The following is a 47,500-nucleotide window of genomic DNA, read 5'->3' as shown; positions in this document are numbered from 1 at the left end:
GAGAAATCCGTATGTCGACGAAATATCAAGAAGGCACTTTCGATCTGAGTTTGATTAAAAACGTAAAAGATACAAAGAAATTTTGGGACGAGGTCGCTCCGAACCGACAGGTTTTTTGCACGATTCCGTACACTACCAATTCGAATTCCTGTCGTTTAAACGACGGAGAAATCAAAGCGATTCAATTTTTCAATGGAGAAGGAGTCGCCTACCCGTCAAATGATCCAACTTCCGTTACAGACTGGGGCGCATTTGGAAACGGCCCAGTTCAATTCTATTATACCGGTTTGTATCTGAGATCTTTGGTAACCGCCTGGGCGACGGAGCCCGGGCTTACGTTTTCCAATCTTACTCTATTCGACAACTACAGAGTTCCCGGAATCAATATCGTTCCTAGATTGAGCTATAAACCGGGAGCTGATTCTACAACGAAAACAATGTATCCACCTCTGGTGTTTCCAATACTCTACAAAGTGGAAAATGGAGACCAGGATATGCTCGTGTATCCCGGCTTCGATCCTTATATCCTAGAAGTAAGAATGAATCTGAAAGAAAACCTAATGATACATTCTTACGTTTCGAGCATAGGGGGAATAAGAACCTTAGTGGGTATCAGTGATTGGAAACCCGACAGCAACCATAAAGGAGAATCCGATATGGGAGGCAACCTTCTGATTCGTTCACGCATTATTCGCCCTGAAATCGCCTCCAGCTTGACGGTGTTAGGCGGAACAGCTTCCACAACCCACTACTACGGGGTATATCGTCTTGCCGAAACGGATATCAATACAAGACTCCCTCTGATCGCTTCTCCCGTCCAAGGCGCATCTACAAAGATGAAGTATATTCATCCCGGAGAATATAGGCTTCTTTGTATCGGAGATCTTGCCAGAGTGGATGGTTATCCGGAAACCGTGGTGAGAGAAACCGTCTTTACAGTTCCGGAAAACGCACCTCGTTCCGAAGTTCAAGTCAACCTAAGTTGTCCATAACAAAACAATTTGTAAAAGGCTGTAATCTTATTTTTCCACAAATCGCCAGTGAAGATCTTTGATATTGTTGCAACCCCTACTGAATACGATATTGCATAGACACGAAGTCGAAAATAAATTTTTACTTTGTAGAAGAAGTGGAAATCGTTTCTAAAAAAGTATTGTACTCCACACATTCCGGAATTTGATAGGTTACGATAGAACCGCAATCTGCACGTTCCACACTTTTAATACAAAGTTCCGCCTCTAACTTCAAACTATCGCTGAGTTTTTTCAAAACAATCGGCTCAGACTTATCGTAATCGTAATTAAAATCGCTGTAACATTGCGCATTATCAGGGTAAGTTAGAGCGGCGTCTTTTCTGAGTTTTCCTTCAAGAGAAGAAAGATAGGGTTCTTTACAACGACTCATCTGAGAGCAATATGCTTCGGCAACTCTTTTGTACGTTTCCGCGGAAACGGACGGAGAAGGGCTTTTTTTTTCGCACTGAACCATAAGGAATCCTGTGAGTATGAATCCCAATATTCCCTTAAAAATGCCGCGCATATAGAAAGAATAGAGACTGAACCTTCATTGGCAAGTTTTTTCCGAACCTCAACATGAAATTGAAATCCAAGTTTTAGCCCCAAAAAAATCCCAATTTTCGAATTCACCTTAAATCGAAATCTAAAAAAGTTCTACTCCGTTTCCAAGAAGAACTTTTCTTTCGATCCCATAAGAAAGAAAAAACTCAAAAGATCACAGACCGAATGATTCCACGCAGGAAATGTCCGAAAAAACTGAAACGAACCTACATCGGATAATGCCCCATAAGGAATTCAAAATATTTAATATTTATATAAATACCAAAGAAGGTGCGTTTCCTAACAAATCGTGAGAGAGGCTCCTTTACCTGCAAGCATAGCTTGAAATCGTAAAACACAAAATTCGATCAGGAGACAAAAGATAATAACCGAAATATCAACGAGGTAGTCGATTTAGAATATCTTGATATTCTTTTGCCATTCCCAAAACCAATTCCTTAGCAGGAATTAAATCTTTGATCTGAGCGACTCCGTGCCCGGCAGACCAAATATCCCTCCAACGTTTATATTCCTGATCTAAATTTTGAGACTGTCCACTATGTGAAAGATCACCCGCCTTCTCCACGGATTTCTTGAGCCAGTTGGCTGGAATTCCTGAAATTTTTTCGGTATACACAATTTCTTCCGGACCAGATTCGATGAGCATTCGCTTATAATCTTCGGAAGCCATGGCTTCCGGAGTGGCAATCAATCTCGTCCCTACATAAACAGCGTCGGCGTCTAACGCAAAAGCGGCAAGCATCTGAGCCCCGCTTGAAATAGCGCCTGCTGCAATCAGAGGAAGGCCAGTTTCTTTTTTGAGATAAGGATAAAGGCTGAAAGGAGAAATATTTCCAGCGTGACCACCAGCCCCTTGTGCAACTGCGATCAACGCATCGGCCCCCGCCTTCGCAACAATATTGGCATGTTTGAGCGTAGTCACATCGCAGAATACTTTTGAGCCGATGCTTTTGGCTTCGTTGACTACCGTACGCGGACTTCCTAAACTTGTTATTAAAAGTTCCACCTTTGCGTCCAAAATCACTTCCAATTGTTTGGACCAATTTGGATTATGCGACTTATGGAGAATCAAGTTTACGCCGATCGGTTTTTTCGTTCTAGAACGGATCTCCTGAAGGCCGTCTTTAAGTTGCTCCGGAGAACGATAATTGAGAGAAGGGAAACAACCGATCCCACCTGCTTCGGATACCGCCACAACCAAATCCGGGTAGGAGACTAAAAACATAGGTGCTCCGATAATCGGTAAATCGATTCCTAACATCTCCGTTATTTTAGTGTTCAATTTCATTTTGAAAACTCTTGGAATCGCTGTCGTTTTGGGCAAGGAGGATTTTTCTTCCCAAAAGGAAAGCGTTCGTAAACTCTGAACTTATGGTCGTGATCGTATCCTCTTATAAAGTTTTAGACGAAAAGATTGAAGAGTTCAAAAAAATCAGTTATGATATGGCAAAAGAATCCCTTGATACGGAAGAAGGGATCCTCAGGCTTGACGTACTTCAAGGCGATGGAGATCCGGGAAGATTTTTATTTATGGAAGTATATAAGAACGAGGCGGCGAGAAAGAAACATCTCGAAACTCCCCAGTTTATCTCTTGGAGAAGGGCTGTTCCGGAATGGTTCAGTCAGGGAAGTACTTCAATTCAGTATCTTCCCGTTCATATCGATCTTCCTTTTTAATCAACTCGCCCACCAAAAAATAAGTCGATACAACTCCCTTTCCCTTGATGTCTACCTTCCCTCTTTTTTCCAATTGAAAGAGAGGAGAAGCGGCAAGATAAAATTCTTCCGTTACGTGAATCTTTCCCGGAACGCCGTGGGATTCCATACGAGAAGCAAGATTGACTGCATCTCCCCAAAGATCGTAAATGAATTTTTTTCTTCCAATCACTCCGGCAACAACTGGCCCGGAATGGATTCCAATTCGAATGTTTAAATCTTCCCGAACAAATTCCTCGTTCGTATTCACTTCTTCTAATATATCTAAGGCGAGATTTGCAATTCTTTGAATATGATCCTCGCAGGGAATCGGAATTCCCGCTGCAACCATATACGCATCTCCAATTGTTTTGATCTTTTCCACCCCTCTACGCTCCGCAAGTTCGTCAAGTCTCGAAAAAAAACGATCCAGCAGTCCCGCGAGTTCTTTCGGCGTTTTACGAGCCGCAAGAAGGGTAAAACCAACGATATCCGCAAATAGAATAGAACATTCGGAAAAATATTCGGAGATTTGGGACTTTTCGTTCTTCAATCGATTTGCGATCTCGTCGGGAAAAATGTTTCGTAAAAGAAGATCCGATTTTTCCTTCTCCTTTTCCAAATCTTTTGTCTGTGTGTCGATCGTTTTTGCCTGCAAAAACAATTTGCGCGTAGTCAATTCCAAAGTATAACCTGCAATAACCGCAAAAAACTCGGAAAACCATATTAGAAAACTATAAATTACCTTGTTCTGGGAATCCAAACTTTCGTCCATGAGAAGTACATATTGATACGCGGCCAGATACGTAGAAGTTCCGATGAACGCGAGTAAAGTTCGGATTCTCAGAACCAAAAACGCATAATACGAGATGATGATTAGAATAGTGAGTAAGATCGCATGTTGATTCCGAATGAAGGCAAAGCCGACGTAAACAGCGACTAACCCGGCAATCGTATTGACTATGATGGAAAGAGGAACCATAGTCGACCGGAATCTTTTCAAAGTAGAAAGGGAAAGTCCGAGCCCGAAAGTCACACTTCCTTCCAGGATCCAAAGAACCCGATGATCCCGAATGAGAAGAATATCGTAAAAGAGTAAAAAGACAGCAATATACCCGATCACCGCCGATATCGCTCCGATTCTGACGAATACCGCGACATGGTCTCTGAGAAAGGATCTAAACTCTTTTTCCAAGTTGGGATCTAAAAACCGAAGAAGATAATTCTGAAACATCGCCGCATCGTTCCTATTTAAAGAATACGAGGCAAGTATTTTTTGGAAACAAGCTTTGACTTGACATGGATCCTTATTTTCGATATTCTGTAACCAGAAGCTTTACAGATATGACGAGTCGATTTACAGTCGCCATCCATATTCTTTCCCTTCTTTCTCTTGGTGAAGGTAAGACGAAAACTTCCGAAGAACTTGCAGAAAGCGTAAATACAAATCCTGTTGTGATCCGTAAAATTTTATCTCTCCTTAAAAACCGTGGAATCGTACGTAATCAAATGGGACCGAATGGAGGCTATGTTCTTGCAAGAACTCCTTCGGCCATTAACCTAAAGGAAATCTACGAGGCCATAGACGAAAAAATTTTCCAAATGCACTCTAAATCCCCGAATAAGAAGTGTATTTGTGGCCACGCGATCCAACCGATCCTTTCCAAGGTTTATGAAAAAGCCCAGAGAGTTTTGGAAGACGAACTTGGTTCCACAAATTTGGATTTGATCGCTCGAGAAATTCTCAGCTTTTCCAAAAAATAAAGTGAAATCAAATTCCAAGTCGACTTAACGAATTTTATGCTAATTAGAAGAAAGGGGTTCTCACTCATTTTTCAAAAGAACACGAAATCGTTTAAGACTTCTTATCCTTCTCTTTTGTATTTTCTTTTACCCGATACTTAACAATTTTTGCAATCAATTTAAGAGGCAAAGGTCGATCGATCGGAAACTGAACTGCACCCTTCGAAGTTTTATACCCGATTAATTCGTTTTGAAACGCCCTGATTCCGCTCGAAGTCGGGTAAAACCCAATATGTTTTTTATACGCGGCAAAATAGACTAAATTACCGTGAAACACGTATGCAGGTATTTGATAGCTGATCTTCTCTTCAGCTTTAGGCGCCGATTTTTTAATAACGGATCGCAATTCTTCTAAAATTTTCCGTATATCTCCGGGAAAACGGCTGATGTAATCGTCTACATCCTTAAAATTTATTTTTTTTGAATCCATATCCGTAGTGATTGAATCTGATCGTTTGAAAGTTCGAAGGCGATTTTAAGTTTATTTTTATACGAAATAGTTTTTCAGAACAAGAAAAATTAAATCCTATCTGATGGAATTCTTATTAAAAAAACGTGAGTTCAGGGTAAGAAAATCTTGGTGAATGGCTCGCAAATTTCATGCTAAAATGTAATAGTTAAAAGTTGATCTTACACTCCTTAAAATAAATAAGGAGAAACAACTGACACACAGCATAAAAAATAATCAAAAACAAGTAGCAACTCAACAGAACGCTTCTAAGGGGCGCGTTCCGGGACTTTTAAAGTTAACAGAGACTTTGGGAAACCTATCGAAGGCTTGTACCGTGATGGACTATTCCAGAGATAGCCTCTATCGTCTCCGCATTTGTTAACCCACGGTAAAATAAAACAACTTTAGAATATACCTTCATACAATTCCGTTTTACGGAATTCTAATTTCCGATATTTAGCAGATTTCTCACACGAACAATATCTACTGATTTCGTTTTAGAGTTTTCAAAGAAATAACTTAATTGCCACTTCTGCGTCCGTTGAGCCTGTTTATTATCCGGAAAATCCCATGGAGGATAAATTCTAAAACCTCTCTTACCTTCTTTTTTATCGGAGATTATACCTCTATCGCATAAGATTCGTTTCGGAAAGATAAACTGCCCGGAAAGATTTTTATCTTTTATCCCGATAATAACATAATCCGTTAAATCATGAATATCAAAAGGTCGAATATGTCCTTCACTATTTCGCTTCCATAATGTGACAAACTGACCAATTTTAGTAGGAGTTATTTTCGCCAATCGAAAAGTAATCTTTAAATTTCCAATATTAAAAGTGGAAGCCCCATATTCCAAACTCTCATTTTCCATTTGAAAATTCAAAATTCGTACATTACATAAATCGAAAACATAATCTTTAATATCCTGCAAAATCGCAGGTACGACAGCAATATTTTGAACCTCCTTTTTCATCTATCGATTATAATATTTGCATACAATTTACTTCAAACGGCACTTCATAATATGAGTATTCTTCTGCTGCATGCTCTCAGTTTTCTATAACGCTTAGAATTTCAATTCCAAAAAAAAAATTTTACGAGCCCAGTGACACTCCCTAAAAAAAATCCCAGGATACTTCCATTAATCCGAATCGTTTCTAAGACATTCCGGGTTTTCCATTCCAAATTTTTTCTCAGATCCTTAGGATCCAAGCTCTGCAGCCTGCTAGTAATTTGTTTTCCAATATAACCGGAAACCCCCTCGTCTATACGTTTTTCTACAAACTCAAAAATGGAACGAAGAGGAGCATATTCCTGTAAGGTTTTAATCTCTCCGATTTCTTGAAGATGTTTTTGGACGAGAGTTCCCAGAAATCGACTAGCTTGATCCTTTAAAAATCCCATCAAGGATCTTACCGCCTTCTCTCTCTGATCCAAGTGCAATTCGTTCCAAGACGAAATATATGTTTCCGCAGAAGCGGCCATAAGATTGACCAATTTCTCAATGGTTTTTTCGTCTTTGGATTCGATTATCAATCCTTGTTTAACGTGATTTCCATATTCTTTTAACTTTTTCGGGAAATCGACGACTAGATTTAAAACGACCTGGGCCACCAAATTCATTTTACCTAATATTTCTTTAAGAAGGGATTTGAATTCTTCGGTATCGGCGACTTTGATCATGGATTCTCCGATCAGAAGTTTAATCGTGTCTATAATCTCCTTTTGTCGGTTTAATTCCTTCAATATTTCGACATCGGTTCCGGAAAACTGATAATGAACGACGTATTGAACAATTTCCTCTTCCACCTTAGAAAAAAGTCGGTTTAATACCTCGTTCGTTTTTTCTTCGTTTCCGAAAGTCTCCAGTAAAACCTCATGAACCTCGTCTCGAGTTGAAGGATCTTCCAAAACCATTTTTACCCTGGACCGAATTACTTCGTGATGTAAAAGATCGTCTGCCACCCAGTTTCCAATTTCGGAGGCTAGTTTGGAGCTGTCTTCTTCGATCGCTTTGTAGGTCTTCCATACGGCAAACCAATCACAGAGTCCTCCGATTAAACCTCCTTCCAGAGCAGAAAAAATAACTTTTACAACCGAAGTTTCCGAATTTCCAAAAAACAAAACAAAAAATATCGCTATCGAAAATCCGATTAGAAGCGAATTAGAAAAAAACTTTCTTTTTCTGAAAGGAGCTTTTTTTGAGTCGGACAAAAAAGATATCAATTGGATATTTTCCTGTGCGTTAAAAACGTGGCCCCAAAAAACAAAAGCGGAAGTAGAAATTGAATTAGAGTAATCAAATAGGTACGAATATCATAAAATACGAATTCATTCTTTTTCTCCATAGAACAGAAGTAAAATTGACCTTCCAAAGTCCGATATACTTTTTCCCCGGATACAAGCTTCCAAATAGGAAAAAAACCGGAGCGGATAAGTATGGGAAAACAAACATCCGATTCGGTTTCTTTCGAAAGCTCCCATTTGATTTCGGAATCGTTCCAAACAAGCGGATCGATTTCAGACGACAAAAAAATCGATGCCTTTTTCTCTCTCCTTGTGTCGGGTTTCCTTTCGTTGCCCATGTTCTCTTCGACTTTTTTTTGAAAGTAGGAATGAAGTTGAGAGACCTCATAAGCTCCTGAAAAGAAAATCTTATTCGATTCGAACTCCTCCTTGGACAGAGGAACCAAAGAAACGTTCCATTGAAACTTAAAATCCAAGACCGGCTCTGGCAGATCTTCCAATCTAAATTCCGATTTTTTTTGAAGAGAATCTCCCTCCATAAGGAGGGCGATCGGCTTCTGAGAAAGTAATTCCATAAAAGGTCGAGAAGAATTCAATTTCCATAAAGTCCATTTTCCTTTTTTATAAATCATCGAGAACAATTGTGGAGACACAGTCACGATTCGATTCAATGCGTCCGATCTAAGTAGAACATACGAAACGCCTCTTTCGGAAAGGAGATTTAAAAATAATTCAGAAAGTTTTTCTTCTGTCTGAATCGAATGAATGTTTCCTTTTTTTTCTTCGTTGTGTGGAGAAGACTTAAATCCTTGTTTAGGAAACAACCGAATGATTTCTTCTGCAGAAGAAAAGAACGAATGTTCGAAACGATTCTGCAAAGTGATATTTCGTCTAACTGCTTGGCGGATCAATACAGAAACCCAACGAGAATCCCGCGAACCGTATTCATCGGTCATCTCTTCCGACGCAATCAAGGCGCCGTAGGAAGTTTTTTCAAAGACCCGAATCCATTCTTCTTTTTGCCTCCACACGGAGGAAGGATTTACGGAAAAACTTTCGATTCCAGTGGATGGTCCGGGAATCGTAATGATAAATCTATATAACCCCAGGATGAATAAAATCAAACCAGCCCAAAGTTTCCATTTTCCAGGCGGGAGATTCTTCAAAAAAAATCTCGCGGTCACAAGGGCGGAGAAAGTCAAAAAAACGAGAGATACATTGAGAGCCGTATACCACTTAACGTGTAACCACGGAAAAATCAAAGACAACGAAGAATCCGTCGCCATCCAGTAAAAAAAGAGGGTTCCGAAAATCAAAAATCTGGAAATCGGAGGCAATAATTTTCTGATAAAGAGCAATCGAATTCCGATCACAAATAAAATCGGAAACAATAGATGAATCCAGTACTGATCGATTAGAATCCGTTTGATTATGATTACAAACCTTTCCGGACTTGTATTAGAAAATTCTTCCCCAAAAAGAGATAAAAGTCCGTTGATTGAAAAAGAAATCGGCAGATTTTGCTGAAACGAAACATACGCAAAATAATTCCATAATATAGGGGAAGCACACAACAACGGAAGTAAAAAGATCAGCAAAATCTCAAAGATCGTAAACTCGTCTTTGTAAAAGAGAAAGTAAAGTCCCAATGTAATCACATAGAACAAAGACATTTCGTAGTGTGTGTAAAATACAAGAGACCCCGTAATCAGATTCTTAAGAAAAGAAGAAACCTTTCCCGTATAACGAAACTTTTCCAGATAATAAATCGCAAGCAATGCAAACGCAAGCCCAACGACAAAGGAAATCGAATTTTGAAAAACACCCACAATTCCCGCACCAACGATAGGATCTCCGGGATATAAGAAGTAGAACGTAAGTCCGGTCATTGTAATGAGAGCATTCCCCGGCCTAAGACTAGTTTCTGTGAGAAATAAAAATCCCAATTTCAAAAACGCGTATGAAAACAAAAAGAGTATGAGTAGAATCCCTAAATTGAAGGAAACACCAAAAGGAAAAAGAAATAAAATAAACGTGTGAAGAAATGAAACAAGGAAAAAGAAAAAGGGAGCTTGAAAGTAAAAGGTGGGACTTCCTCCCTGCAAAGAACGGTCGTATCCCGAAGAGAGAAAACTCTTAAATAGAACCTGATAGTCCTGTGCGATGAGATATTGATTCCGTAAGGATACGGAATCGGGGACTTGATCTGAAAATAAAAACCGAAATTGTATGGATAAGAATAAAAAGACTAAAAAAAATACGAATGGTTTTCTTGCCGCGTGAGGAATTTTCCATTTCCCCTGTATGATTTGCATGGGATGATTCTTACGAAACCCGATTTCCTGACAAGCAAAACGAATATTCAAAATTTCCTTTCAGATTCCGTTCCAAGGAAAACACTTCGTAATTTGTATAATGATCCTTCTTTCCGCTTTCCTGGACACACTTTTCAAAGCCGGTTTTGAAATTGCATCCGCCTGAAAGTGGACAATAAAAGACGATTCGTTCCTCTAAATTTTGCTCAGTCGATTTTATAAGCCGGAAAAATAATTCAAAGCCCAACTTATAGTTAGTAATGTCCGAAGTTTTGAGGGTGTCGTGTCGATTGTGTAAATGACTTGTGAATAACCAAAAAGTAACAAGGATAAACCCAATATGAGCAACCCCAAAAATCGAGCTGAAGAGCTACTCGATGAATTAATCAAAGATAAGAGTCCTGAAGATCTACTGGGAAATGAAGGCCTCTTAAAGCAACTAACGAAGTCGTTGATAGAGCGAGCGATGCAAGGTGAGATGACGCATCACCTTGGATATGAGAAGAATTCCTCGTTGGGCAATAACTCAGGCAATTCTCGAAATGGAAAAAGTAACAAAAAGCTCAAAGGAGATTTTGGTTCTATCGATTTGGAAGTACCTCGAGATAGGAATGGAAGCTTTGAACCTCAGATAATCCAGAAAGGACAGACACGTTTTACCGGCTTTGATGACAAAATCATTTCGATGTATTCACGCGGAATGACCACACGAGAAATTACCCAACATCTCCAAGAAATCTATCAAGTGGAAGTCTCAGCGGATCTGATCTCAGAAGTCACCGATTCGGTACTGGAAACGGTGATCGAGTGGCAGAATCGCCCCTTGGATAAAGTATATCCAATTCTCATCATGGACGCGTTAGTCGTAAAGGTGAGAGACGGCCACCACGTTCAAAACAAATCCTTCTATTTGGCTTTAGGAATCAATCTACAGGGCACAAAAGAGATACTTGGGATTTGGGTGGAGCGCACCGAAGGAGCGAAGTTCTGGCTTCAGATCTTAACCGATTTAAAGAATCGCGGAGTTGAAGATATCTTAATTGCTTGTGTCGACGGGTTAAAGGGATTTCCGGATACGATCATATCAGTTTTTCCTAATGCACAAGTTCAACTTTGTATCGTTCATATGGTAAGGAATTCTTTGAAATGGGTTTCTTACAAACAGAAGAAAGAGTTGATGATTGATTTAAAGGCTATCTACAAATCTCCGTCGGCAGAGATTGCTAAGAAAAGCCTTGATGATTTTTCAACCAAATGGGACAGTCAATATCCGATGATCAGCAAGTCCTGGAGAAACAATTGGGAATCGGTGATTCCTTTTTTGGCTTATCCACCTAATATTCGTAAGGCGATTTACACCACAAACGCTATCGAATCTATGAATATGGGTTTAAGAAAAATTATCAAGAATCGGGGTTCGTTTCCTACCGATGAAGCGGCTATCAAGCTTCTTTATTTAGCTTTGAATAATATGTCTAAAAAATGGACCATGCCTATTCAAGATTGGGGAAAAGCAATGAATCAATTTTCGATTATTTTCGGCGATCGGTTGAAGTTCGATTCGTTTTAAGATATGTCATTTACACAGGAACGCTGACACCCTCGAAGTTTTTTCGATAAGTCTTTGAAAAATTCTTTGCAGGTAAAATTCGAAATCACTTCTAAACGAAACCAATTCGAATCAATATTTCTGTCTTCAATGTATAAAAGAAGGTCTTTTTACAGAATATATTATATTTTTATAATGCTTGAAATTCGATATCAAGGCCAAATGGTTCCAAACTTTCCTCTCAGAGCAAATCTTTTTGAAAATTCGGATTTTTTTCCTCAACACGAATAAAAAATCTACAGTTAACGCCTTGATTTCTTAAAATGTATCTTCACGATCAAACTTTAATACTTCCAAAATCTTAGAGAATCCTTCCTTTACTGAAATAAAATGATACTATTCTTTAGTTTCGATTTTCCAATTTTGAAACGAACTCTAAAAAGCCGTTTTTTTCAACAGAAATTCCCAACAAATGCTTCTATTTTCAAACTCTGTAATGAGAAAACTTTTTATTTTGCCAGGAATCATCGAAATATTTTTTAAAATTTAGCATCCGCCCCTTCCATCTTTTACTAAAAATTGACCATAATCAAACATCTTTGACCAAATATTAAACATATCTATTTATAATAAAAAATATTTAACTCATTCTAAGAGCCTATTTGCACTTTAGGAAAATCATTTTATTCATCAAATAAAACGGATTTCCATTAGTTTCAAAAGAATATTCTCCATAAACACGGATATTATTCCTTGATATAAGAAATATTTCTAATATGATGGATTTTCTATTGACTGTAGAAATTCAAACCTTCTTTCTGGTAAAAATTCCCAAGCGGAGGATTAGATGAAACATACTAAAATTAAAATGACGGCAGGAATTCTTTTCCTCTGTGCTATTCCATTGAGCTTATTTTCGCAGGACATTACAAAAGAGAAAAAGTCTACATCCGGTCCAGTTCTCAATTTAGATCCGCCTTCCAACGTAAAATACGAAGAACAAACAAACGATGGAAAAGGAATTCCTGAAATCCAACAAGAACTCGCCAAGGAAGAGCCCTATAAAAGCCCCTACAAAGGAAAACTACCCGGAGAATTTATGAAGTCCATGCTTCTTTCTCCGGAACACCAAGATGCAATGAGGAAAACGGATCGACTCTGGTTCGGAGATATCTTCCGTGCGGGTTTTCAAGTCCGTCCTCGTTTCGATTATAGCCATAACGCCGATTTTGATAAGCGAACTCAGGACGATAGAAACTTTGCGACTCAGAACTCCCAGGTTTTCTTTGTCATAGATCCGAACCCTTACGTCGCCGCCAAAGTCACGATCCAAGACGTTCGCGTTTTCGGTGGCGAACAATCTCGTAAAGATGGGCAACTCGGATATTTGGGGCTTTCCAACTCAGCCGGTGCCGAATTAAGCGCCGCACCAACTGCCACAAATTCTGTAAGTATTAAAAACAACACAGATCTAAGAGAAGGCTTTGTACAATTAAAAAACTTCGCGGAAGGTTTCGAAGTTTTTATCGGAAGGCAAATCTTCGGTTTCGGAGATAATAGATATGTCGGCGGTAGAAACGACGGCCAGACCGGAAACTCTTTCGACGGAGCTCGTGTAAAATACAACTCCAAATATTTCAACTCGGAAGCATTCACTTCCATCATTGCGGAAGACTCAAATGCGGGTAGCGGCAACAACACTGCAAACGGAGTCAAACGTGGTACCGTCAACGACACGTATCTTTCCGGTTTATACAATACGGTAAAATTCGAAGACTTCCTCGTAGATTTCTATTATTTCAACATCGACAAAAAATGGGAACAAGGTCCAAGCCCTACCACAAGTTTGGATAGAACAAGACAAAGAGACGATTTAAATACGGTCGGATTTCGCTTAACAAATAGAACGGATAGCAACCGTTTGCCCAAGACAAAATCCTGGGACTGGACCTTGGAAGCCTCCTGGCAATACGGACACAACGGCCAAAAGATCAACGCAGGTTGGGATACTCTCAAACAGACCGTGGATGGGAATCCGAAATCTCAAAGAATCTATACTCAAAATGTGGAATACGATTCCAAGTTTTTCATCGCTCAAACGGGATATACCTTCTTCGATCGATTTCGCATAGGCATCCAATATTCGATCGGCTCTGGAGATCCGAATAGAACGGACAACAAAGTGGCAACATACGACGCATCCTTTGCAACGAGATCCGGAGGTTTCCCTTACTTCGATTCCGGAAACGGGATCGTAAACGCTACTTTCTGGTCGAACACAAGAACCAAATCCGTTCACCTGATGTATAACTCCGCAAACTATGGAAGATTCATCTTCGTCGCTTACGATATTCAAAAAGCTTCTGAAAATGACGCATGGTATTCTTCAGGTGGCACCCCAAATACGGGACTTACCACGGAAAACACGACCGGTTCTGCATTCGGCGGTTATAAGCTGGGCGAAAGAGGCGGAAAACGTCTTTTCTACGAATTCGATTTAATCTATCAATTCTATCTCAAAGATTACGTATCGATTTGGACGGGCGGATCTTATCTACTCGCGGGAGATTCGGTAAGAAACGCAAGAGTCAATCCTTGGGCCTCGAACGTTAACGACAGATACACGCTGGACCATAAGTCCTACAGCTTCTTCCTGTTCGTTCAATTTGCAATGTAATTCAGAAAATCAAAAATAAGGAATCAATATGAAAACAAAAATTCTTAAATCAATTATAACCGCTCTCCTCATGACGAATGCGAGCGCCGGACTTTTCTCAAAGGACGTAAACCTGCTCAACGTATCTTACGATCCTACGAGAGAACTCTATGCAGAGTATAACAAGCTTTTTGCAAGTTATTGGAAATCTAAAACGGGAGACGATGTAAGGGTCAATCAATCTCACGGCGGAAGTGGTAAACAGGCGAGGTCCGTGATCGACGGGCTCGAAGCAGATATCGTTACCCTTGCACTCTCCTACGATATCGACATCATAGCTTCAAAAGGCCTGATCTCCAGGGATTGGCTAAAAAGCCTTCCGAATAACAGCACTCCTTATACTTCCACGATCGTATTTGTAGTCAGAAAAGGAAATCCCAAGAATATAAAAGACTGGGATGATCTAATTCGATCCAAGGTTGGCGTCATAACACCGAATCCAAAAACGAGCGGAGGAGCGCGCTGGAATTATCTCGCCGCTTGGGCTTTCGCTCAGAAAAAGTTCAATAACGATACGAATAAGGTTCAAGATTTTATAAAAACGTTATATAAAAACGTTCCCGTTCTCGATTCGGGAGCCAGAGGTTCCAGCAATACTTTCGCTCAAAACGGCATCGGAGATGTATTGATCGCCTGGGAAAACGAATCTTTTCTTATCCTAGAAGAATTTGGAAAGGATAAATACGAAGTTGTTATTCCGTCATTGAGTATTCTCGCAGAACCGCCCGTCGCAATCGTGGAGAAGAACGCAGAAAAACACGGCAACTTAGAAACGGCAAAGGCGTACCTCAAATCTCTCTATTCTGACGCGGCACAAGAAATTATCGCAAAACACGGATATCGTCCGAGAAACCAGGCTATTCTGAAAAAGCACGAAGGAAAATTTCCCAAATTGGATCTGATCACTGTGGACGGACATTTCGGTGGATGGCATAAAGCACAAAAAGATCATTTTGCAGATGGAGCTTCTTTCGATCAACTTTACGTTAAATAAAAACGAAGAATATCTTATAATAGAAAATCTCATAACATTTTCTATTGAAAAACAAAAGGATTCTCTTGGACAATAACCCCAAAGCCGATTTCATTAGAAATCGGCGATAGTCATAAAACATCACTATATAAATTAACACTTAAATCCACCGCTTATCTTCTATAACTTTCAAAACTGCTCGCATTCGATTTTAGTTTTTCTAAAACATCCTAGGATACGATATCTGAAGATGAAAATCCTTCTAGGATACGGCGTGCAGTACAATTTCTACATAACTTATCCGTTTTTCCGAGACAACTCTAGTATTACGCTGGCTCTAACTTTACGAACATATCAAGTTGGTTTAACTGTATGTCTCGTTTTATTACCGTAAATAGGGTGGGGATGGAATTCGAAGTGCAAGAAGCATTCGATACATTTCAACGACATAGGAGATATACCTATGTCGGATATATAGCGTTATACCATGATAGGAGTGTTGAAAGTTATGAGCTTTTTTTTCATGATGCCGAAAATGATAAACTACACGGTTGCCGCGACCCCATGGATAAAACAGCAAAAGAACTCATTTCCTTCTTCAATTGGGTTGGCGGTTGGGATCCTGCTACTCCAAACTCGATTACACCGATCGACTTAAATCAATTTGACTTATCTCAAGGAAAAAAACTGCTTCAATCTTATATTCCTTATTTTAAGTCTTTGATCAAAGGGGAAAAAGGGATAAGGAATTGGTACGAATGGTGGACCGAAAATGAAAAACTTCTGGAAAATATCTTATCACGTGGAGATTACTTGCGATGGAAAATTTATCCGATTCAAGAAATAGAAAAGTTTCTTAAAGAATCGAATGCCCTTTTCCAGAGAGGATATCGATACTTTTGGTTAGACGGTAACGGTTTAAAATATTACTTTAATATGTAATACGTTAGTCGTATCTTTATAGAATCTCATTTTATAAAGATACGTATTTGTAAGATCTCTAAGTTTCGTTTATGTAACCTAGTGATATAAAAATAAAACGTTCGTCTTCATTTTTAATACTACGATCCTTTTCGATCCCATAAAGCACATAGAAAAACGCCCTATGAAAATTCTGTCAGCCGAAGTAAAGATTCACACACGACGAGGCAAACGGAACTATTTCAGGGTATGTAATTCCAATTCTTAGAACATCTCTCAGGGATGAATAATCATGTAAGCGAACTAGCCTTTAATACTTACATTCAATTTTATAGCCTACTATAAGATCCGATTCTGCCGTCCTCATCTTTAGTACAGTCTCAATTAAAAACCATGAGTCTACTCAGAAGAGTACTTAATATTTTGCACTGAAACAGTACTTTGGAATAAAAATTTACGGTATTCAATCTTATAAGGATCAGTAAGTGCAGTTTCGTAAGCCCAGCGGCCGTACGGCCAGCTTAAAAAACATCCGATTAGTTCATTGATAAATATGTGTTTGAGAGGCATACGTATTCCGCAGTAAGTCAATGATGAAAAGAGAATAATAAACTCTCTGAGTAATAATAAAAAGAATTGCTGACGTAGAAAGTAATTTTGTAAATATAAATCGGTATCAACACTACAAAGAAATCGTTTTCACAGGTAAAACTTTTACAAATGTAGGAAACCTCCATAAAATCAAATTCCCACATAAAAATCGCGCCGATTTACCAACATCACTTCTTACGGAAGTGATGATTTCACAACTCCGTTGAGAGCCAATCGCTCGCTACGCGGCGATTTACCAACATCACTTCTTACGGAAGTGATGATTTCACAACTCCGTTGAGAGCTAATCGCTCGCTACGCGGCGATTTACCAACATCACTTCTTACGGAAGTGATGTTGGCTCGAAAAAGGCGAGGTTCTCTGGGCCTTCGTGAATGACAATTTTTTCCACTCTCCCCCCGGCAGAATGTACACTCTCTTTGAGATAATGATAAAACCAACGTGCAATGTTTTCGGAAGTTGGATTGATCTTTTTAAATTCTTCCAACTCGTTAATCAGAATATGATCCAACTTTCCTACAAGTTCCTTAAGTTTCCGTTTGGAAGTCAGAAAATCAAAACTGATTCCATTCTCATCGATATTTTTTTCTCCGGAAAGATAGAGTTCCACTTTCCAGGAATGCCCGTGTATAGGTTCGTCCGATCCGTCCGGGAAATATCTGTAAAGGAAATGTGAGGACTCAAAACGTTCCTCGATTCGAATATAAAATCTTCCTGATTCTTCAAAAAACATAGCTCTTGACTTTCTTTCCCATGTCTATATATTGGAAGTAACCGCAAATTTAAGGCGGTTTTATAATCTACGAGACGAACTTCAGTGTTTTTCGCAGTTTGTAGTCCCGTAAAGTTTCTTTTCAATACGTTTATTTTAATGATAGGAGATATTCAATGACAGAAGTGGTCAAGCCAAGATTTTATAAGGAAATGACGGTAGGTGAGGCTATGGCCGTTCACTCCGAAGCAGGACTTGTTTTTTCGAGTTACCATTTAGGAGGTTGCTCCCACTGTTCTATCAACGAGCTCGAAACGATCGAGCAGGTTTGTATGGGTTACGGTGTAGAAGTGGATGTTCTAATTGAAAGTCTGAACAATCTTCTTGAAGATTCTCAAGACTAAAAAACTTTCTCCGGAGAAAGATCGTTTCTCCGGGGACCTTCCCTTTTCTTTTTTTCATTCCTCGTTTTTTAAAATCCTCTTTCAAACAATTCCCAATCGTGAAAGAACGTTTACTAGCAGCACTCTTCATTCAATCGATTTTCACCCCGTTTCAATTGTTATAGAACCGATGCAGACACGACGTTCCTTTCGATGGACCGGATTTTCTTGGTTCTTCGTTTTCATTTCGCTCTTCTCCGTGGAAGCGGTCCAGATAGAAGTGTTCGTGCCTCTATGCGACGGAACTCAGCTCGCGTGCGGAAAAGGAAAGGCGGGAGATGTCCGTTCGCTCGAAGGAAATCTTTACTGGGGTGCAGCCTACGGTGTGGAATCTTTTTTTAAAAAGACATTCGGCTACAAAGTCGTCGAACGCAAAGACGAGCCATCGGGTTCTTCCGTTTTAAGACGACTTCGGGTGGAACGAATTCCCAGCAAGGGAGAGCAGAAAGTTTCGATTCTATTTCATGCTTACGCAGGAGACAAGATCGACGATGCGTTAAGCGACTTCTTAAACGCTAGCGCGGGAAACAGCGAATCGGATCTGATCGTATGGGCGGGTCACGATCGACTGATGGATCGTTTACCTCCAGATTGGAAACGGTCTTCTCGTTCCCCGAAGCCCACCGCGGTCTTAGCTTGCAAAAGCGAAAAATACTTCGGGCCAGTTTTGCGATCAATCGGTTCGACTTCCATCGTCTTAACGAGAACGTTTATGGCACCCGAAGCGTATCTCATTCAAGCATTAGTCGACACCGCTGCAAAATCGGGAGTCAAAAACAAACGCGCGATTCGATCAGCTTTAGTCGATTCCTATGCAAAGTATCAACGCATTTCCAAACGCGCCGCCGGGACCGTATTTTCAAAATTGGATTGAACGAACAACCTTACGGCCTTGGAACACAAGATACGCGGATTGAGAGAGATTTGGCTTACTTAAAAATTTTCAACGGGAATATAATAATAACGAACTCCCGCTTTTCGGAAGTAGTTTTGGATTCGATTGTCCTGGCCTTGAACTTCAAAATCTTTCATTGGCTTAAGCCCCTTTAAAAAAGTTCCTTCGTTGATCTGTAATATTTCACCTAATGTATCGAAACGATAAAATTCGAAACCGGATTTTCTTTTAAGAACCAACAAATTCATGGTAAGGAAGTTTTCGTTCCTGTATTCTTCCTCAGAAAGACCGTAAACGAAAGAACTCGGAAAAATTCTATAAACCTTCCCTTTGTATTCTATGGTGTTCTTCCTTCGATCCAAATCCTTAAGAATGGTATAAGAAGAACGATCGGTGATGAAATAAATCGTTCCACAGCGGAACGTAATGTACTGTTTTCCTTTCTGATTCGTAGCAGAAGGGAATACAACTCCGGAAGAAACCATGTCCCCGGAAGAATAATGATTTTCCGCGATCTTTCCGAGACGGTTTCTAAGAGACTCGTCTAAAAATTCTACGGAATCTGTCCGTTTCATCTTGCCGAGCTGATAAAAGATTTTATCGAATTCGTTTTTTTCGTAACCTTTATTTTTTACAAACGTATCGAGTTGTTTTTTGAGGGTTTTGAGACGGATTTGAAAATAGGGAGAATCATTTTTTCCTGCGAGATTGAACATCTCTTCCCAAAGGGTCTCCAATTCCCGAATCTCATCCTTTTGGTCGAAGGTCCTCTTTTCAACCTCTTCCAATATGACTTCAAATTTACGTTTTAAATCAAAAAAGAATCTGGAATCTCTGACAGGGTCCATAGGCGCATTCTTAGTATCGGATAATCGCAGTTTTTTTTCGAGAGCTAGAAATGCTTAAATTCTTCAAATAATAATGGTTTATTTCCTGCAGTTTTTTAACTTCCAAAAGCATCTTGATTCTAAATACAGTTCCAACATTTCTTTTAGTTTGGCCTGCGCATTCTCTCGAATTTCATCTTGGTTTGTAAAACTCAAACTCTCAACGCTGGGCTTACAAATAAATCTGCTTATTCCCAATAAGGTTGCAATAAATTGTTTTATACCCTCTCCCGAAAGATCGTTCAATTCTTTCCGAGGGGCAAGAAATTCAGTTCGCGTGCTTTCTGCTTTTAATTGAAAGTATAATTCCTATCGCGGTCATGGACATGATCAAATGCGATCCTCCGTAACTCATAAACGACAAAGGAATTCCGGTCACGGGCATAAGCCCGATCACGATACCTATGTTAATGGCCATGTGATAAAAAAGTAATGCGACGATTCCGGATGCAAGTAAAGATCCAAATCTATCCTTACTTTCGTAACTGATTTGCAATCCTCTGAGCGGAATCGAAAATAAAAAGAATAATAAAAATACGGAACCTAAAAACCCAGTCTGCTCAGCCCAAGAAGCAAAAATAAAATCGGTGCTTGATTCGGGGACGTGCGGGATTCTTCCTTCCGTCATCTCCGCATTCATCAAACCTTTCCCAAAAAACCTACCGGATCCGACCGCGGGTTTCGAAGCCCTGAGATGGTATCCCGCTCCTTGTTTGAATTCTTCCGGATTTAAAAACGCGGTCAATCGAACTACCTGGTTTTCTCGAAAGGGAACAATTTTCATCACTACAACCGCGGAGATCAAACTGATCCCCAAGATTCCCAAAGGTATATAATATTGTCTTAATGTTCTGCTTCCTCTAGCAATCCGGATTCCCACCATCACAAGACAAGCGATCAAAAAGATTGCTCCAAAAGTCAAAAGCAGAGTTTGATTGGAGAAAATTTTAAAGAGAAATCCTCCCTCCATTTCCACAACCTGATCCACCGCTTCCCGCAATGAGCTTAACGTCTTCGGCGTAAGATTGGCCGTCTTTACGTCTTTTCCGTCAAGTGCAAGCCATATCTTTCCCCCGAGTCGATTGACCACAGATAAAAGGTCCGTTTTTCCGGTCCTTTGTAAGAAGTCGGCGATGTCGTTTATCAAAGTCAGTCTAGAATATTCCACGAACATAGGAACCATGAGAGTAATTCCTCCGAACGCCAATAAGGATCCTATGTGAAGGATATCCGCTCCTCCGAAAAAGAGCATCGTAAACAAAATGGGTAGAAAAGAAACCGCGGTTCCAAAATCGGGCTGGAGCAGTATAAATACCATCGGAACGATCACGATTACGAACGGAATCGAAAGAACAACTAAGTTCTTCATATCCTTTTCCTTTAAAACCATAAACTGCCCCAATAAAATCACCGAGGACAACTTTGCAAACTCAGAGGTTTGAATTCCAATAGGTCCAATCTTGATCCAAGAACGGGCCCCCCTTCCCGAAGGTAAATATCCAATTCCGGGAATTAACGTGATTATCAGCAGGAAAATCGTGAACACATAGATCACGAGCGCATAAGCACCTAACAACTGATAATTGACTCTCGACACGAAATACATGATTACAAGTCCAATGGCGAAATAAAACAGCTGGCGATACCATTTTCCGGGTCCGTCTTCGAAATTGACCTCCTGACTATATAAGGTCGTCACGCTACAAAGAACGACAATCACTACCGAAATCACTAAAAAGTAATCGATCTTTTCTATGGACTTATCTGGCTTCAAGCGTTCCCTCCTGTCCCGTCGAAGGAGAAGACGGCGTTATATCCTGCGATTTCTTGAACGTTCCCGGAGGAAATGCAGCATGAAACATTTCTCTCGCCACGGGAGCGGCCCCAGCAGCTCCTCCGACCCCGTATTCTACAAACACTACGATTAATACCTGTTCACTGACAGGCGCGTTCGCGGGAGCATATCCCACAAACCATGCATGGTTGGATCCGGAAGAGCCTCTTCTTCTCGTCTGAGCTGTTCCCGTTTTTCCTGCGATATCCGGTAAGAATGGCTTGTTCAAAACGTAGGCCGCAGTCCCACTTTTTACCACAAGTTTTAATCCTTCTTTAATCGCTTCTGTAGAAGACTGATTGATCGGAATATCTCTGAGTATTTGAGGTGTGGTTCTGTTAATGATGGAGTTATCCACAGGATCTCGAATTTCACTCACCACATACGGCTGATAGATCTGTCCACGATTGAGAAGTCCCATATAAAATAATGCCATTCCCATCGGTGTCGTTGAAATAAATCCCTGCCCGATCGATAAGTTGATCGTATCCCCGTCAAACCACTTGGTTCCGTATTTGCTTTTTTTCCACGCAGAGGACGGGACAAAACCCGTAATTTCTCCCGGAAGGTCCACTTTGGATTTGTTTTCTAATCCGAAAAGCCTGGAGTAATTTAAAATCGCGTCGGAACCGAGTTTGTATCCAAGATTGTAAAAATACACCGAACAGGATTTCTGCAACGCATGTGCAAGATCATTTGTTCCGTGCCCTCCCTTTTCCCAACAATTAAAAACCTGATCGGGAACTCCTGCGAATGTGGATTTTAATACAAAACTTCCATTGCAGGAAAACGTCGTCTCCGAAGTGTAGCCGATTTTGTGTTGACTTTCCAATGCTGCAAGTGCAACTAACGTTTTATAAGTAGAAGCCGGAGGAAACTTGGATTGGATCGCAAGATTTAAAAATCCTCCATTGTCTTTAACCCGTTTGAAATGCAGAGTCCGATCCGCCTTATTTTTCCCGGAAAGTATATTCGGATCGTAACTAGGATTGGAAACCATCGCCAAAATTTCTCCAGTGGAGACCTTGATCGCAATCGCGGTTCCCCTACTTCCCTTGAGAGCTTTGTGAGCGGCGATCTGAATGTCCTTGTCGATCGTTAAGATCAAATTATTACCGGGAGAAGAATGTTCGACTACGCGCTCTTCTTCTATGTTCCCTTCGGAGCTTCGTTTTTGAATTCGAAATCCGTCGACGCCTCTGAGTTCGGAATCGTATTCGAGTTCGAGTCCGTTCTTTCCGAGATATTGATAGGATTTGATTTCTCCCGCGACGAGATCGTCCCGAGTAGGCTTTCCGATGTAACCGGTCACATGCGCGAGAGCCGGACCCATTTTGTAGATTCTCCTAGGAGAAGGCAGGAGAATAATGTATTTAGATATATTATCAAACACTGATATTCTTTCCTGTTGCGCAGGAGTAATTCCCTCCAAAAGAACGATCGGCTTTTTAGCTTTTAGATTTCTCGAAAAACGAGGTTCGATCAGTTCGTTTTCGTAATAAGAGATCGGAATCGAAAGTGTCCGTGCAAATTCCTGAATGAATGCCTTTACAGAAGCGGGATCATACTTGAACAAGGACGTGTTTAAAATTGCATCTAGGGAAGAATAATTCGAAACTAAAGCCATGGAAGTTTCTGGAGTGAGAAAATTACGATCGAACATCTGCCCTCTCGCGGCCGGCATGATCTCGCTCTTTCTCACGAACTTTTCCGCTTTGAGCGCATTGTTCGTTCCGTTGAGAATCTGTAAATTGAATAGTTGAAAGATAAATGCGTTGAGCGTAAGCACTACAAGTCCGGAAAAAATATACAAACGAAGGCGAAAACTTTTTTCAAGTCGGTATTCCGACGCAGATTGTGCTCCGCCTAACAACTTACGCGTCCCCCATGTGATCCAATTGATAGATCCATGTTAGGGCATAAAAAAAGGCCGGAGCTATAAGCGCATTAAAAAACGAAGTGAAGAATAAGGAATAACTCATATTCTCATGAAAAAATAAGGAGAACAAATAATACGTAGCGACTCTCGTGACAAAGGTGATTAGAAGAGAATAGATCGTAATCGAAAAATAATTTTCATGATATGCGGAACGAGCAAATTTTCCGACAAGATACCCGATCAAACAAAAGGTCAAGGAATGAAGCCCGATCTTATACGTAACTATGTTTCCGATCGCGATTTCACCACCAAGTCCACTATCCGTCAAAAGGCCTCCGAAAAAACCAATCCAGAGCCCATAGAGCGCCCCTCTTCTCAAAGCGAAAAAAAGTACAAGAAGAATCATAAAATCCGGTTTGATCGCTGAACCGATTTCAAAAAGATTTGAGCCATTTAAAAAGTGCGCGATTAAGATGCCGACTGCGATGACGAGCTTTTCTAAGATCATTGCAAATCTTCCTCGTTCGGAACAGAAGGCGACGGGCTCTTTGGTGTATTCGTTTGCGACTGATTCCCGTTAGGCGGAAGAGGATTCTTCGTTTGATTTTCTTTCAAACGATCTTCTCCTGGAAAATTGAGTTCTCCAAAGTAAGGATTTTCGATCGTAATATTCTGTCCTTCTGGCCAGGTTTCCAGCCACTTTTCCGGAAGCTTCAAAATGACCGTTACACTCTCAAGCATCTCAAATCGAACAAATGGTTTTAAGAATGCACTTTTAAAACTCCCGTTTCTCGGCCCTTCTTCCGTAATAATTCCTACTGGAATCCCAGTGGGAAATACCCCGCCGCCTCCAGAAGTATATACCGATTTACCAATCTTACTCAAAGATTCCGTATACTGAATCATCTCACTCGGTCCCATCGGATATTCTCCAAACACTCTCGGGTCGATGATGATTCCGCTATCGATGTAATTCAAAAGTGCTTCGGTTCCCCTTCCAGAGTTTCCCGAAAGATTGGCCCAAAGATTGGTATCCGGCATCGATACTCCCATGTTGAAATTCGAATTGATAAGGGGTTGAACTACGGCCGATCCCCCAGTCACAGCGATAACTTTACCGACAAGCGCTTCTATGATTGCACCCTTTTGATCCACAGCTCTTGCGGTCACTGGCATATAAGGTTTGATTCCAGAATCGGAGCCCTTGTCGATAATGATGGTTCTATAAATGGAATTTAAACGAACGGATAGAACCTCTGCTTTAAGGCTCGCATATTTTTGTCTGCTTTGAAAGCGAAGCTCTTTTCGGAGAAAATCGTTTTCCCGATTCGCTTTTTCCAAGTCCTGTGGAAGGAGTTTATAATCTTCCATGACCGCAACGCAAGAATCCCTTTCCTTACGTATGGCCTCAAAAGATTCCAACTTATTGTAGGCGCCTTTGAAAAATCCTCCGAAAGAATCAATGGAGCCGGATACTACGTCTCCTACTCTTTGAAAGCTCGCAATTCCCCTGACGATTACATTACTTCTAAAAGTTAAGGAAAATATAGAGAACAGAATACAGAATAGAAGAGAAAGAGTCTCCTTACTTCGACTGAGTTGAAACCATAACATCGAATCTTCTTCTGCTCCCGAATTCGTCCGAACAAAAACCGTTCGGAACGTTAGCTATTTCAACTAACTTCTTAGCGTATACCAGGCTTGATATATTTCAATTCGTCTAGATACTTTCCGGTTCCAAGAACCACACAAGTAAGCGGATTTTCTGCACGAAAAACGGGAACTCCCGTTTCCTTAGAAAGATACATTTCCAACCCTCGGAGGAGACATCCACCTCCCGTAAGTACAATTCCTCTTTCCACGATATCCGATGCTAGTTCAGGAGGAGTTCTTTCTAGAACTCGTTTGATTCCGTCTAAGATTTCATCGGTCGGTTCTTTGAGAGCCTTACGAATTTCGTTGGATTCCAATTCAAGTGTTCTAGGAAGTCCGGAAATTGCATCCCGCCCACGAACTTCCATCGTTTCCGCTTTCTTTTCAGGATAAGCATTTCCGATCGTAAGTTTGATATCTTCCGCAGTTCTTTCCCCGACTACTAGATTATATTGATTTCGGAGATACTTAATGATCGCTTCATCAAATTCATCTCCCCCGGTGCGGATGGATTCCGCAATTACCATCCCTCCAAGAGATATTACCGCAATTTCAGTCGTACCACCACCGATATCCACGATCATATTTCCCGCAGGTTCGTTGATCGGGATATTGGCTCCGATCGCGGCGGCAAGAGCTTCTTCAATGAGAAAAATTTCTCTCGCCCCAGCCTGCTCCGCAGATTCACGAACAGCCCGTCTCTCTACCTCAGTGATTCCAGACGGAACTCCGATTACGATTCTAGGTTTTACGAAAGTAGTACGGTTATGCACCTTCGCGATAAAATAACGGATCATTTTTTCGACGGTTTCGAAGTCTGCGATCACTCCATCTTTCATCGGACGGATCGCCACAATTTCACCCGGTGTCCGACCCAACATCCGCTTTGCTTCCTGCCCTACCGCGAGAACTTTACCGGTAGCCGCATGAACCGCGACAACGGAAGGTTCGGATAAAACGATCCCCTGTCCTTTTACATGTACCAGTGTATTTGCCGTCCCTAGATCAATTCCCATATCGTTGGAAAACAGGGCATAGAGGTTATCAAAGATCATTTCATGTACCTTTCAACCGCGGAGGTTTTTTATCTTTATTATCTGTTTAAAGCGGAAAATTCTTCAGAACTTTCTTCATTGGACAGGTTTCAATAATTTCAACGCTAAGGTTCCCGGCAACCTCAAAACAAAAAAATCAGAAAACAAATTAGGCTGGATTCATTTCAACGGAGAAACATTCTGTTCAACCATGGTTCAGGAAAAACCTCTCGCGGCCATAGACCTCGGCACTAATTCATTCCATATGATCATCGTTCGAGTTCGGACGAACGGAACCTTCGAAGCCATAGCAAGAGAAAAAGAATCGGTTCGCTTAGGTAACAGGTTACAAGAAAACGGACCGATCGATCCCGATTCTTTTCGAAGAGGAATCGATTGTCTCAAACGATTTAAAATTCTCGCAGAAAACTCCGGCGCGGAAATCAGAGCTGTCGCCACAAGCGCGTTACGAGAAGCTTCCAATCGGGAAGAATTCTTAGAAGCTGTATACCAAGAAACGGGCATATCCATAGACGTAGTAAGCGGTTATGAAGAAGCCCGTTTAATCTATTTCGGAATTCTTCAAGGAATTCCCGTTTTCGATCGAAAGATTATGATGATCGATATCGGTGGAGGAAGTACGGAAATACTCGTCGGTCACAGAGGAAATATTCTATTCTCTAAAAGTTTTAAACTGGGAGCGATTAGACTCACCGAAAAATTTTTTCAGGAAGAGCCTCTTTCCAACTCCGGTATCCGAAAGTGCAGACTCTTTATAGAAGAAATGCTTCTTCCCTTTCGAAAAATTCTCAGAGATTTAAAACCGGATTTGATCGTGGGTTCGTCCGGCACCATTCAAGCGATCGCCGGAATGATTCTTGCGTCAAGAGGTGAAACCGAAGAAATCTCATTAAATAATTTTTCCTTTCTGACCTCAGAGTTTAAGAAAATCCGAAATCTAATTTTGGAAGCGGACACATCCAGAAAAAGAACCAAGATTCCCGGACTCGATAGCAAACGAGCCGATATCATTGTCGGAGGAACTCTTATCCTGGAAGAGATTTTTGATCTGGCAAACGTTCCCGCTTTGACGGTTTCCGAGTTCGCGCTTCGGGAAGGAATTGTTTACGATACCATTCGCAAATGGGAACATTTTGAAAGTACGGAACATTCTAAACATCTAGACGCCATTCGACAAACCTCGGTGGATAACTTCATGCGAGCCTTTTCCAGAGACGAAGAATATTCCAAACATGTCGCCAATCTGAGTCTTCAGATCTTCGATCAACTGGTAAGTCTGCATAAACTCGGACAAGAGCAGAGAGAACTTTTGGAAGCCGCTTCTCTTCTTCATGAAATTGGTCAATCCATCTCTCATTCTGCATATCACAAACATAGTTATTATATGATTCGAAATTCGGAAATGCTCTTAGGATTTACCTTTTTGGAGATCGAAATCATCGCTCTCACCGCACGTTATCATAGAAAAAATACTCCAAGAATCAAACACAGAGAATTCAGTAAACTCGCGGAAAAAAACCGAACCTTAGTCTGCCAACTTTCCGCAATTTTAAGAATCAGCTCCGCTCTCAATCGTAACCGAGGCGGACTCGTCCTTTCTGTAACTTGCAAGATCGAAAAAAATCTGATCCATTTCGTTTTAAAATCGGATAAGGGCTACGATCCCTCCTTGGAGATCTGGGCGGCAGAAGAACAAAAAATCGCCTTTGAAGAAACCTTCGGTTATTCGGTAAAATTTGTAACGGGGAATTAAAGACAAATAAGTCGTTCCGTTTTTTAATATTTACTTCGTTTGCACTCCCGATAAAAACGCGGAAGTTCTCACAAATTACGTTGTATCGGCGTTTACTTTCCTGTCGTTTAAAATTGTAGTAGTTTCTACATTCCTAAGGTTTTGAGACGGGCTCTGATATGGCGCCCCCATCCGGAGCTGTAAATATTTTTTCGCATTTTTTTTAATCACCCAATAATTTAACTCGTTAGAGAAAAGCATTCGCGACGATTGATCAGACTGATATTCGCGGGTTGGATACCGCAGGATAATCTATACATCGGGAGCTGTTCTTAGTCTTAAAACGAAGGTCAAATTTGAAATTCAAATTTGCTTCAACACTGAGCCAACAAGTATTCCTCCTTTATCGTACATCTTCTCTAACGAATTCAATTATTGGATGAAACATTACTCTAACTCTATGCAACCAGATTCATCGCCGCCCAAAGAAATCCGGATAACTCTCTTGAAACTGCCGTTATCATTACCTGAGGAGTTTTTCCTCTTTGCTGTAGATTACGAAACTTCTTGTGTAATCTGAGAGATGCTTTTTCCGCCAAAGCAACAACTAACGCAGGTTGTCCCGATCTACGTGCGGTTACAATTTTACTTCCTGTTCCAGGGAAACGATGTTGCCAAGCTGCTTCTGTCAATATTCTTCGAAGTCTGGGACTTCCAGTTTTTGTTATCCCTGTTTGTTTTCTTTTGGAACCGCTGGAATATTCTCCCGGAACAAGTCCTAAAAAACTCATGAACGAACCGGCTGTTTTGAATCGTTTGAAGTCACAAACCTCACAAAGTAAAAACATTGCGGTTAGATAATCCACTCCTCGGAAACATCTTAATACTCCCACTTTCTCTCGATACGGTTCACTTTCCGCTATCTCTTGTATCCTCTTATCCATCGCTTTTAAATTCTCTTCTTGAACTCTTACCCGACTATAATAGTCGTTAAATGTCTCTTGAAGGATCTCGTTGTTAAACTGTAGATTGTTCAACCATTTGTTATGACTGACTGTCCAATACTTTGTTGCTGAGTAAGTTATACCCTTTCTTAATAAGAATTTCATTAACCTTTGACGATTCCTTCCTAAATCCAAACGAAGGCTGTCACGGGATCTCAAATAATCCCTTACCGCTTCGTCCTCTTCACTCGGTACATGAATCGATTCTAATTCTCCACTTCGCAATAATTTTGCTAATTTGATTGCATCTCTCTTATCCGTTTTGATCTTATCCGAACTTTGTCTTGGTATCTTTCCTGGTGCTACAAGGATACAGTTTACTCCCAAAGACTTTAGACATCTGTAAAGTGGATAACCCGTTACTCCCGCCTCGTAACAACTATGTATCTCGTTCCATTCTGATTTTAGTTTATTGACGAACTTTTTGATCTGAACCTCATTATGTTTTATCTGCTGTTCTTTTACTATTTCCTTTGTATTGTTCGTTAAACACGCAATTCTAATCGTTTCTTTGTGGACATCCATTCCTACATATACTTTTCTTTTCATTACGTTCCTTCTGTTGGTTTTCTTGTTTTGTGGTAAATGCTTGCATCTAACCCACGCTTTTCAAGCCCAGAAGGGGCGCCATTTTGTCTTAGCTCTGCATTTTAGTTATTCATGTTGTGAGTGCTCTATAATCTTTTGGGAACAGTTTCTGATATTGTGCTGCGTATAATTTACGGAAATAAATTTTTCTACCGAAGACGGCCTACAGTCAGTAGGCAAACCACTTGGTTTTAAAAATCTTCTTTAAAAAGAAAAGCTAAATGAAAACCTGGACGATCCCAGAATCGTTGACAATTATAACAAATATACGACAAACGTTTTTAAAACCATACTTCGGAAAGTTTTTTTAACGGTTTCGAGGTGATTTTCAAACACGAACCAACATTCAAAAAGTAGGATTTTATAATATGAACTTAGAACAAATCATGATAGAATTGGAAAAAATGGGAACACCCTCCATCAAAAAGATATTCGTCAATCACGGAGCAAAAGAACCGCTCTTTGGAGTCAAAGTAGGAGACTTAAAAAAGATCCAAAAGAAAATAAAAAAGAACAACGAACTTTCCCTGGAACTTTATAAAACGGGAAATTCGGACGCAATGTATCTCGCAGGACTCGTAGCCGACGAAAAACAAATCCAAAAAAAAGATCTACAGTTTTGGGCTAAGAATGCAACCTCTCCAATGATCAGCGAATACACCGTGGCATGGATCGCGGCGGAAAGCAAATACGGGTGGGAACTTGCGAGAGAATGGATCGAATCCGAAAAAGAAAGCATCGCTTCTTCTGGATGGAGCACGTTTTCCAGCTTGTTGTCGATCGTTCCTAACGATCAAATTGAGTTGAAAGAAGTTTCCAAGTTACTCAAAAGAGTAGAATCCAAAATTCATAAATCTCAGAACCGAGTAAAATATTGTATGAATGGCTTTGTCATTGCCGTAGGAGGTTTTTATCCGGAACTTACCGAGGAAGCCCTACAAACCGCAAAAAAAATCGGCAAAGTAAAAGTGATGATGGGCAAAACGGCCTGCAAAGTTCCAGAAGCCCCCGAATACATCCTAAAAATGCGTAAAATGGGAAAAATAGGAAATAAAAAAAAGACGGCTCGTTGTTAAGCGAAGAACTTTTTTAAAAACGTTAAAGCCGATTGACAAATCCTCTAAAAGTTATATAATAATTTTCTAATATCACTTTAAATCGTTTCACTCTTGTTCTTTTTTGCAGAACCGCAGATCGCAAAGTCGAACCAAAACTCGAAGAGTCCAATCCGTATTTCGAAAACGCGGAAAATTACGGTTTTCGAATCAAGTCTCCATTTTGGGTAATCAAAATAGAAAGTTACAGCCGATTTCAATCTATTACCAATGACTCGGACAATCGGTATCGCCAAAAGAATGATATTCAATTTTCATCAAACGAATTTAAAAGTTCAGTGAGATTCCTCGCAATCGAAAAGGAAAAACCCTGCACCGAAAAAATCAATTTTAGAAGAAATCAGTTACAATCATTCAGTAAGTTCGTAATAAAATATAAGAGTTCCCACAAATTACGTCCCTTTGATAGTTTACGAGCTTTCGAACAGATTTTATAATTGTTAAGTTCTCGTTGGAGCTCCTACATTCCGAGGCTTTGGAATAAGTTCTTAATTCCGGTAGTAAGAACCCTAAATCCATCTATTTACTCATTCCCCTAGAAAAATAGACATCGATCAAAAAGTTATTCGGCATTTAGTCATCTTGCCCAGAAAAACAGATTCACTTTAAAGATAAAGGACAACAGTTTGTTGTTTCAATACCAATCTATTGTTTTAAAATCTTTTCCGCCAAAACCGGAACCAACTTACGCATTCCACAAGTATTCAAGTGAGTGTAATCCCCGAAATCTCTCGGTTCGAAAAGATGTGCTTTGACCTTCCAATAAGAAATTCCCTCTTCCATAAGAATCGATTCCCAAAGAGACATCTGCGGAAACGAAGAGAGTTTTTCGTCGAAATCGGGACGAAACGGCAAAGAAACGGCTAAGACGGGAACATTATGTGCTTTAAAGTAGGAAAACAACCCCCTCCAGGCTTTTAGAGAAGATTTTCTCGTTTTTTGCAAAGCAACTTCCGCATTCTGAGGAAGGGGAATTAAGTTCTCATTCGGAATGCAAACTCCGTCATAAGAAGATTGTTTTCCCCAATCCAAGTATCCATTATTTTTTGAATATTCAATTTCCAGAAACTGATTTCGATCTAAATTAGACTTCCATTTTTTGATCGGATTTCCGAGGAGTAATTTTTCCAAATTCTTTTCGGAATAGCTGAACTCGTCTCCTTCCCCTATAATTTTGAAAGTAGTCGAAACGGAAGCATTGAGACGTAAAAATGGAAAAACTCTTCCCAAAAGATAATACATACCAATGGAAAGATTTTTCAAATAAAAATCTCCAAGAAAGATTTCCGTAAAAATTTCCAGATGAAATGAATCATAATTCAACACAAGACTTCGATGAGCCTGAGCAACGTCCATGTCCGAAAGAGAAAACACCGATCCGTTTACGATCACCAAGGAAGGTTTGGTTCCGATTTTCCGTTCGTACTCCTTCCAACGTAAAAACATCCCCTCCGGTTGTTCGGAAGGTCTCGGTAAAAACCAAATCGGGCGACCCAATCTTTTTTCCAGTTCCTTAGGATGAATCCCGGAAAGAATCTGACTGTCTCCTAAAAACAAAATGGGAGCAAGTGACCGAGAAGATTCAGATTCTGTATAAAGGGAAGAATCCATGTTGGACAAACGATCGTAAAGAAAAGAATTTTTCTCCTGAAAAGGAACCAAGAACGGAAATAAAAAAAATTGAAACGATACCAAAAGAACGAAACAAACTATCACACCTAAGATTCTATTTCTTCTGTGATTCGAAATACGCTTTAGATTCGAATGAAACTTGACGCTCAATTTTTTTTACATTACATTATATTTCATTGAAACGGTTCTTTCTTATTCGGAATAAATTTTAAAACTGAAAGTAGAAGAATTCCCTTTTTTCAAAAAGTCCGAAAAGACAAAATAAAATTCCAATCCCAAAAGACAATGAACCCCACCGCAACGGACTCGAAACGATTTTTTCTAAAAACGGATCCGTTCCTCCCCAAATGATCATCCAAAATTCTACAATAATCAACGGCAACAAAAGAAAAAACAACTTGGCTCCAAATACAGGGTTCCAATAAAATCCCGCGGTTGCATTCAAAATCAATCCCCAAAGTTCGCCAGGGGAATGCACCTGAAACAAGAGCAGCCCAAGCGCAAACATCCAGAACGTAGACAAGATACCCATTAGTTTTATAAAATATTCAAATATTTTAATTTTTTTTGGAACCAATAATAAAACGTATTTTTGCATCAAATTATAAACGACTACCTGTAAACCACAGTAAAATCCCCATACCAAATATCCGTACGTGGCTCCATGCCAAAGTCCTCCCAAAATCCAGACGATCATCAAATTCAAATTTTGACGAAATAAAGAAATCCGATTTCCCCCGAGAGGAATATAAAGATAATCTCTAAGCCATGTCGAAAGAGAAATATGCCATCGTTTCCAAAATTCGGACGGGCTCGACGAAATGAATGGAAAATTGAAATTCAGGGAAAGTTTAAAACCCAATATTTTCGCAAGCCCTCGAGCGGCATCCGTATATCCGCTAAAATCGGCATAGACTTGAAACGCAAAAGAGAAAGCAATCCAAAGAACCATGCCGGAAGGAAGTTGAATTCCAGGTTCCATCGCCTTATCGGTAAACAACAAAAGATGATCCCCGATAAATACCTTTTTAAAAATTCCCCAAAAAAATAGAACCGCACCGGAAACAAACCCGTCTTCCGCGACCGCACGCTCCGCTTCAATTTGAGGCAACAAAGAATCCGGCCTTTCGATCGGCCCGGCAAGCAACAATGGAAAAAATAAATCATAAACTCCGAAATGAATGAAATTAGAACAGGGTTTTATTTTTCCGGATCGAATATCCGAAAGATAGCTGATATTATGAAATGTATAAAACGAAATCCCAACGGGTAAAAGAATTTCAGGAAAAGTAAGAATCGAAAACGAAAACAAAGTTCCCAATATATCGTTCCAAACACTTAATAAAAATAGAATATACTTGAAAAAGATCAGTATTCCCAGATTTAAAACAATCAAAAAGACGAAGATCCTCTTTTGATGATATTCCGACGAACGACCGAGCCAAATTCCTCCGGCAAAATTGAAGGAAATACAAAAGAGCAGAAGTAGAACCATCTCCGGCTTCCAAAACCCGTAAAAGAACAGACCTCCGAAAAATAAAAGCCGGTTCTGTCCCGTTAATCCGAGACGAAAGTAGATCAGACAAAAAGCGATAAAAAAAAGAAGGAAACTCAGAGAATTGAATAACATTCAATTGATCTAGGATTCTTCGAGAAGTTCGAGAATTCTTTCCTTTTCTTTTGTATCCGCCGGATAACAAAGAGTATGTTGAATGACCGAAGTCTGAAAGTCTTTCGACTTACGATCCGTCTCGCTGAGACGATTTTTGATTTTACGTATGAGAACCTGGGTCTCTTCCCTATCTTTTCCGTCCAAAACAACGGCATATTTTCCCTGTCCGACCCGATAGTGAAAATCGACTTCGGACAGATTGTCCTGGATTGCCTTTCTCAATTCCTCGCTATAATTCACGAAAAATCCGGATCCTTTCAATTTTACCATTCTAAATATATTCTGAACTTTGAATATAGTTAGACTGAAACAACTTTTTAGCCTAGCAGATTTAAGAATCATCTCATCGATTTTTTCTTCGATAGGACTGAACGGATCCTTAAATACCGAATCCCGTTCCTGCACAAGCAATAAGTTAGAAAATACGGGTGCAAGTACCTCAGAGATTCCAACCGCAGTCTCACGATCCGAATCAGTCCAAGGAACTTCCGTTTCATGGACGATCCACATTCCCACGAGCCAATGCAAATTGATAAAAGGAATCACTATAAAATCGGACATGAGTCCAAGTTCGTCGTTCGATAATTTCTGTACTAACTCGGGATGTTTTCTAAAATTTTCGATCCGGAATACTCCCGGAATGTTGGAAACGATTCCCACAATCGAACTCTCCAAGGGCAACCTGAAACTTCCCACATGTTCCGGAGTGAGTAAATTGGAAGCGAATACCCGAAATTCGGTCTTGGTATGCCCGTCCAAAATCATAAACGTGGCGCGACGGATTTTTAACTCCTCTTGAAAAGCGGAGAACAATTTATCGTAAGCTTCGTCCATACTACGTACGGAAGCAAAATCTCTCGCGAGTGAAATGATGAGTTCGTTAGTTCGGACCGCCTCTTTTAAAATCTGATTTTCCTGATGAAGCAATTCGGTATCGCAGATTCTTTTGTATACGGAACCGGCAATCTCCCCTACAATCTTTAAGAATTCAAGATCCTCAATCGTGTAATCCTCTCCGCTGATCGTCTTACTCAGAAAAATGATCCCGAAAAATTCATCCACTGTTTGGATCGGAACGAGAAGTTCGGCTTCAGATTGTTCGATGATCTCTCGCTCTTTGGCCGGAAGTATAGGTTTAAGAAGTTCTTTCGCATAAAGTACAGATCCCGCATTATGTACCGCGTGATAGATCTCCTCTTCCGAAGAGATAGTCCATTCTTGGTTGAAGTTTTCTCCCTGATAGTCTTCTAAACGGAAAAAATCCTGACTTCCGTTTTTGGAAGAAAAGATACCGATCGACTCGGAACCGATCTGACCCATAATAGAAAATAATAGGTTTTCGAAAAAGTTCGCAAAGTCAGTGGAAACTCCGATCTCCTTACTGATCTCGAAAACGGAAATATAATTCTCCAATTTTTTTCGGGAAGCAATTTGCAGATCAATCGGGGAAGTAGTGAAATTAGAATCATCGTCGAATAAAAATTCTGACTTTTCGGAAGCAGAGACGTTCGGATCTTTTTTAGGAGGAGTTCTATGCGCTTCCCGTTCCGCTTCCTTAACCCAATCTTCGAACGGATCCTCTTCCATAGACGTTATGCTATCATCTAAATTCGGAACTGTTTGTGTTTTTTCCCCATCCAAATCTTTTGGGACAATTTTTTCCGAATCCATTTCTTCCAAAGTTGCGAATTCCATATCCGTTATGGAATGTTCAATCCCTTCAGAAGTTGTATCTTCGAAAAGATCGTCAAAGGAAATATCATCGTCGACTTCATTCGAAACCGCAAATTCAGGAATAGGAGTTTCATCCGGAGCAGAAAATTCCTCCGAAAGATCCGGAAATGAGTCCTCGTTTTCGGCAGTACTAGAATCAAAATCCGAAAATTCGTTTTGAACTTTTTTCTCGTCCGGTTCGGATATATTTCCGCCTAACTCCGGAAGAGAAAATTCTTCGGAATAGGGCAGATCAGATTGAAGATTGTATATGGATTCTTCCGAAAAAGTTTGCGACTCAACGGAAGGATCGGTAAACGATTGGGAAGAGAAAGTTTCCCTTTTTTCGATCTCCTTTCTCATGCCAAGGGCCTTTTGTAAAAAACCCTGTTTGCGCTGAAAGGATTCCGATTTTTTAAGCAAGGATTTTTTTTCTCGACTTGAAGAAGTCGCAGAAGATGTTCCGGATGGATCCGATCGAACTAACTTACTGACCCGTTCAAGTAATCCCATCGGTTATACACCGATCTGCTTCATTAGTTTTTTATAAAGTTCAAAATAATCAGAACGAGAGAATTCCCGAATCAAATCGTCGGGGAGATTTCCGAGCAATTCGTCCAAATACGTCATGATACGTTTCATCTCTTCCTTGGACGGAGTCTCTCCCGAAACGCCTTCTTTGATTGAAGTCTCCTCTTGATCCGGAGTTTTACGTAGTTCTTCGATCGGAGAGGATTTCTCCTCTTCCGCATATTCGTCCAATACGATGATCATTTCGTCTTCGCTTGCGGCACCCTCTGTCGGAGCAACCTGGGAGACGTTCTCCTTGGAAACGTCATCATCAATGGAATCAAAAGCATCCAAGTCGGAAGTAGGAGGCAGCTCTCCTAAAATCTCGCTTAAATCCTTCTCCTTTACAGTAGCAGACGAATCCTCAAGTAGTTCCTCTTCGGAAAGTGCGGTCGTATGCTCCTCTGTTTGTTCGGAAACGGGAGGGTCCCAATCCATCTCGGAACCCGGAAATTCTTCTAAAGTGTTTTCCGAAACATTCGACTCCTCGTCGTCCGTAAGAATATGATCCAATTCGTCCAAGGAAAGTGCAATCGGCTCGTTATCCTCCGATTCGAAAGAAGTTGTTTCCAAGGTTTGCGTCGGTTCAAAATCGCCCGTAGAAAGATCGAAGTTTTCAAGAGCTAAGAAATCTTCTTGTGGTGGTTGTATATCTCCAATATCGTCTAATTCGTCTACGGGCAACGAAATCGAATCTTCTTCCTGCAAAGAAGTTTCATCAAATAAGGAAGAACTTGGAGTTTCCTCTTCATCGGAAGACAATAAATTTCCAAGTTCCTCTTCGGAGAGAGCGATCGATTCTTCATCCTCTCCTTCCGATTCGAAAGGAATTGTTTCCGGTTCAAAATCGAAGGAAGAATCCGACAGGGCCTCTTCCTCAAGACCAAACTCATCCGGTCCACCTAAGTCTTGTTCTACGGGAAGGGAGTTCTCTTCGAACATGGACTCTTTCGGTAACTCTCCACCACCAAGCAGATCATTTTCAAATCCATCAGTTTCTGTCAAAGCTCCCGTACCTGAATCGTCGGAAAGAAGGTCTCCAAGCTCCTCTTCGGAAAGTGCGATCGCATCCTCCTCTGTTTGTTCGGAAACGGGAGAGTCCCAATCCATTTCGGAACCCGGAAATTCTTCTAAAGTGTTTTCCGAAACATTCGACTCCTCGTCGTCCGTAAGAATATGATCCAATTCGTCCAAGGAAAGCGCAATCGGCTCGTTATCCTCCGATTCAAAAGGAGTTGTTTCCGGTTCAAAGTTGATGGAAGAATCAACCGGCTCTTCGTTTTCAGACGCAAGTAGGTTTCCCAATTCTTCGTCAGAAAGTGCAATCGGCTCGCTATCCTCCGATTCAAAAGAAGTTGTTTCCGGTTCAAAATTGATGGAAGAATCAACCGGCTCTTCGTTTTCAGACGCAAGTAGGTTTCCCAATTCTTCGTCAGAAAGCGCAATCGGCTCGCTATCCTCCGATTCGAAAGAAGTTGTTTCCGGTTCAAAGTTGATGGAAGAATCAACCGGCTCTTCGTTTTCAGACGCAAGTAGGTTTCCCAATTCTTCGTCAGAAAGTGCAATCGGCTCGTTATCCTCCGATTCGAAAGAAGTTGTTTCCGGTTCAAAGTTGATGGAAGAATCAACCGGCTCCTCGTTTTCAGACGCAAGTAGGTTTCCCAATTCTTCGTCAGAAAGTGCAATCGGCTCGCTATCCTCCGATTCGAAAGAAGTTGTTTCCGGTTCAAAGTTGATGGAAGAATCAACCGGCTCTTCGTTTTCAGACGCAAGTAGGTTTCCCAATTCTTCGTCAGAAAGTGCAATCGGCTCGTTATCCTCTGCTTCAAAAGAAGTTGTTTCCGGTTCAAAGTTGATGGAAGAATCAACCGGCTCTTCGTTTTCGTCGAGATCCGTATGCGTGATAAAGTCGGGCAAGTCATCATCTGCCATAGAGTTCGTAACGACCGTTGACTCGTCCGTCGTTGTATTCATCAGTATGTCATCCGGTTCACTTCCGGAAAATGCGATCGAATCGTCTTCTTCCGATTCATCAAAAGTAGTTCCAAATATAGCATCCGTCTCTGGAAGTTCTTCTCCTTCCAAGATACCGTCCAACTCCGAATCAGATAAAGTAATGTTCTCTTCTTCTGAACCAAGGGAGGGTGAAATAAGATTCGGAAGCGGTTCATCCGCAGAAACAATCTCTTTGAGTTCGGGTAACGCAATCGAACCTTCTTCGTTCAAGAAGTCGTCTTCGTGGGAAGAAATATTCTCTTCTTTGTCCTGATCAAAAGGATCGAATTCCTCTATATTGTCCGATTCTTCCCCGAAGTCGATCGCGTCAGACTCCTCAGTTAAATAATTGTCCAATTCAGAAAAGTCCATTCCCTCGTCGGGAGCGGAATCGCCAGGATTAAAAAAGGAATCATCGGATTCTAAATTAGAAATATTTGATGTAGGTAAATCAACAAAATCCCCTGTGTCTAATAGTTTTTCGATTTCCACATCGACGATAGGATCGGTCAATTCTAGATCTTCCAAACTTGGATTGGAGGAAACAGGATCTGTCTCTTCTGGATGAAAATAAAAATCGTTTTCGAAACTAGACGGATATTCCTCTCCCGAACTAGCGACTAGACTTTCCAAAGGATCGGAATCTATACTCAGATCCTCTAAGCCGTTCAGCTCTGAAGATGATTCGGAAGCGAGCATGGAGTCTATATCGTCGAATTGTAATTCATCTCCACCTGAATTGTCGTCCTTGATCATGTCGTAGTCTTCCGCCATCTTTCTATAGTAACATTATTCTCTCAGTTCGATCGCCTGTCCGTCCAGGATTTCCCGGTCAAGATCCTGTTCTTTTGTCGAAGGTCTTTTAAACCCTCCCGCCATACGAACCAAGTCCTCCAAAGTATCTCCTCTATAAAGGCTATAAACTCCAGGGTTTACGATATTTCCTCGAATCGATGCGGAAATAGGTTCTGGTTCGAATATACTTCGGACTAGATTTCGATTTCTTCTCAAGAAGAAACCGAAACTTAGAAATAAAATCAGTACTACGAAAATACGGATTTTAGTTTTCATAAGTTTTCGTTCCTAATTCTCCATTGTATTCGGAGAAAAGAAAATCTCTGCTACTATTTTCGGAAAAGAGCACCCCCAAAAGTTAGCGGGATGCGACTAAAATTCGGGTTTTTGTTTTTTGGAGGAGAAGATTTTTAGAATCGGATGGAGAAAGTTTTTCTGCTTCGGCTAAAGCCTTTTTTTCGACCTCTACGTCGATGTCTTCTTTGAGAGCGCCGTGGTCGGTAAGAATACTGATGGAATTTTCCTTTACTTCGATAAATCCACCTTCAATAGACAAGACCTTCAATTTCTCTCCCTTGCGGATTTCGAGAATTCCGATTCCCAAGGTTGCGACCAAAGGAGCGTGGTTTGGAAGGATTCCGAAGAATCCTTCGCTGCCCGGAACGACCAAAGAATCCACCTCGCCCTTATAGAGAATTTTCTCAGGGGAAATAACAGATACGTTCAGTTTATTCGCGGCCATTCGCGCTTATCCTTTATAACCTTTCGCTTTTTCAATAGCGTCGTCGATAGAACCCACCATGTAGAACGCTTGCTCAGGAAGGTGATCGTAATTTCCGGAAATCACTTCTTTAAAGGAACGGACTGTGTCCGCGAGTTTTACATATTTTCCAGGAGCTCCGGTAAATACTTCCGCGACGTGGAAAGGCTGAGAAAGGAACTTCTCGATCTTTCTTGCTCTCGCAACGAGAACCTTATCATCCTCGGAAAGTTCGTCCATACCCAAAATCGCGATGATATCTTGAAGATCTTTGTATCTCTGAAGAATTCTCTGAACTTCACGCGCCACAGTGTAGTGCTCTTCTCCAAGAACCTGAGCGTTCATCACGCGGGAAGTGGAATCGAGCGGGTCGACCGCGGGATAAATCCCTTTGTCGGAAATCGCACGGGAAAGAACCGTAGTCGCATCCAAGTGAGCGAATGCATTCGCAGGAGCCGGGTCAGTCAAATCGTCCGCAGGAACGTAAATCGCCTGAACGGAAGTGATCGATCCTTTTTTCGTGGATGTAATCCTTTCTTGAAGCGCACCCATCTCCGTGGAAAGAGTCGGCTGATAACCTACTGCGGACGGCATTCTTCCGAGAAGTGCGGAAACTTCGGAACCCGCTTGAGAGAATCGGAAGATATTGTCCACGAAGAGAAGAACGTCGGTTCCGATCGAATCGCGGAAGTGTTCCGCCATTGTAAGAGCGGATAACGCGACACGAAGACGAGCGCCCGGAGGCTCGTTCATCTGACCATAACAAAGAACGGTTTTATCGATCACCCCGGATTCTTTCATCTCTCTCCAGAGATCATTTCCTTCGCGGGTTCTTTCCCCCACTCCGGCAAATACGGAAAATCCACCGTGTTGTTTTGCGATGTTGTTGATGAGCTCCTGAATGAGAACCGTCTTACCTACTCCGGCACCTCCGAAAAGGCCGGTCTTTCCACCTTTGATATAAGGAGCGAGAAGGTCGATGACCTTGATTCCCGTTTCGAAAACTTCCGTTTTAGAAGTCAGTTCGTCGAACGCGGGAGCTGGTCTGTGGATCGGGCGAGTTTCTTTCACGGTGATCGAAGGACCTTCATCGATGGTTTTACCGAGAACGTTGAAAATTCTCCCCAACGTCGCGTCGCCTACGGGAACGCTGATTGGTTTACCAGTGTTCACGACTTCTTGTCCGCGGATCAGACCATCCGTGGAAGAAAGAGCAATCGCACGAATCGCCTTTCCTCCGATATGAGTCTGCACTTCCGCGATGAGAATTTCTTTTTTTCCGGAAACGGTCGTCTCGATTTCGAGTGCGTTATAAATTTCGGGAAGTTCTCCGTTTTCGAACTCAACGTCCAAAACGGATCCGATAATCTGCTTGATTTTACCTTTATTCATCCAAGTCGCTCCAATGCCATGTAAATTAGTTCAGTGAATCCGCTCCGGCAACAATCTCGGAAATTTCCTGAGTAATTTTTGCCTGTCTAACGCGGTTGTATCCGCGGGTGAGCAGTTTGATCATTTCAGAAGCCGCGTCTGTCGCGGACTTCATTGCGATTCTTCTTGCGATCTGCTCGGAGCAGTTCGCTTCCAAAATCGCTTTTAAAAATGCGGTTTTTACAACAAGAGGAAGAAGAGATTCGAGTACTTTTTCGGGACTCGGTTCGTAAACCACCAAATCGTTTCCATTTCCTTCTTTAGCGGGTTCGAAAGGGAGCACTCTCGTAACTTCCGGTTTTTGAGACGCAGAAGAATAATAAACTGTGGATACGATCTCGACCGCGTCCACTTCTTCCTTCGCAAACAGTTCTAAAAACAGATTCGCAAATTCTTCCGCTTCTTTGTATCCGGATTTGTCGTCGAGATGAGTGAACGTTTTTTCGGCCTTCTCCCCTGCGAACTTGAAAAAGGAAATTCCTTTCTTACCCACGATAAAGAGTCTAACGTTAATCCCCGCCTTTTTCCATTCTTGAACCTTCGCTTTTGCAAGACGGTTCACGTTGGAGTTGTATCCACCGCAAAGACCGCGGTTCGCGGTGATTACGAGAAGTGCGACGGTTTTTATTTTTTCCGGCCTTCTCAAATACGGACTGTGAACCAATCCGCCGAGAGAAGCCAGAGAAGACACGAGTTCCTTAATCTTGTTGGAAAAAGGATGAGAAGCGTTCACCCGATCGCTGATTTTTTTGGACTTGGCCGTTGAAACCATTTCCATCGTCCGGGTGATCTTTCTCGTGTTCTTTACCGAGGTGATTCTTTTCTTTATTTCCCTTGGAGTTGCCAAAGCAGAACCTCTATCTCAGTGCTTTCTTAAAAATTCTTCGGCGACCTGACTCAGAACTTCGCCGAGTTTTTCTTCGTCGGAGATTTTCTTTTCTTTGCGAATCGCTTCCAAAACTTCGGAATGTTGTTCCTTGATCGTAGTTAAAAGATACTTTCCGTATTGCTGAACTTTCGCGACCGGAATCTTATCCATAAATCCTCTGGTGACCGCAAAAATTTCCACCACCTGTTCTTCCACCGGAAACGGAGAAGAAACGGGCTGCTTGAGCATTTGAACGATTCTGTTTCCACGATCAAGCTGTGCTTGGGTCGCAGGATCGAGTTCGGTTCCGAGCTGAGCAAAAGCTTCCAAGTCGCGGAACTGTGCAAGTTCGAGTTTCATTTTTCCCGCAACTTGTTTCATCGCTTTGATCTGAGCCGCAGATCCTACCCGAGATACCGAAATTCCTACATCTACCGCAGGACGGTTCCCGGATGCGAACAGGTTGGACTGAAGATAAATCTGTCCGTCCGTGATCGAAATCACGTTTGTAGGAATGTATGCGGAAACCTCGCCTTCCTGAGTCTCGATGATCGGAAGCGCGGTCAAAGAACCTGCACCGTATTTGTCATCAAGTTTCGCAGCTCTTTCGAGAAGTCTGGAGTGAAGATAAAATACGTCACCTGGATACGCTTCCCGACCCGGAGGACGACGAAGCAGAAGAGACATCTGACGATACGCAACCGCTTGTTTCGAAAGGTCATCGTAGACTACGAGAGTCGCTTTCTTTTCGTTATACATAAAGTATTCCGCCATACTACATCCGGAATAAGGAGCAATATATTGAAGCGGTGCGGGCTCCGCAGCGGTCGCGGAAACCACGATCGTATATTCGAGTGCACCTTTGTTTCTGAGCATTTCCACAGTAGAAGCCACAGTGGAAGCCTTTTGACCGATCGCTACGTAAACGCAGATTACTCCCGTGCCCTTTTGATTGATGATGGTGTCGAGCGCAATGGAAGTTTTTCCGGTTCCGCGGTCACCGATGATGAGCTCTCTTTGTCCGCGTCCAATCGGTATCATCGCATCGATCGCCTTGATACCGGTTTGCATCGGCTCGCCAACTGGTTGTCTCATCGCGATTCCGGGTGCCGGAGATTCCACGGGTCTTGTCAATTTCGCGTTGATCGGGCCTTTTCCGTCGAGAGGTTCGCCTAACGGGTTTACTACGCGACCGAGAAGTTCGGGACCGACGGGAACTTCGAGAATTCGATTAGTCCTCTTTACGGTAAATCCTTCTTGGATTTCGAGGTAGTTTCCGTAAACGACCACACCCACCGAATTTTCTTCCAGGTTAAACGCCTGTCCGAAAATTCCGTTTTGAAACTCGACCATCTCTCCAGACATCACATTCTTGAGTCCGAATACACGGGCGATCCCGTCTCCGATTTCTAAAACCGTTCCAACTTCCTCAACGCTGAGGTCTTTTTTATAATTTAAAATTTCTTGTTTGAGAACGGACGTAATTTCGTCTGTCTTAATTTTCATAGACGGCTCCAACCGGTAATTTCTTTTCCAACATGGCTTTTTTGATTTCCCCGAGCTGGGAAGCGATGGACTTTTCGATTTTTAAGTCGTTGAATTGTACTACAAATCCGCCCAGAAGAGCTTTATCTTCCGAAACTTCCAGAATGAATTCCGATTTGAATTTTTCAGAAAGGATGGATCCAAGTTTAGTGATTTGAGTAGGTTCTAAAGAAGGATAACTTTTTACTTGTGCACGAACCCTTCCCTTTTTCTTATCTAACTCTACGGTAAACTGTTTTTGAATTTCGGGAAGGTTGATAAATCTTCCTTTGTTTAAAAGTACTCCGAGAAAGTTTAGAGTTACGTCCAAAATTTTTCCCCGGAGATTTTTTCCCAAAGTATTTTCTTTCTCTTCGATCGACACAGTGGGAGAAAGAAAAAAGTTTCTGATCTTTTCCTCTTTGAAAAGAAGCCGAACCAAATCACCGAGTTCTTGTTCCACTTCCTCCGGAGAATTTACAACTCCTAAAAGTGCGGACGCATATATCTTTGAAACACCGGAATCGTTCATTGGTTATGCGCTCAGTTTCCCCAGTTTATTCAACTCGGTTTCGATAAAAGCCTTGTAGTCTTCCGCTCTTAATTGTTTTTCCAAAACCTTCCCTGCAACGGTAATCGTCATTTCTACAAATTGAGTCTGCAGTTGTTCCAGAGCCTTTCCTTTCGCGAGTTCGATTTCTTTCACCGCCTGATCTTTCTGAGCCTTCACTTCCTGGTTGGTTTCTTCCAGTAATTTGTTCTTCAGTTTCAAAGCGTCGGATTTGGCCTCCGCGACGATTGCATTCGCTTCGTCTCTTGCAGAGTCAAGTCTAGCTTCGTAATCCTTCAGGAGAGCTTCCGCCTCCGAACGAAGTTCTGAGGCCTTTTCGATGTCGTTCTGTACGGCCTGAGCTCTTTCATCGAGAGCCTTTAGAATTACATCCCAGGCAAACTTTTTCAGGACTAAGACTACGACCAAAAAGGTAATCAGAGTCCAGACTACTAGACCCGGATTTACATCTAAGAGGCTCAATCCCTTAGCAGCTAAGAGTATCAACTTTTACTTTCCTTTTTCTTCGGTTACTACAGGTGTGGAAGCCTTTGTTTGGTTGGCAACAGTTGCTTTCAGACCTTCGTTCAGAGTTCCCGCCGCTTGGAAAGCGATCACAAGAGCAAACAATGCCGCCCCTTCGATCAACGCAGCGGCGATAATCATTGCGGTTTGAATTTTACCACCCGCTTCTGGTTGTCTTGAAATTCCTTCCGTAGCAGAACCACCAATCCTTCCAATCCCGAGAGCCGCTCCGAGAATTGCGACCCCTGCAGCGATTCCTACGCCGATATATCCTAATCCAAATTCCATATTGCCCAATTGTCTCCTTGTTGATTCAATATTCCTACAATCAATGCCTATGCATGCTTAGTCCTACGAATAAGGAAGTAAGCAGAACGAAAATATACGCTTGGAGAAACGCTACAAAAATCTCCAAAACATAGATGAGTCCTGAACCAATGATCGAAACTGGCACGATTCCCCAAGACTGAAACTGAAAGATAAAACCCATCAACGCGAGAATGATAACGTGTCCCGCAGTCATGTTCGCTAAAAGTCGCACCGTAAGCGCGAATGTTTTTGCCATCGGAGAAACAATGAACTCCAGAGGCCACATGATTAAGTAAAGCGGTAAAGGAACTCCATTTGGAACGGAATGCCAGATGAACTTAGGTCCTTGATAAACAAAACCCGCCGTATAAATGAGGAACATCGTAAGTAGTGCGAGAGTCATCGTAACGGAAATATCACCGGTAACCGTGATCCCGCTCCAGATTTTCGCGACAAAAGGAGCCTCGTGAGATCCATGTCCCCCGTGGGCTGCAATCAACTTTTCGGGAACCGGAGTGATCAGACCGATCTTGGTCGCTGCGATCGCTCCGTATTCTTTTCCGACTACGAGTAACTCTCCAACAGAAGGAACAAGTCCCATCAAATTACAGAATAAAATGAAGAAGAACAAAGTGAAAATGTAATGATAGTAGCCGTGACCGTGTCCGTGCATACTTTCGTCTACGATATCTTTGCGTAAAAAGTTCACGAAAACTTCCACGGTGTTTGCGAAACGGGATTGAACTTTCAGAGGATTCTTTGCAATGATTTTCGCCGCAGGAATAAAGATAATAAAAAGAAGAAAAGCTACGATCCACATCATTGTGACTCGTTTCGTTATGTGCATGTCGAAACCACCGACATAGTGAAAACGTTTCCCGGTTTCGTGATCGGTAAAGATCGAGGAAGTGGAGGAATCAAAATCCGTTTCCCCTTCGAAAACCTTTACCCCACCGATATTAAACGGAAATTCGGCACTGTCCATCAAATGATGAACGATTACTTCGTTCAAATCGAAGACCTTATGTGAAGATTGCTCCGATGCAAATATTTGGATTGGTAAAAGTACGACTAAGAGTGCAAAGAAGATGAACTTTTTTGTCATAAAAGAAGTCTGGTTTAAATACATTTTTTCAAATCAAAAAAGGGGACCGTCTCGAAATACGAACCACCTGCACAGAATTGCAGGATATTCCGGTTTTTTTATTTTATTACATTTCCGGAAGATTCAGCTCGCGAATACAACTATTAGAAAATGGCTGAAATGGGCAATCAAAAAACCGATTATAAAATCAGAACTATCGTTCTGCGAAACTGCAATCCAAACAGCGATTCCGTTACAAAAAAATGAAGCCGCCATTATACCCATTTGAATTCCCACTCCTTTTTCGGAAAATCGAATGATCGTGAAGATTTTGAAAAGGTAAAAAGGAACGAGCAAAAATAAGGCGAGAATACTTCCTGAAAGAAATTTCCTTTCGGGATAAAAAATCTCATAGATCGAAAACAAAACGAGAACCAGGAAACCTAGTCCTAAAAGGTACTTCTTCCAACTCATACTGCGTTCACTTCCTTTGAATTCCAGGAAGAAGCGATCGCAACGGGGGTATATTCAAATTTAGTAAATTCTTTAAAATTCAGTATGAGTTCCTACTTTTTGTAATGGCCCCGAATTCGTATGAGCTCCTACAATTTGTGGCTGGTCAGTCGGTTCGTATGTATGAATGTATTCTTTTTCAGCGAGTCTTCGTTCTTGGCCGAAAGACTGTTCAATTTTGAGGAATCTCCGCCGATACCGCGCTGCAATTCTCTAAGTTTTTCGGAAATTCGGTCGAGTTTTGGATGAGAATTCAAGACGAATTTGAAATCAGAGAAGAAAGAAGCAAAATCTCCGCAGAATTAAAAGAAATCAGAACTTACAAAGAATTACTCGGAGCGTAATTCAAAAAAACGTCGACCAGAATTCCACGCTTTATTTTATTCTTTTTGAATATAGTCCTCAAGGCACCGAGAAATATAAGAATTAAAATTCAACGCACTTTTAACGAGAATATAATTTCGCATAGATTCTTGTATGGAAACAAACCTACAGCTCTCAAATAAAAACAGACAAGATACGACGATCACAAATCGAAGGAAGAACGATTTCCGGATATTCAATTTAAAACTCATGTTTTAACTCTCGAAAGAAATACTTCACTATTGTCCATTGGACAAGATCGCGCAAACCATTCGTTGAAAGTTGTCGAAAACGATGTTTTAAAAAACGGCCCCCACTCCAATTTTTCCGCCATAATCGTAGCCTACAATTTCCCCAGTATAATAACGACCAAAACCCATAAAGTGAACGTAAACCGCTCCCGATTGAAAACGCCATCCGAAGTTGATTCCGAACCGACCTATACCCGATCCCCCTCCCGCAGTCAGATATAAATTGGGAAATGTTCCGCTTTCGTTTCTATTGCTATACAAAGAATTACTTCCTCTTATACCTAACTTT

General features: G+C 41.2%; 41 protein-coding genes and 1 pseudogene (2 of these 42 cut by a window edge). 11 read left to right on the top strand and 31 right to left on the bottom strand.

From position 1 onward, the window contains the following. Nucleotides 1-992, top strand: the 3' portion of a protein-coding gene (locus tag LEP1GSC190_RS06710; protein ID WP_004280075.1) for an LIC11270 family surface protein. It extends 301 nt beyond the left edge of the window; the window shows 992 of its 1,293 coding nt (coding positions 302-1,293); the start codon falls outside the window, past its left edge; it ends in the stop codon at nt 990-992. A gap of 121 nt (nt 993-1,113) precedes the next feature. On the opposite strand, the gene LEP1GSC190_RS06705 is transcribed toward LEP1GSC190_RS06710, so the two are convergent. Further along, entirely contained in the window at nt 1,114-1,539 is a 426-nt protein-coding gene (locus LEP1GSC190_RS06705) for an LA_2478/LA_2722/LA_4182 family protein (protein WP_081586301.1), read from the bottom strand. 414 nt (nt 1,540-1,953) lie between these two features. Further along, nucleotides 1,954-2,865, bottom strand: coding sequence for an NAD(P)H-dependent flavin oxidoreductase (locus tag LEP1GSC190_RS06700; RefSeq protein ID WP_237578345.1), 912 nt, complete (start codon nt 2,863-2,865; stop codon nt 1,954-1,956). A gap of 83 nt (nt 2,866-2,948) precedes the next feature. Between LEP1GSC190_RS06700 and LEP1GSC190_RS06695 the strand changes: the two genes are divergently transcribed. Next, nucleotides 2,949-3,254 (top strand): putative quinol monooxygenase, encoded by a 306-nt coding sequence (locus LEP1GSC190_RS06695; protein ID WP_036035689.1) that lies wholly within the window; start codon nt 2,949-2,951, stop codon nt 3,252-3,254. Here the strand turns inward: LEP1GSC190_RS06695 and LEP1GSC190_RS06690 are convergent. Next, nucleotides 3,196-4,506, bottom strand: a complete 1,311-nt coding sequence (locus LEP1GSC190_RS06690; protein ID WP_002762104.1) for an adenylate/guanylate cyclase domain-containing protein — start codon at nt 4,504-4,506, stop codon at nt 3,196-3,198. The genes LEP1GSC190_RS06695 and LEP1GSC190_RS06690 overlap by 59 nt on opposite strands. A 110-nt stretch (nt 4,507-4,616) precedes the next feature. Between LEP1GSC190_RS06690 and LEP1GSC190_RS06685 the strand changes: the two genes are divergently transcribed. Continuing rightward, the gene (locus tag LEP1GSC190_RS06685; protein WP_002762173.1) at nt 4,617-5,036 is read left to right on the top strand and encodes an Rrf2 family transcriptional regulator; all 420 of its coding nucleotides are present in this window, start codon (nt 4,617-4,619) and stop codon (nt 5,034-5,036) included. A gap of 91 nt (nt 5,037-5,127) precedes the next feature. On the opposite strand, the gene LEP1GSC190_RS06680 is transcribed toward LEP1GSC190_RS06685, so the two are convergent. From LEP1GSC190_RS06680 to LEP1GSC190_RS06665, 4 genes are all read right to left on the bottom strand, one after another. Further along, nucleotides 5,128-5,505, bottom strand: a complete 378-nt coding sequence (locus LEP1GSC190_RS06680) for an iron chaperone (protein WP_002762155.1) — start codon at nt 5,503-5,505, stop codon at nt 5,128-5,130. Nucleotides 5,506-5,968: 463 nt separating this feature from the next. Beyond that, on the bottom strand, nt 5,969-6,499 hold the full coding sequence (locus tag LEP1GSC190_RS06675; RefSeq protein WP_002762223.1) for a MepB family protein: 531 nt from the start codon (nt 6,497-6,499) through the stop codon (nt 5,969-5,971). A gap of 101 nt (nt 6,500-6,600) precedes the next feature. After that, nucleotides 6,601-7,752 (bottom strand): DUF445 family protein, encoded by a 1,152-nt coding sequence (locus LEP1GSC190_RS06670; protein WP_002762225.1) that lies wholly within the window; start codon nt 7,750-7,752, stop codon nt 6,601-6,603. Beyond that, nucleotides 7,749-10,088 (bottom strand): hypothetical protein, encoded by a 2,340-nt coding sequence (locus LEP1GSC190_RS06665; RefSeq protein ID WP_002762156.1) that lies wholly within the window; start codon nt 10,086-10,088, stop codon nt 7,749-7,751. The genes LEP1GSC190_RS06670 and LEP1GSC190_RS06665 overlap by 4 nt, the downstream gene beginning before the upstream one ends. A 340-nt stretch (nt 10,089-10,428) precedes the next feature. Between LEP1GSC190_RS06665 and LEP1GSC190_RS06655 the strand changes: the two genes are divergently transcribed. The 4 genes from LEP1GSC190_RS06655 to LEP1GSC190_RS06640 all read left to right on the top strand — a co-directional run bounded on the left by LEP1GSC190_RS06655 (nt 10,429) and on the right by LEP1GSC190_RS06640 (nt 16,268). Next, a complete protein-coding gene (locus tag LEP1GSC190_RS06655; RefSeq protein ID WP_004280826.1) occupies nt 10,429-11,658 on the top strand; it encodes an IS256 family transposase in 1,230 nt (409 codons plus the stop codon). Nucleotides 11,659-12,484: 826 nt separating this feature from the next. Beyond that, nucleotides 12,485-14,314 (top strand): alginate export family protein, encoded by a 1,830-nt coding sequence (locus tag LEP1GSC190_RS06650; protein WP_002762056.1) that lies wholly within the window; start codon nt 12,485-12,487, stop codon nt 14,312-14,314. Between the two features lie 28 nt (nt 14,315-14,342). Continuing rightward, nucleotides 14,343-15,347, top strand: a complete 1,005-nt coding sequence (locus tag LEP1GSC190_RS06645; protein WP_002762067.1) for a sulfate ABC transporter substrate-binding protein — start codon at nt 14,343-14,345, stop codon at nt 15,345-15,347. A gap of 351 nt (nt 15,348-15,698) precedes the next feature. After that, on the top strand, nt 15,699-16,268 hold the full coding sequence (locus tag LEP1GSC190_RS06640) for a hypothetical protein (protein ID WP_173380573.1): 570 nt from the start codon (nt 15,699-15,701) through the stop codon (nt 16,266-16,268). A 913-nt stretch (nt 16,269-17,181) separates the two neighbouring features. Here the strand turns inward: LEP1GSC190_RS06640 and LEP1GSC190_RS06635 are convergent. Next, the gene (locus LEP1GSC190_RS06635; RefSeq protein ID WP_002762113.1) at nt 17,182-17,592 is read right to left on the bottom strand and encodes a 6-carboxytetrahydropterin synthase; all 411 of its coding nucleotides are present in this window, start codon (nt 17,590-17,592) and stop codon (nt 17,182-17,184) included. A gap of 155 nt (nt 17,593-17,747) precedes the next feature. Between LEP1GSC190_RS06635 and LEP1GSC190_RS06630 the strand changes: the two genes are divergently transcribed. Then, the gene (locus tag LEP1GSC190_RS06630; protein ID WP_002632917.1) at nt 17,748-17,975 is read left to right on the top strand and encodes a disulfide oxidoreductase; all 228 of its coding nucleotides are present in this window, start codon (nt 17,748-17,750) and stop codon (nt 17,973-17,975) included. A gap of 169 nt (nt 17,976-18,144) precedes the next feature. Then, complete coding sequence (locus LEP1GSC190_RS06625) at nt 18,145-18,888, top strand: hypothetical protein (protein WP_173380574.1); 744 nt, start codon at nt 18,145-18,147, stop codon at nt 18,886-18,888. 59 nt (nt 18,889-18,947) lie between these two features. Here the strand turns inward: LEP1GSC190_RS06625 and LEP1GSC190_RS06620 are convergent, their stop codons facing one another. From LEP1GSC190_RS06620 to LEP1GSC190_RS06590, 6 genes are all read right to left on the bottom strand, one after another. Continuing rightward, nucleotides 18,948-19,757, bottom strand: a complete 810-nt coding sequence (locus LEP1GSC190_RS06620; protein ID WP_002762219.1) for a hypothetical protein — start codon at nt 19,755-19,757, stop codon at nt 18,948-18,950. 307 nt (nt 19,758-20,064) lie between these two features. Beyond that, complete coding sequence (gene rodA / locus LEP1GSC190_RS06610) at nt 20,065-21,570, bottom strand: rod shape-determining protein RodA (RefSeq protein ID WP_002762255.1); 1,506 nt, start codon at nt 21,568-21,570, stop codon at nt 20,065-20,067. Beyond that, complete coding sequence (mrdA, locus tag LEP1GSC190_RS06605; RefSeq protein ID WP_004280055.1) at nt 21,557-23,503, bottom strand: penicillin-binding protein 2; 1,947 nt, start codon at nt 23,501-23,503, stop codon at nt 21,557-21,559. Before mrdA ends, rodA begins: the two co-directional genes overlap by 14 nt. Before the next feature lies 1 nt (nt 23,504). Continuing rightward, nucleotides 23,505-24,017, bottom strand: a complete 513-nt coding sequence (gene mreD, locus LEP1GSC190_RS06600; protein WP_002762132.1) for a rod shape-determining protein MreD — start codon at nt 24,015-24,017, stop codon at nt 23,505-23,507. After that, nucleotides 24,014-25,123: a rod shape-determining protein MreC gene (mreC, locus tag LEP1GSC190_RS06595; protein ID WP_002762143.1), complete on the bottom strand. Its 1,110-nt coding sequence runs from the start codon at nt 25,121-25,123 to the stop codon at nt 24,014-24,016. Before mreC ends, mreD begins: the two co-directional genes overlap by 4 nt. A 71-nt stretch (nt 25,124-25,194) precedes the next feature. Beyond that, nucleotides 25,195-26,217 (bottom strand): rod shape-determining protein, encoded by a 1,023-nt coding sequence (locus LEP1GSC190_RS06590; protein WP_002724608.1) that lies wholly within the window; start codon nt 26,215-26,217, stop codon nt 25,195-25,197. Nucleotides 26,218-26,407: 190 nt separating this feature from the next. On the opposite strand from LEP1GSC190_RS06590, the gene LEP1GSC190_RS06585 reads away from it, so the two are divergent. After that, entirely contained in the window at nt 26,408-27,970 is a 1,563-nt protein-coding gene (locus LEP1GSC190_RS06585; protein ID WP_004280634.1) for a Ppx/GppA phosphatase family protein, read from the top strand. A 437-nt stretch (nt 27,971-28,407) separates the two neighbouring features. Here the strand turns inward: LEP1GSC190_RS06585 and LEP1GSC190_RS06580 are convergent, their stop codons facing one another. Next, nucleotides 28,408-29,502, bottom strand: coding sequence for an IS110 family RNA-guided transposase (locus LEP1GSC190_RS06580; RefSeq protein ID WP_126160276.1), 1,095 nt, complete (start codon nt 29,500-29,502; stop codon nt 28,408-28,410). Nucleotides 29,503-29,909: 407 nt separating this feature from the next. Here LEP1GSC190_RS06580 and LEP1GSC190_RS06575 point away from each other — a divergent pair, with 407 nt between their 5' ends. Next, nucleotides 29,910-30,617 (top strand): DNA alkylation repair protein, encoded by a 708-nt coding sequence (locus LEP1GSC190_RS06575; RefSeq protein WP_002762081.1) that lies wholly within the window; start codon nt 29,910-29,912, stop codon nt 30,615-30,617. Nucleotides 30,618-31,301: 684 nt separating this feature from the next. On the opposite strand, the gene LEP1GSC190_RS06570 is transcribed toward LEP1GSC190_RS06575, so the two are convergent. The 16 genes and pseudogenes from LEP1GSC190_RS06570 to LEP1GSC190_RS06485 form a co-directional block, all read right to left on the bottom strand. Continuing rightward, a complete protein-coding gene (locus tag LEP1GSC190_RS06570; RefSeq protein WP_173380577.1) occupies nt 31,302-32,405 on the bottom strand; it encodes a hypothetical protein in 1,104 nt (367 codons plus the stop codon). Nucleotides 32,406-32,496: 91 nt separating this feature from the next. Next, entirely contained in the window at nt 32,497-33,918 is a 1,422-nt protein-coding gene (locus LEP1GSC190_RS06565) for an MBOAT family O-acyltransferase (protein ID WP_002762162.1), read from the bottom strand. A 9-nt stretch (nt 33,919-33,927) separates the two neighbouring features. Next, entirely contained in the window at nt 33,928-36,036 is a 2,109-nt protein-coding gene (locus tag LEP1GSC190_RS06560; protein ID WP_420844303.1) for a GAF domain-containing protein, read from the bottom strand. Next, nucleotides 36,018-36,186: pseudogene (locus LEP1GSC190_RS21000) on the bottom strand (GAF domain-containing protein); the annotation flags it as partial. The pseudogene LEP1GSC190_RS21000 and the gene LEP1GSC190_RS06560, both read right to left, overlap by 19 nt. Nucleotides 36,187-36,189: 3 nt before the next feature. After that, nucleotides 36,190-38,994, bottom strand: coding sequence for a hypothetical protein (locus tag LEP1GSC190_RS06555; protein ID WP_117344717.1), 2,805 nt, complete (start codon nt 38,992-38,994; stop codon nt 36,190-36,192). 33 nt (nt 38,995-39,027) lie between these two features. Next, nucleotides 39,028-39,309: a polysaccharide biosynthesis/export family protein gene (locus LEP1GSC190_RS06550; protein ID WP_004280445.1), complete on the bottom strand. Its 282-nt coding sequence runs from the start codon at nt 39,307-39,309 to the stop codon at nt 39,028-39,030. Nucleotides 39,310-39,391: 82 nt separating this feature from the next. Further along, nucleotides 39,392-39,775 (bottom strand): ATP synthase F1 subunit epsilon, encoded by a 384-nt coding sequence (gene atpC, locus LEP1GSC190_RS06545; RefSeq protein WP_002762124.1) that lies wholly within the window; start codon nt 39,773-39,775, stop codon nt 39,392-39,394. Between the two features lie 6 nt (nt 39,776-39,781). Beyond that, nucleotides 39,782-41,185, bottom strand: coding sequence for a F0F1 ATP synthase subunit beta (gene atpD, locus LEP1GSC190_RS06540; protein WP_002762142.1), 1,404 nt, complete (start codon nt 41,183-41,185; stop codon nt 39,782-39,784). Between the two features lie 25 nt (nt 41,186-41,210). Beyond that, nucleotides 41,211-42,071, bottom strand: coding sequence for an ATP synthase F1 subunit gamma (gene atpG / locus LEP1GSC190_RS06535; RefSeq protein ID WP_002762108.1), 861 nt, complete (start codon nt 42,069-42,071; stop codon nt 41,211-41,213). A gap of 15 nt (nt 42,072-42,086) precedes the next feature. Next, entirely contained in the window at nt 42,087-43,598 is a 1,512-nt protein-coding gene (atpA, locus tag LEP1GSC190_RS06530; protein WP_004280810.1) for a F0F1 ATP synthase subunit alpha, read from the bottom strand. After that, the gene (atpH, locus tag LEP1GSC190_RS06525) at nt 43,588-44,148 is read right to left on the bottom strand and encodes an ATP synthase F1 subunit delta (RefSeq protein WP_002762140.1); all 561 of its coding nucleotides are present in this window, start codon (nt 44,146-44,148) and stop codon (nt 43,588-43,590) included. The genes atpA and atpH overlap by 11 nt, the downstream gene beginning before the upstream one ends. Before the next feature lie 3 nt (nt 44,149-44,151). Beyond that, nucleotides 44,152-44,673, bottom strand: a complete 522-nt coding sequence (locus tag LEP1GSC190_RS06520) for a F0F1 ATP synthase subunit B (protein WP_002762253.1) — start codon at nt 44,671-44,673, stop codon at nt 44,152-44,154. A gap of 3 nt (nt 44,674-44,676) precedes the next feature. Further along, the gene (locus LEP1GSC190_RS06515) at nt 44,677-44,979 is read right to left on the bottom strand and encodes an ATP synthase F0 subunit C (protein ID WP_002632911.1); all 303 of its coding nucleotides are present in this window, start codon (nt 44,977-44,979) and stop codon (nt 44,677-44,679) included. Between the two features lie 40 nt (nt 44,980-45,019). After that, a complete protein-coding gene (gene atpB / locus LEP1GSC190_RS06510; protein WP_004279953.1) occupies nt 45,020-46,129 on the bottom strand; it encodes a F0F1 ATP synthase subunit A in 1,110 nt (369 codons plus the stop codon). 99 nt (nt 46,130-46,228) lie between these two features. Further along, nucleotides 46,229-46,558, bottom strand: coding sequence for a hypothetical protein (locus LEP1GSC190_RS06505; protein WP_002762269.1), 330 nt, complete (start codon nt 46,556-46,558; stop codon nt 46,229-46,231). 701 nt (nt 46,559-47,259) lie between these two features. Beyond that, on the bottom strand, nt 47,260-47,500 hold the final stretch of the coding sequence (locus LEP1GSC190_RS06485; protein WP_002762160.1) for a hypothetical protein. The gene runs 482 nt beyond the window's last position; the window shows 241 of its 723 coding nt (coding positions 483-723); the start codon falls outside the window, past its right edge — the gene reads right to left on this strand; its stop codon occupies nt 47,260-47,262.

It is taken from the genome of Leptospira mayottensis 200901116 (genome assembly GCF_000306675.2).
GTDB classification, from domain to species: Bacteria; Spirochaetota; Leptospiria; order Leptospirales; family Leptospiraceae; genus Leptospira; species Leptospira mayottensis.
Note: the sequence above shows the minus strand (reverse complement) of the source record. Positions and strands in the feature narration are given on the sequence as shown.

Bases quoted from the DNA above. Each gene is read 5' to 3' on its own strand.
- LEP1GSC190_RS06620 (WP_002762219.1), bottom strand. From the start codon at position 19,757: ATGGACCCTGTCAGAGATTCCAGATTCTTTTTTGATTTAAAACGTAAA.
- LEP1GSC190_RS06565 (WP_002762162.1), bottom strand. From the start codon at position 33,918: ATGTTATTCAATTCTCTGAGTTTCCTTCTTTTTTTTATCGCTTTTTGT.
- LEP1GSC190_RS06675 (WP_002762223.1), bottom strand. From the start codon at position 6,499: ATGAAAAAGGAGGTTCAAAATATTGCTGTCGTACCTGCGATTTTGCAG.
- LEP1GSC190_RS06690 (WP_002762104.1), bottom strand. From the start codon at position 4,506: ATGTTTCAGAATTATCTTCTTCGGTTTTTAGATCCCAACTTGGAAAAA.
- LEP1GSC190_RS06650 (WP_002762056.1), top strand. From the start codon at position 12,485: ATGAAACATACTAAAATTAAAATGACGGCAGGAATTCTTTTCCTCTGT.
- LEP1GSC190_RS06665 (WP_002762156.1), bottom strand. From the start codon at position 10,088: ATGCAAATCATACAGGGGAAATGGAAAATTCCTCACGCGGCAAGAAAA.
- LEP1GSC190_RS06700 (WP_237578345.1), bottom strand. From the start codon at position 2,865: ATGAAATTGAACACTAAAATAACGGAGATGTTAGGAATCGATTTACCG.
- LEP1GSC190_RS06580 (WP_126160276.1), bottom strand. From the start codon at position 29,502: ATGAAAAGAAAAGTATATGTAGGAATGGATGTCCACAAAGAAACGATT.
- atpH (WP_002762140.1), bottom strand. From the start codon at position 44,148: ATGAACGATTCCGGTGTTTCAAAGATATATGCGTCCGCACTTTTAGGA.
- LEP1GSC190_RS06635 (WP_002762113.1), bottom strand. From the start codon at position 17,592: ATGTTTTTTGAAGAATCAGGAAGATTTTATATTCGAATCGAGGAACGT.
- LEP1GSC190_RS06645 (WP_002762067.1), top strand. From the start codon at position 14,343: ATGAAAACAAAAATTCTTAAATCAATTATAACCGCTCTCCTCATGACG.
- atpA (WP_004280810.1), bottom strand. From the start codon at position 43,598: ATGAAAATTAAGACAGACGAAATTACGTCCGTTCTCAAACAAGAAATT.
- LEP1GSC190_RS06550 (WP_004280445.1), bottom strand. From the start codon at position 39,309: ATGAAAACTAAAATCCGTATTTTCGTAGTACTGATTTTATTTCTAAGT.
- atpC (WP_002762124.1), bottom strand. From the start codon at position 39,775: ATGGCCGCGAATAAACTGAACGTATCTGTTATTTCCCCTGAGAAAATT.
- LEP1GSC190_RS06560 (WP_420844303.1), bottom strand. From the start codon at position 36,036: ATGAGAAAGGAGATCGAAAAAAGGGAAACTTTCTCTTCCCAATCGTTT.
- LEP1GSC190_RS06505 (WP_002762269.1), bottom strand. From the start codon at position 46,558: ATGAGTTGGAAGAAGTACCTTTTAGGACTAGGTTTCCTGGTTCTCGTT.
- LEP1GSC190_RS06575 (WP_002762081.1), top strand. From the start codon at position 29,910: ATGAACTTAGAACAAATCATGATAGAATTGGAAAAAATGGGAACACCC.
- LEP1GSC190_RS06515 (WP_002632911.1), bottom strand. From the start codon at position 44,979: ATGGAATTTGGATTAGGATATATCGGCGTAGGAATCGCTGCAGGGGTC.
- LEP1GSC190_RS06585 (WP_004280634.1), top strand. From the start codon at position 26,408: ATGGTTCAGGAAAAACCTCTCGCGGCCATAGACCTCGGCACTAATTCA.
- LEP1GSC190_RS06555 (WP_117344717.1), bottom strand. From the start codon at position 38,994: ATGATCAAGGACGACAATTCAGGTGGAGATGAATTACAATTCGACGAT.
- atpB (WP_004279953.1), bottom strand. From the start codon at position 46,129: ATGTATTTAAACCAGACTTCTTTTATGACAAAAAAGTTCATCTTCTTT.
- LEP1GSC190_RS06655 (WP_004280826.1), top strand. From the start codon at position 10,429: ATGAGCAACCCCAAAAATCGAGCTGAAGAGCTACTCGATGAATTAATC.
- LEP1GSC190_RS06685 (WP_002762173.1), top strand. From the start codon at position 4,617: ATGACGAGTCGATTTACAGTCGCCATCCATATTCTTTCCCTTCTTTCT.
- LEP1GSC190_RS06625 (WP_173380574.1), top strand. From the start codon at position 18,145: ATGCAGACACGACGTTCCTTTCGATGGACCGGATTTTCTTGGTTCTTC.
- LEP1GSC190_RS06695 (WP_036035689.1), top strand. From the start codon at position 2,949: ATGGTCGTGATCGTATCCTCTTATAAAGTTTTAGACGAAAAGATTGAA.
- LEP1GSC190_RS06680 (WP_002762155.1), bottom strand. From the start codon at position 5,505: ATGGATTCAAAAAAAATAAATTTTAAGGATGTAGACGATTACATCAGC.
- LEP1GSC190_RS06640 (WP_173380573.1), top strand. From the start codon at position 15,699: ATGTCTCGTTTTATTACCGTAAATAGGGTGGGGATGGAATTCGAAGTG.
- atpD (WP_002762142.1), bottom strand. From the start codon at position 41,185: ATGAATAAAGGTAAAATCAAGCAGATTATCGGATCCGTTTTGGACGTT.
- mreC (WP_002762143.1), bottom strand. From the start codon at position 25,123: ATGTTATGGTTTCAACTCAGTCGAAGTAAGGAGACTCTTTCTCTTCTA.
- mreD (WP_002762132.1), bottom strand. From the start codon at position 24,017: ATGATCTTAGAAAAGCTCGTCATCGCAGTCGGCATCTTAATCGCGCAC.
- LEP1GSC190_RS06705 (WP_081586301.1), bottom strand. From the start codon at position 1,539: ATGCGCGGCATTTTTAAGGGAATATTGGGATTCATACTCACAGGATTC.
- LEP1GSC190_RS06630 (WP_002632917.1), top strand. From the start codon at position 17,748: ATGACAGAAGTGGTCAAGCCAAGATTTTATAAGGAAATGACGGTAGGT.
- LEP1GSC190_RS06590 (WP_002724608.1), bottom strand. From the start codon at position 26,217: ATGATCTTTGATAACCTCTATGCCCTGTTTTCCAACGATATGGGAATT.